This window comes from Streptomyces sp. 3330, from assembly GCF_031456635.1.
Lineage (GTDB): Bacteria > Actinomycetota > Actinomycetes > Streptomycetales > Streptomycetaceae > Streptomyces.
Map to the genome: position 1 here is coordinate 1 of NZ_JAVDVA010000035.1, position 57,148 is coordinate 57,148.

General features: G+C 71.4%; 50 protein-coding genes and 3 pseudogenes (1 of these 53 cut by a window edge). 32 read left to right on the forward strand and 21 right to left on the reverse strand.

Annotated features, from left to right (window positions below; all coding sequences use genetic code 11):
* Positions 1–127 precede the first annotated feature (127 nt).
* Together J2X68_RS35955 and J2X68_RS35960 are read right to left on the reverse strand one after the other, a co-directional pair.
* On the reverse strand, positions 128–988 hold the full coding sequence (locus J2X68_RS35955; RefSeq protein WP_310436812.1) for a MaoC/PaaZ C-terminal domain-containing protein: 861 nt from the start codon (positions 986–988) through the stop codon (positions 128–130).
* Positions 988–2,322 (reverse strand): 3-oxoacyl-ACP reductase, encoded by a 1,335-nt coding sequence (locus J2X68_RS35960; protein WP_310436813.1) that lies wholly within the window; start codon positions 2,320–2,322, stop codon positions 988–990. The genes J2X68_RS35955 and J2X68_RS35960 overlap by 1 nt, the downstream gene beginning before the upstream one ends.
* Before the next feature lie 101 nt (positions 2,323–2,423).
* Between J2X68_RS35960 and J2X68_RS35965 the strand changes: the two genes are divergently transcribed.
* From J2X68_RS35965 to J2X68_RS35975, 3 genes are all read left to right on the forward strand, one after another.
* Complete coding sequence (locus J2X68_RS35965; RefSeq protein WP_310436814.1) at positions 2,424–3,782, forward strand: acetyl-CoA C-acetyltransferase; 1,359 nt, start codon at positions 2,424–2,426, stop codon at positions 3,780–3,782.
* 210 nt (positions 3,783–3,992) lie between these two features.
* Positions 3,993–5,918 carry an AMP-dependent synthetase/ligase gene (locus J2X68_RS35970; protein ID WP_310436815.1) on the forward strand — a complete coding sequence of 642 codons (1,926 nt, stop codon included), beginning with the start codon at positions 3,993–3,995 and terminating at the stop codon, positions 5,916–5,918.
* 43 nt (positions 5,919–5,961) lie between these two features.
* On the forward strand, positions 5,962–6,456 hold the full coding sequence (locus tag J2X68_RS35975; protein WP_310436816.1) for a hypothetical protein: 495 nt from the start codon (positions 5,962–5,964) through the stop codon (positions 6,454–6,456).
* Here J2X68_RS35975 and J2X68_RS35980 read toward each other — a convergent pair.
* Positions 6,372–6,650 (reverse strand): annotated as a pseudogene (locus tag J2X68_RS35980) (MFS transporter); the annotation flags it as partial. The gene J2X68_RS35975 and the pseudogene J2X68_RS35980 overlap by 85 nt on opposite strands.
* A gap of 189 nt (positions 6,651–6,839) precedes the next feature.
* Here J2X68_RS35980 and J2X68_RS35985 point away from each other — a divergent pair.
* Positions 6,840–7,082: pseudogene (locus J2X68_RS35985) on the forward strand (DUF5937 family protein); the annotation flags it as partial.
* On the opposite strand, the pseudogene J2X68_RS35990 reads toward J2X68_RS35985, so the two are convergent.
* Positions 7,070–7,303 (reverse strand): annotated as a pseudogene (locus J2X68_RS35990) (DUF397 domain-containing protein); the annotation flags it as partial. The pseudogenes J2X68_RS35985 and J2X68_RS35990 overlap by 13 nt on opposite strands.
* Here J2X68_RS35990 and J2X68_RS35995 point away from each other — a divergent pair.
* On the forward strand, positions 7,284–7,724 hold the full coding sequence (locus J2X68_RS35995; RefSeq protein WP_310436860.1) for an ATP-binding protein: 441 nt from the start codon (positions 7,284–7,286) through the stop codon (positions 7,722–7,724). The pseudogene J2X68_RS35990 and the gene J2X68_RS35995 overlap by 20 nt on opposite strands.
* 39 nt (positions 7,725–7,763) lie before the next feature.
* Here J2X68_RS35995 and J2X68_RS36000 read toward each other — a convergent pair whose 3' ends face one another.
* From J2X68_RS36000 to J2X68_RS36035, 8 genes are all read right to left on the reverse strand, one after another.
* Positions 7,764–8,723 carry an aminoglycoside phosphotransferase family protein gene (locus tag J2X68_RS36000; protein WP_310436817.1) on the reverse strand — a complete coding sequence of 320 codons (960 nt, stop codon included), beginning with the start codon at positions 8,721–8,723 and terminating at the stop codon, positions 7,764–7,766.
* 65 nt (positions 8,724–8,788) lie between these two features.
* A complete protein-coding gene (locus J2X68_RS36005) occupies positions 8,789–9,292 on the reverse strand; it encodes a hypothetical protein (RefSeq protein WP_310436818.1) in 504 nt (167 codons plus the stop codon).
* 224 nt (positions 9,293–9,516) lie between these two features.
* Entirely contained in the window at positions 9,517–9,870 is a 354-nt protein-coding gene (locus J2X68_RS36010; RefSeq protein ID WP_310436819.1) for an STAS domain-containing protein, read from the reverse strand.
* Complete coding sequence (locus tag J2X68_RS36015) at positions 9,867–11,204, reverse strand: SpoIIE family protein phosphatase (protein ID WP_310436861.1); 1,338 nt, start codon at positions 11,202–11,204, stop codon at positions 9,867–9,869. Before J2X68_RS36015 ends, J2X68_RS36010 begins: the two co-directional genes overlap by 4 nt.
* Positions 11,204–12,007 carry an alpha/beta hydrolase gene (locus tag J2X68_RS36020; RefSeq protein WP_310436820.1) on the reverse strand — a complete coding sequence of 268 codons (804 nt, stop codon included), beginning with the start codon at positions 12,005–12,007 and terminating at the stop codon, positions 11,204–11,206. The genes J2X68_RS36015 and J2X68_RS36020 overlap by 1 nt, the downstream gene beginning before the upstream one ends.
* Positions 12,008–12,125: 118 nt before the next feature.
* Positions 12,126–12,911, reverse strand: a complete 786-nt coding sequence (locus J2X68_RS36025) for a methyltransferase domain-containing protein (RefSeq protein ID WP_310436821.1) — start codon at positions 12,909–12,911, stop codon at positions 12,126–12,128.
* Between the two features lie 74 nt (positions 12,912–12,985).
* Positions 12,986–13,336 (reverse strand): AzlD domain-containing protein, encoded by a 351-nt coding sequence (locus J2X68_RS36030; RefSeq protein ID WP_310436822.1) that lies wholly within the window; start codon positions 13,334–13,336, stop codon positions 12,986–12,988.
* Positions 13,333–14,007 (reverse strand): AzlC family ABC transporter permease, encoded by a 675-nt coding sequence (locus tag J2X68_RS36035; protein WP_310436823.1) that lies wholly within the window; start codon positions 14,005–14,007, stop codon positions 13,333–13,335. The genes J2X68_RS36030 and J2X68_RS36035 overlap by 4 nt, the downstream gene beginning before the upstream one ends.
* Positions 14,008–14,216: 209 nt before the next feature.
* On the opposite strand from J2X68_RS36035, the gene J2X68_RS36040 reads away from it, so the two are divergent.
* Positions 14,217–14,804 carry an XRE family transcriptional regulator gene (locus J2X68_RS36040; protein WP_310436824.1) on the forward strand — a complete coding sequence of 196 codons (588 nt, stop codon included), beginning with the start codon at positions 14,217–14,219 and terminating at the stop codon, positions 14,802–14,804.
* Positions 14,805–14,974: 170 nt separating this feature from the next.
* On the opposite strand, the gene J2X68_RS36045 is transcribed toward J2X68_RS36040, so the two are convergent.
* On the reverse strand, positions 14,975–15,178 hold the full coding sequence (locus J2X68_RS36045) for a cold-shock protein (protein WP_003974443.1): 204 nt from the start codon (positions 15,176–15,178) through the stop codon (positions 14,975–14,977).
* Positions 15,179–15,466: 288 nt separating this feature from the next.
* Here J2X68_RS36045 and J2X68_RS36050 point away from each other — a divergent pair, with 288 nt between their 5' ends.
* The 6 genes from J2X68_RS36050 (at position 15,467) to J2X68_RS36075 (ending at position 21,429) form a co-directional block, all read left to right on the forward strand.
* Complete coding sequence (locus tag J2X68_RS36050; RefSeq protein WP_310436825.1) at positions 15,467–16,315, forward strand: menaquinone biosynthesis protein; 849 nt, start codon at positions 15,467–15,469, stop codon at positions 16,313–16,315.
* A 73-nt stretch (positions 16,316–16,388) separates the two neighbouring features.
* Positions 16,389–18,131 carry a protein kinase domain-containing protein gene (locus tag J2X68_RS36055; RefSeq protein WP_310436826.1) on the forward strand — a complete coding sequence of 581 codons (1,743 nt, stop codon included), beginning with the start codon at positions 16,389–16,391 and terminating at the stop codon, positions 18,129–18,131.
* The gene (locus tag J2X68_RS36060; protein ID WP_310436827.1) at positions 18,128–18,763 is read left to right on the forward strand and encodes a hypothetical protein; all 636 of its coding nucleotides are present in this window, start codon (positions 18,128–18,130) and stop codon (positions 18,761–18,763) included. The genes J2X68_RS36055 and J2X68_RS36060 overlap by 4 nt, the downstream gene beginning before the upstream one ends.
* Positions 18,764–18,794: 31 nt before the next feature.
* Complete coding sequence (locus tag J2X68_RS36065) at positions 18,795–19,541, forward strand: prepilin peptidase (protein WP_310436828.1); 747 nt, start codon at positions 18,795–18,797, stop codon at positions 19,539–19,541.
* A 72-nt stretch (positions 19,542–19,613) separates the two neighbouring features.
* On the forward strand, positions 19,614–20,813 hold the full coding sequence (gene mqnC / locus J2X68_RS36070) for a cyclic dehypoxanthinyl futalosine synthase (protein ID WP_310436829.1): 1,200 nt from the start codon (positions 19,614–19,616) through the stop codon (positions 20,811–20,813).
* 7 nt (positions 20,814–20,820) lie between these two features.
* Positions 20,821–21,429 (forward strand): imidazolonepropionase-like domain-containing protein, encoded by a 609-nt coding sequence (locus tag J2X68_RS36075; RefSeq protein WP_310436830.1) that lies wholly within the window; start codon positions 20,821–20,823, stop codon positions 21,427–21,429.
* A gap of 112 nt (positions 21,430–21,541) precedes the next feature.
* Here J2X68_RS36075 and J2X68_RS36080 read toward each other — a convergent pair whose 3' ends face one another.
* On the reverse strand, positions 21,542–22,582 hold the full coding sequence (locus tag J2X68_RS36080; protein ID WP_310436831.1) for a chitinase: 1,041 nt from the start codon (positions 22,580–22,582) through the stop codon (positions 21,542–21,544).
* Positions 22,583–22,889: 307 nt separating this feature from the next.
* Here J2X68_RS36080 and J2X68_RS36085 point away from each other — a divergent pair, with 307 nt between their 5' ends.
* From J2X68_RS36085 to J2X68_RS36100, 4 genes are all read left to right on the forward strand, one after another.
* Complete coding sequence (locus J2X68_RS36085; protein WP_310436832.1) at positions 22,890–23,297, forward strand: hypothetical protein; 408 nt, start codon at positions 22,890–22,892, stop codon at positions 23,295–23,297.
* A 19-nt stretch (positions 23,298–23,316) separates the two neighbouring features.
* Complete coding sequence (locus J2X68_RS36090; protein ID WP_310436833.1) at positions 23,317–25,647, forward strand: glycosyltransferase; 2,331 nt, start codon at positions 23,317–23,319, stop codon at positions 25,645–25,647.
* 437 nt (positions 25,648–26,084) lie between these two features.
* Positions 26,085–27,236 (forward strand): acyltransferase, encoded by a 1,152-nt coding sequence (locus J2X68_RS36095; RefSeq protein ID WP_399041676.1) that lies wholly within the window; start codon positions 26,085–26,087, stop codon positions 27,234–27,236.
* Positions 27,237–27,268: 32 nt separating this feature from the next.
* Entirely contained in the window at positions 27,269–27,964 is a 696-nt protein-coding gene (locus J2X68_RS36100; protein ID WP_310436835.1) for a demethylmenaquinone methyltransferase, read from the forward strand.
* Between the two features lie 99 nt (positions 27,965–28,063).
* On the opposite strand, the gene J2X68_RS36105 is transcribed toward J2X68_RS36100, so the two are convergent.
* Both J2X68_RS36105 and J2X68_RS36110 read right to left on the reverse strand, forming a co-directional pair.
* Positions 28,064–28,378: a PASTA domain-containing protein gene (locus tag J2X68_RS36105; protein ID WP_310436836.1), complete on the reverse strand. Its 315-nt coding sequence runs from the start codon at positions 28,376–28,378 to the stop codon at positions 28,064–28,066.
* A gap of 155 nt (positions 28,379–28,533) precedes the next feature.
* Complete coding sequence (locus J2X68_RS36110; RefSeq protein ID WP_310436837.1) at positions 28,534–29,040, reverse strand: GNAT family N-acetyltransferase; 507 nt, start codon at positions 29,038–29,040, stop codon at positions 28,534–28,536.
* Between the two features lie 97 nt (positions 29,041–29,137).
* On the opposite strand from J2X68_RS36110, the gene J2X68_RS36115 reads away from it, so the two are divergent.
* The gene (locus tag J2X68_RS36115) at positions 29,138–30,433 is read left to right on the forward strand and encodes a geranylgeranyl reductase family protein (protein WP_310436838.1); all 1,296 of its coding nucleotides are present in this window, start codon (positions 29,138–29,140) and stop codon (positions 30,431–30,433) included.
* Between the two features lie 841 nt (positions 30,434–31,274).
* On the opposite strand, the gene J2X68_RS36120 is transcribed toward J2X68_RS36115, so the two are convergent.
* Complete coding sequence (locus J2X68_RS36120; protein WP_310436839.1) at positions 31,275–32,075, reverse strand: C40 family peptidase; 801 nt, start codon at positions 32,073–32,075, stop codon at positions 31,275–31,277.
* A 739-nt stretch (positions 32,076–32,814) separates the two neighbouring features.
* Here J2X68_RS36120 and J2X68_RS36125 point away from each other — a divergent pair.
* From J2X68_RS36125 to recQ, 15 genes are all read left to right on the forward strand, one after another.
* Positions 32,815–33,174 carry an NADH-quinone oxidoreductase subunit A gene (locus tag J2X68_RS36125; protein ID WP_007383963.1) on the forward strand — a complete coding sequence of 120 codons (360 nt, stop codon included), beginning with the start codon at positions 32,815–32,817 and terminating at the stop codon, positions 33,172–33,174.
* A gap of 13 nt (positions 33,175–33,187) precedes the next feature.
* Positions 33,188–33,742 (forward strand): NADH-quinone oxidoreductase subunit B family protein, encoded by a 555-nt coding sequence (locus tag J2X68_RS36130; RefSeq protein WP_057602796.1) that lies wholly within the window; start codon positions 33,188–33,190, stop codon positions 33,740–33,742.
* Positions 33,739–34,521, forward strand: coding sequence for an NADH-quinone oxidoreductase subunit C (locus tag J2X68_RS36135; RefSeq protein WP_310436840.1), 783 nt, complete (start codon positions 33,739–33,741; stop codon positions 34,519–34,521). Before J2X68_RS36130 ends, J2X68_RS36135 begins: the two co-directional genes overlap by 4 nt.
* On the forward strand, positions 34,518–35,840 hold the full coding sequence (locus J2X68_RS36140; RefSeq protein WP_310436841.1) for an NADH-quinone oxidoreductase subunit D: 1,323 nt from the start codon (positions 34,518–34,520) through the stop codon (positions 35,838–35,840). The genes J2X68_RS36135 and J2X68_RS36140 overlap by 4 nt, the downstream gene beginning before the upstream one ends.
* The gene (gene nuoE, locus J2X68_RS36145; RefSeq protein WP_310436842.1) at positions 35,837–36,709 is read left to right on the forward strand and encodes an NADH-quinone oxidoreductase subunit NuoE; all 873 of its coding nucleotides are present in this window, start codon (positions 35,837–35,839) and stop codon (positions 36,707–36,709) included. Before J2X68_RS36140 ends, nuoE begins: the two co-directional genes overlap by 4 nt.
* The gene (gene nuoF / locus J2X68_RS36150) at positions 36,706–38,058 is read left to right on the forward strand and encodes an NADH-quinone oxidoreductase subunit NuoF (RefSeq protein ID WP_310436843.1); all 1,353 of its coding nucleotides are present in this window, start codon (positions 36,706–36,708) and stop codon (positions 38,056–38,058) included. The genes nuoE and nuoF overlap by 4 nt, the downstream gene beginning before the upstream one ends.
* Positions 38,055–40,559, forward strand: coding sequence for an NADH-quinone oxidoreductase subunit G (locus J2X68_RS36155; protein WP_310436844.1), 2,505 nt, complete (start codon positions 38,055–38,057; stop codon positions 40,557–40,559). The genes nuoF and J2X68_RS36155 overlap by 4 nt, the downstream gene beginning before the upstream one ends.
* Entirely contained in the window at positions 40,556–41,917 is a 1,362-nt protein-coding gene (gene nuoH, locus J2X68_RS36160; protein WP_310436845.1) for an NADH-quinone oxidoreductase subunit NuoH, read from the forward strand. Before J2X68_RS36155 ends, nuoH begins: the two co-directional genes overlap by 4 nt.
* A complete protein-coding gene (gene nuoI / locus J2X68_RS36165) occupies positions 41,910–42,551 on the forward strand; it encodes an NADH-quinone oxidoreductase subunit NuoI (protein WP_310436846.1) in 642 nt (213 codons plus the stop codon). Before nuoH ends, nuoI begins: the two co-directional genes overlap by 8 nt.
* Complete coding sequence (locus tag J2X68_RS36170; RefSeq protein ID WP_310436847.1) at positions 42,548–43,390, forward strand: NADH-quinone oxidoreductase subunit J; 843 nt, start codon at positions 42,548–42,550, stop codon at positions 43,388–43,390. Before nuoI ends, J2X68_RS36170 begins: the two co-directional genes overlap by 4 nt.
* Entirely contained in the window at positions 43,387–43,686 is a 300-nt protein-coding gene (gene nuoK / locus J2X68_RS36175; protein WP_020130147.1) for an NADH-quinone oxidoreductase subunit NuoK, read from the forward strand. Before J2X68_RS36170 ends, nuoK begins: the two co-directional genes overlap by 4 nt.
* Before the next feature lie 15 nt (positions 43,687–43,701).
* Complete coding sequence (gene nuoL, locus J2X68_RS36180; protein ID WP_310436848.1) at positions 43,702–45,615, forward strand: NADH-quinone oxidoreductase subunit L; 1,914 nt, start codon at positions 43,702–43,704, stop codon at positions 45,613–45,615.
* A gap of 5 nt (positions 45,616–45,620) precedes the next feature.
* Positions 45,621–47,192 (forward strand): NADH-quinone oxidoreductase subunit M, encoded by a 1,572-nt coding sequence (locus tag J2X68_RS36185; RefSeq protein WP_310436849.1) that lies wholly within the window; start codon positions 45,621–45,623, stop codon positions 47,190–47,192.
* Complete coding sequence (gene nuoN / locus J2X68_RS36190) at positions 47,189–48,847, forward strand: NADH-quinone oxidoreductase subunit NuoN (RefSeq protein WP_310436850.1); 1,659 nt, start codon at positions 47,189–47,191, stop codon at positions 48,845–48,847. The genes J2X68_RS36185 and nuoN overlap by 4 nt, the downstream gene beginning before the upstream one ends.
* 338 nt (positions 48,848–49,185) lie before the next feature.
* Positions 49,186–51,189, forward strand: a complete 2,004-nt coding sequence (gene recQ / locus J2X68_RS36195; RefSeq protein ID WP_310436851.1) for a DNA helicase RecQ — start codon at positions 49,186–49,188, stop codon at positions 51,187–51,189.
* Positions 51,190–51,324: 135 nt separating this feature from the next.
* Here the strand turns inward: recQ and J2X68_RS36200 are convergent, their stop codons facing one another.
* The 4 genes in view from J2X68_RS36200 to J2X68_RS36215 are tightly spaced (at most 11 nt apart) and all read right to left on the reverse strand, a layout consistent with a single transcriptional unit that may run on beyond the window.
* Positions 51,325–54,225, reverse strand: a complete 2,901-nt coding sequence (locus J2X68_RS36200; RefSeq protein ID WP_399041668.1) for a fumarate reductase/succinate dehydrogenase flavoprotein subunit — start codon at positions 54,223–54,225, stop codon at positions 51,325–51,327.
* An 11-nt stretch (positions 54,226–54,236) separates the two neighbouring features.
* A complete protein-coding gene (locus J2X68_RS36205) occupies positions 54,237–55,058 on the reverse strand; it encodes an ATP-binding cassette domain-containing protein (protein WP_310436852.1) in 822 nt (273 codons plus the stop codon).
* Entirely contained in the window at positions 55,042–55,923 is an 882-nt protein-coding gene (locus J2X68_RS36210; RefSeq protein WP_310436853.1) for an ABC transporter permease, read from the reverse strand. The genes J2X68_RS36205 and J2X68_RS36210 overlap by 17 nt, the downstream gene beginning before the upstream one ends.
* Positions 55,920–57,148: the 3' portion of an ABC transporter substrate-binding protein gene (locus J2X68_RS36215; RefSeq protein ID WP_310436854.1), read on the reverse strand. The gene runs 127 nt beyond the window's last position; 1,229 of the gene's 1,356 nt are visible here — the last part of the coding sequence; its start codon lies off the right edge, out of view; its stop codon occupies positions 55,920–55,922. The genes J2X68_RS36210 and J2X68_RS36215 overlap by 4 nt, the downstream gene beginning before the upstream one ends.

The following is a 57,148-nucleotide window of genomic DNA, read 5'->3' on the forward strand; positions in this document are numbered from 1 at the left end:
GGGGTGGGGGGGGGGGCGGTGCGGGGGTGCCCCCGGGGCGGCCCGGGGGGGGGGGGGGGGGGGCGCGGGGGGGGGGGGGGGCGGGGCCGCCCCCCCCCCCCGCCGGGGCCCTGTCGCCGGAGCCCGGTCACGGCGTCAGCGGATCCACCCGCCCGCTCACGTGCACCCGCCCCGGCTCTCCCGTCCCGCGCAGCTCGAAGCGCCGGCCGTCCGCCGCGAAGGCCACCGTCCCCGGCAGCAGGACCGGGGCCCGGAACTCGGCGCGCACCCGCACGGCCTGGGGGGTGCCGTGCGCGGCGAGACAGCGCGCCACGGTCCACATGCCGTGCGCGATGGCCCGGGGGAAGCCGAAGAGGCGGGCGGTGAGCGGGTGCAGGTGGATGGGGTTGCGGTCGCCCGACGCCGCGCCGTAGCGCCGTCCGACGTCGGCGGCGAGCCGCCACTCGTCGAGCACGGGGAGCGGGCCGGGCTCCGGCTCCCGTGGCCCGGGCGCGGTCCCGGTGCGGTGCCGGGCGAGGTAGGTGCTCGTCGACTCCCACACCACCGCGCCGCCGTCGCGCAGCTCCGTGACGACGACCGCCTCGGTCCCGCGCCGGTGGGCGGCCAGTCGTTCGACGTGCACGGTGAGTTCGTGGCCGGCGGTGGCCGCGAGGGCGGTGTGGCGGGTGATCTCGATCGAGGTGTGGACGAGGCCGAGCAGCGGCAGCGGGAAGCGGCGGCCGCTCATGATCCGCATGGCGAGCGGGAAGCCCAGGACGTGGGGATAGGTGAGCGGCAGGGCGTCCTCGCCGGTAGGGAAGCCGCACACCCGCTCGTAGGCGGCCAGCCGGGCCAGGTCCACCCGCAGTTCGGGCAGGACGAGCCGGTCGCCGGCGCCGGCGAACGCGACGCCCGGCCGGGGCCGCTTGAACGGCGAGCGCAACGCGCCGACGGCGAGCAGCGGACCGAGCGACGGGGGTCCGGACAGGAGGGTCACCGCGCCGGTCATCACGCCCCCAGCAGACTCTGGCCGCACACGCGCACGACCTGGCCGTTCACCGCGCCGGACGCGGGGTGGGCGAGCCAGGCGGTCGTCTCGGCGACGTCGGCGGGCAGGCCGCCCTGCGCGAGGGAGTTCATGCGGCGGCCCGCCTCGCGGAGGAACAGCGGCACCGCGGCCGTCATCCTCGTCTCGATGAAGCCCGGCGCCACCGCGTTCACCGTGACCCCGTGCCCGGCGAGCGCGCGCGGCGCGAGGGAGCGGACCAGACCGGCGATGCCCGCCTTGCTCGCGCCGTAGTTCGTCTGCCCGGCGTTGCCGGCGAGCCCGGCGATGGAGGCGGTGGCCACGATCCGCCCGCCCGTCCGCAGGACGCCCTTGGCGAGCAGCGCGTCCGTGGTGCGCAGCACGCTCGCCAGATTGACGTCGAGCACCGAACTCCAGCGCTCGGCGGGCATGTTGACCAGCCGCCGGTCCCTGGTGACACCGGCGTTGTGGATCAGGACGTCCAGGCCGTCGGGGAGTTCGGCGGCGATCCGCTCGCCCGCGTCGGCGGCCGTGATGTCGAGCGTGAGGGCGCGCCCGCCCAGCCGCGCGGCGACCCGGCGGGCGTCGTCCTCGGCCTGCGGCACGTCCAGGACGACGACATGGGCGCCGTCCCGGGCCAGCGTCTCCGCGACGGCCTCGCCGATGCCGCGGGCGGCGCCGGTGACGAGCGCGGTGCGCCCGGCGAGGGGGCGGGCCGGGTCGGCGGGGCCGCCGGACCGTTCGGCGGTCCCCACCGCGATCACCTGGCCGCTGACGTACGCCGACTTGGGGGAGAGCAGGAACCGCAGGGTGGACTCGGCGGCGGACGCGTCGGTCAGCCGGACGAGATTGACCGTCCTGCCCCGTCCGATCTCCTTGCCCAGGGACCGTACGAAGCCTTCCAGGGCCTGCTGCACGGCCGCCTGGTGGTGGTCCTCCGCGTCCAGGGGCGCGCCCAGCACGACGACCCGCCCGCTCGCCGCGACCGCCCCGACGACCGGGTGCAGGGCCGCGTGCACCTCGGCGAGCGTGTCGACGTCCCGGACCCCGGTCGCGTCCAGGACGACAGCGGCGGGCCGGGCGGATCCGGCGGGCCCGGCGGCCGCTTCGGTGGCGGTGGGCAGTCCGGTGCGGGCCAGCACCGGCGCGAGGTCGAGCCCGGACGGTCCGCCCGCCGTGAGGTACAGCAAGTGGCCTTCCAGGGACGGCCGTTCGGGCGTCCAGCGGATGAGCGCGGCCGGCTGCGGGAGCCCGAGCCGCGCAGTGAGGAACCGGCCGGGGGCCGTGGCGGTGAAGCTCAGATAGCGGTCGGCCATGATGATCTCCCACGGGCTCGGCGCACACCTCGTACCGGGTGCTTACTCTGAAGTAAGGTTACCGTGGGTAAGTCTAGGTCACGGGTGAGGAGCAGGTCGAGATGAGTACCTCGGAACCGTCACGGGCGAGCCGGCGAGTGAGCCATCTGAAGGTCGCGGAGAGCGGTGCCCCGCAGTCCCGGCCCGAACTGCCGCGGATCCGCCGGGTGGCGATCGTCGGCGGCACCCGCATCCCCTTCGCCCGCTCCGACGGCCCCTATGCCACCGCCTCCAACCAGGAGATGCTGACGGCGGCCGTGAACGGTCTGGTGAACCGCTACGCGCTCGACGTGCCCGGCGTCGTGGGCGAGTTGGTGGCCGGGGCCGTCCTCAAGCACAGCCGCGACTTCAACCTCGCCCGCGAGACCGTCCTCGGCTCGAAGCTCGACGCCCGCACCCCCGCCTACGACATCCAGCAGGCCTGCGGCACCGGCCTCCAGGCCGTCATCGCGGCCGCCAACAAGATCGCCCTCGGCCAGACCGAGTCCGCGATCGCGGGCGGCGCCGACACCGCCAGCGACGCGCCGCTCGGCGTCGATGACCGGCTGCGCCGGATCCTCCTGGAGGCCCGCCGGGCGAAGTCGACGGGCGACCGCCTCAAGGCCCTCGCGCGGATCCGCCCCGCGCATCTGATCCCCGAGATCCCGCGCAACGCCGAACCGCGCACCGGTCTCTCCATGGGCGAGCACGCGGCGGTCACCGCCCGGGCCTGGGACATCGGACGCGAGGCCCAGGACGAGCTGGCGGCCGCCAGCCACCAGCGGCTCGCGGCCGCCTACGAACGCGGTTTCTTCGGCGACCTCGTCGTGCCCTTCCGCGACCTGGCCCGCGACCAGAACCTGCGCCCGGACTCCACCGTCGGCAAACTGGCCGCGCTGAAGCCGGTGTTCGGCGCCGACGGGCCGAACCCGACGATGACGGCGGGCAATTCGACGCCGCTGACCGACGGGGCCGCCGTCGTGCTCCTCGCCTCCGAGGAGTGGGCCGAGGCGCGCGGCCTGGAGCCGCTCGCCTACCTGACGGCGTACGAGACGGCGGCCGTGGACTTCGTGCGCGGCGATGTCGCGGGCGGCGAGGACGGGCTGCTGATGGCGCCCGCGTACGCTGTCCCGCGCATGCTGGAGCGGACCGGCCTGGACATCGGGGACTTCGACCTCTTCGAGATCCACGAGGCCTTCGCCTCCCAGGTGCTGGCCACACTCGCGGCCTGGGAGAAGCAGGGTCTCGCACCGGTGGACCGCGACCGTCTGAACGTGGCCGGCTCCTCCCTCGCCACCGGCCATCCCTTCGCGGCCACGGGCGCCCGCATCGTGGCGACCCTGGCCAAGCTGCTCGCCGAACGCGAGGGCCCCGCGCGGGGGTTGATCTCGATCTGTGCGGCGGGCGGACAGGGAGTCACCGCGATTCTGGAACGAACCTGAAGATTCCTCATATAACCCCCGAGATTGCACATCCCCAGCCCCGGAACATCCCGGAACGCCCACAAGCCCCACACGTGAGCGCCGTACGATCCCCTACCTAACCGGCGGTAACCCCTTTCTTCGGGGGCATCCCGGTTGAACGCCTCGGTGCGCGAGGCACGTACGTCATGCAGCAAGCAGTTTCGTCGCTGCACGCCCAGGGAGCCGCCCGTGTCCACGCCGTATCCAGCTGCCGACTCGGCCTACGCCGACCACGACGCTCCCCCCGCCCCGGTGGAACCCGAGACGCGACGGCTGGACGGCGAGGTGCGGGAGGCGTCCGTGCCGGCGCTCGCCCGTCCGGTGACGTACGGCTCGCTCGCCGACCTGCCCTACGACAACGCGGCCGCCGTCCCCGAGTCGGTGGTCCTCAGCCGCAAGGGCCAGGACGGCGAGTGGACGGACATCACCGCCGAACGCTTCGCCGCCCAGGTCCACGCGGTGGCCAAAGGGCTGATCGCCGAGGGCCTCGCGCCCGGCGACCGGCTCGCCATCATGGCCCGCACGACCTACGAGTGGACGCTGCTCGACTTCGCGGCCTGGGCGGCCGGCCTGGTCACCGTCCCCGTCTACCCGACCTCCTCCGTGTTCCAGACCCGCTGGATCCTCCACGACTCCGGCGCGGTCGCGCTGGTCACCGAGAGCGCCGCCCAGGCGGCGGCCCTCGGCCCCGAACTCGACCGGCTGCCCGACCTGCACCACCTGTGGGTGATGGAGAAGGGGCACGTGGAGCGGCTGATCGAGGCGGGCGCGCACGTACCGGACGCCGAGGTCGAGATCCGCCGGGGGATGCTGGTCCCCGACACGCTCGCCACCCTCATCTACACCTCCGGAACCACCGGCCGCCCCAAGGGCTGCGCGCTCACCCACGGCAACTTCTTCGCCGAGGTCGACAACGCGATCGAGCTGCTCTACCCGGTCTTCAAGTCGAAGAACGACGACGAGCTCTCCGTCCTGCTCTTCCTCCCCATGTCCCACGTCTTCGGCCGCATGGTCGCCATCGCCTGCGTCCGCGCCCGGGTCCGCCTCGGCCACGCCCCGAGCCTGAAGGCCGACGAACTCCTCCCGGATCTGGCGGCCTTCAGACCCACCTGTCTGCTGGCCATCCCCTACATGCTGGAGAAGATCTTCAACACCGCCCGCGCGAAGGCCGAGGCCGGCGGGAAGCTGTCCTCCTTCGACCGGGCGGTCGGCGTGGCCCGCCGCTACGGCGAGGCGGTCGAGGCACAGAAGACCGGCGCCGGATCCGGCCCGGCGGCCACCCTGCGCGCCGCCCGCACGTTCTACGACCCGCTCGTCTACCGCCGCATCCGCAACGCCATGGGCGGCCGCGTCCGCCACGCCATCTGCGGCGGTTCGCCCCTGGGGCGGCGCCTCTCCGCCTTCTACCTCGGCGCGGGCATCGAGATCTACGAGGGCTACGGCCTGACGGAGACGACCGGCGCGTCCACGGTCACCCCGCCCCTCAAGCCCCGGCTGGGCACGGTCGGCTGGCCCCTGCCGGGGACGAAGATCCGCATAGCGGCGGACGGCGAGATCCTGATCGCCGGCGATCACATCCTGCGCGGCTACTGGGACCCGGCCGCCGGGGGAGTGGTCCCCGCCGCCCCTGACGGCTGGCTGCCCACCGGCGACCTCGGTGAACTGGACGACGAGGGCTATCTGACGATCACCGGCCGCAAGAAGGAGATGATCATCACGGCGGGCGGCAAGAGCGTCGCTCCCGCGCCCCTGGAGAACTGGTTGCGCTCGCACCCCCTGATCTCCCAGGCCATGGTCCTCGGCGACGGCCGCCCCTATGTCTCCGTCCTCCTCACCCTCGACCCGGACGGCCTCACCCACTGGCGCCAGATGAACGGCAAGCACCCCGTCCCGGTCGAGCTGCTGATGGACGACCCGGACCTGCACGCCGTGCTCCAGCGGGCGATCGACGAGGCCAACAAGCTGGTATCGCGCCCCGAGTCGATCCGCCGCTTCGCCATCCTCCCGACCGACTTCTCCGAGCTGGCAGGCCACCTCACCCCCTCGATGAAACTCCGCCGCGAAGCGGTCCTGGCGGACTTCGCGGACCAGGTGGAGGGGCTGTACCAGCACTGAAAGGGCTGGCGGGGAGGCCGCTCGGCCGAGGAGTATGCCGAGGGTGAACGGCATCGAGTTCTTCCACTGCCCCTGGGACGAGCGGCCCGCCGCCCTGGTCTGGGGCGCCCGCGTCGACGGTGTCGATCTGCGGGCGCTGACCGCCTGGGCGACGCGGGAGCTCTGGCGGCCGGAGCTGGAGGGGCAGTTCGAGGACCAGCAGCGGGAGTCCGCCGAGCTGATCTGGGGTCAGCACGGCGGGCTGGGCGTGCTCGACTTCACCGACAACCCGTTCCTGCGGACGGCCGACCGGACCCCGCTCCTCGGCTGCCCCTGCGGCATCTGGCAGTGCCGGCCCCTCATGGCCCGCCTCGCCATGACGCCCACGACGGTCACCTGGTCCGGCTTCCACTACCCCGAGCGCGAGGAGTGGGGCGAACTGCCCCTGGGCCCGTTCGTCTTCGAGCGGCGGGTCTACGAGGAGGCGCTGAGCGCGCCGGAGGTGCTGGCGACGGACCCGTTGGGCCCGGTTCCCGAGTCCTTGGGCTGCGTTCCCTGATCTTTCTCGGCGGCCACGGCGGCTGCGGACAGGAGCGTCGCACCGGCGAGGCCGCCCCAGAGCGCGGTAGGGCCATGGGGCGCGAGAGCGGTGATGACCGCCGGGGAGACGGCGAGCCCGAAGCCCGTGGAGAGCTCGAACCGGGCGAGCGTGCGGCCCAGGGCGTGGGCCGGGGCGAGGACGGTGCCGAGCGCGTCCACGGCCAGGGCGACGGCATAGCGGGGGCCTCCGCAGGCACGGACGAGGGCGCCGGGCCGGATCTTCGCGGTGCGGGTGACTGCCATGGCGGCAACGGTGGGTTCGGCCGCCGGGGCCGGGCACATCGGTTGACGGACACCGTCAACCGACGCCGTCCCCGGCCGGCCGGTCGGTGATGACGAGGGATGACGTTGAGGATCGACATCGCGGGACTGCCGTCCGAGCGACTGCGGTTCGCCGCCTCGCCGTTGGCCGAGCTGACCGCGATGCTGCACGTGCCGGCCGAACCCGGGCACCATCCGCAGCCGGCCGCCTGGGCCGGGGACGTCTGGACCGGGCTGCGGCCCGAACTGGCCGAGCGGCTGCGGGAGGCCGAGTTCCTCTGGCGCTCCTCCCAGGCGGACTTCCTCTTCACGGCGTGGGCGAGGAACTCGGCCCAGGCGCCGGTGGCGAGGGAGAGGCGGGGGCCGTCGGGGTTCTTGGAGCCCCGGACGTGGACGGTCCGGGGGCAGAAGGCTACTTCCACGCAGTCGCCGCCTTCACCGTCGCTGTACGTCGACTTGCGCCAGGTGTAGGCGACTTCCACGCAATCACCGCCTTCGCCGCTGCTGTGGCTGGACTTGAACCAGGTGAGGTTCTCGCTGTTCACAGCTCCTCCAGCTCTTTTCGGTGAGCTGCGACTGCGCCTCAGCGCGACGCCGCGCGGTGCCCGGCTGGCCCGGCGCCTCACCGGTCCCCAGCTCACGGCCTGGGGGCATCCGCACGGCGGCGACGCCGACCACACCGCGCAGCAGGTGGTCGCGGAGCTGGCCGCCAACGCCGTCACGCACGGACGGGTCCCGGGCCGGGACTTCGGGCTGCGGCTCCTGCTGCTCCCGGGAGACACGCTGCGTGTCGAGGTGAGCGACGCCCGCGGGGACCGCCGACTGCGCGTCGTCACGAACCCGGAGGAGGAGGGCGGCCGGGGTCTGGTCCTCGTGCGGGTGCTGGCCCGCACCTGGGGGGTCGCGGAGCGGGACGTCGGCAAGACGGTCTGGGCCGAACTGTCGCTCCGCGACAGGAGGATTTGAGCCGGGACCGGGGGGAGGTCCGGACCGAGGGGCAGGTCTCTAGGGGTGGGAAGGGTGGCGGTACGGGGTGAGCGCCTCCGCCAGCCGGTCCACGAACCGGGTGACGAGGTCGAGGCGCGGCCCCTCGCGAGCGACCCGGAAACCGTGGTGCCGCCCGTGGAAGGCCGCCTGGACCAGGTGGAACTGCGCCCAGCGGCGGGTGCGTTCTCGGTCCAGTCCGGCGGCCTCCGCGAAATGGTCCAGGATGCGGTGGGCGACCCGGCGCAGGTCTCCGTCGCCGTGCCGCATGACGTGCCCGAAGATCAGCGGCTTGAGCAGGGTGCCGCCGTCGTACGCGGGATCCCCGGCCCAGCCCTTGGGGTCGACGGCGAGCCACGGCTCCCGCTCGGCGCTCAGGATGTTGCGGGCGTGCAGGTCGCCGTGGACGAGCAGATCGGGCTGGTCGCGCCCGAGTTCTCGTACGGTTTCCAGGGCCTCGTCGACGGTACGGGCCGGCAGGGCGTGGGCGAACTCCGCCTGGTCGAGCAGCAGTTGCCGTCGCCAGCCATCGGCCAGGTCGCTGAGCCGGGGCAGGCCGTCCGGCGCGGGGACGGCGAGCCGCCGACTGAGCCGCCCGGCGGTGACGGCGACCTCCTCGGCGTCCTCGACCTCGGCGAGGGACGACGTCCGCACCCGCTCCAGCAGCATCGCGAAGCGCGCGTCGTCCCGCTCGTACATCCGCACGGCCCCCTGTCCGTTCCAGGCGGCGAACGCGTCGGGCTCGTGGACGTTGCCCGGGTGCGGGAAGGACACCTTGACGACGGCGGGGATCCGGTCGGGCCCCCGCAGCACGGGGACGACGATCCCGACGCCGCCGTGCACGACGTCGCCGTCGGGCGCGCAGCCCCAGCGGTCGAGCAACTCCGCGACCAGCGCGGGGAGTCTCTCGACCCAGCCCGCCCCGCGCTGCCCCTCCCGCTGGACGGTGCTGCTCACGAAGGTCTGCGGTACCTCGATCATGGCCCCATTGTGCCGAAATCGTCCGCCGGGGTCAGGGTTCCGGTCCGGCCGGGCCGAACGGCTCGTCAGATGGCGGCGCGGGTCATCAGGTAGGTGTTGCCGACGTCGGGATCGCCGTAGAAGAAGAACAGCACCAGTTCCTCGCGCTCGTCGCGGTCCACGGAGAACCGCCAGGTGTACGTCGACGGCGCGTCGGGCGACGCCGTGGGCGCCGGGGTGGCCGCGCGTGTCCCGACCGCCGTCCGGGTCGTCATGGAGAGGTGGACCTCCTGGCCTTCGGGATCGTCCGTGAGCTTCCAGGTCCCCGAACCGGTCACGCGCCAGGCGTCGTCGAAGTCGAAGCCCTGGCCGTCGAGCAGGCTGAGGTCGGCCGTCCCGTCGGGCCGGAGCCGCAGTTCCGTCTGCTCGACGGAGCGCCAGATGCCCGCCGCCTCGGCCGCGGTGGCGTCGTGCAGGCCGGTGCCGCCGTCGTACTGGTACGGGCCTGCGAGTCCGCCGGTGCACGCGCCGAGCGCGGCCGTCAGTGCCACGGACGACGCGAGCGCCGCCCACCACGGGTGCCTTCTCATGGAGCGACCCTGGCAGAAGTTTTGAACATGTTCAACTCTTGGGTGGGAGGCGGCCGTGGCGTTCTCCGCGCGGGACTCGTGACCGACCGGGCCGGAGCGGGCGTCGACCGGGGAACCGGGGGCACGGGGAACAGCCGACGGCCGACGCCGGGACGGTCCGGGGTCCGGCCTCCGCGATCACCGCAACAGCCCCGTCGACTCGTGCGGCCCGCGACCGGCCGACGTCAGCGGCTCGGGCGGATGTCCCGGGTGGCGGCCTCGGCGTCGGGGTGGAGCGGGAAGATCTGGTCGAGGCCGACGATGCGCAGGATGCGCAGGGTGTTGGCCGGAACGGCGGCCAGCGCGATGTCCGCGTCGGCGGCCTGGGCGTGGTGCTGGGCCGCGATCAGCGCGGTGATGCCGCTGGAGTCGCAGAATTCCATGCCGGCCAGATCCAGGACGAGGCGCTGGCCCGGCTGGAGGGTGAGCGTGCCGAGCAGGTCACGCAGTTCGCCGGCGTGGGCGTAGTCGAGGTCGCCGACGATCTCCAGGACGGGACCGGTGGAAGTGTCTCGGGTGGTGATCTTCAGCGTGCTCATCGCGTGCTCTTCGTTGCCGGGGCGCGGTCGGGGTCACGGTCGGGGTCGGCTTCGGCTTCCGGGTCGGACACGGGGGCGGGGACGCCGAGCGCGAGCAGGGCGGTGTCGTCGTCGAGGCCGTCGCCGAAGTCGTCCAGCAGGCCGGTGAGGGCCTGGACGACGGCCTGCGGGGACCGGCCGGCGTGCGCGGCGACGAAGGCGCGCAGGGCCTCGTCCCCGAACAGGCTGTCACGGTCCTCACCGGTACGGGCCTCGGTGAGTCCGTCGGTGTAGAGCAGCAGGGTGTCGCCGGGGGCGAGGACCGTCGTGGCGGCGACGAAGCGCGCGTCGGGCAGCACGCCGACGAGGAGGCCGCCCGGGGTGGGCAGGAAGTCGGCCGTGCCGTCGGCCCGCAGGACGAGGGCCGGCGGATGGCCGCCCGAGGCGATGCGGACGGCGACCCGCCCGGTCGCCGGGTCGGGTTCGAGGACCCCGAAGACGGCGGTGCAGTAGCGCGGGTCGCCGCCGGCGGAGTACCGCTCGTGCAGCACCTTGTTGAGCGTCGACAGAGCCGCGACCGGGTCGGAGTCGTGCAGAGCGGCGGCCCGCAGGGTGTAGCGGGTCAGCGAGGTGACGGCGGCGGCCTGGGGGCCCTTGCCGCACACGTCGCCGAGGAAGAACGCGAAGCGCTTGCCGTCGACCGGGAAGACGTCGTAGAAGTCGCCGCCGAGCCGGTCGGGGGAGGCCGTGTAGTAGTGGGCGGCCGTCTCCACCCCGGGGACCGGCGGCAGGGCGGCGGGCAGCAGCGACTGCTGGAGCACCGCGAGGGCCTCCTGCAATCTGGCGCGGTCGGCCTCCGCCTGCCTGCGGGCTTCTTCGGCGGCCTTCCGGCCGCGCAGCAGTTCCTCCTCGTAGGCGCGGCGGTCCCGGGCGTCGAAGACGGTGGTGCGGATCAGCAGCGGCTCGCCGCCACCGCCGTACTTGACGACCGAGGAGACCAGCACCGGCATCCGGTCGCCGTCGGACTGCTTCATCTCCAGGGCGATGCCGCCGAGCTGTCCCTGCATGCGCAGCAGCGGTGCGAAATGGGTCTCGTGGTACAGCTTGCCGCCCACGGTCAGCAGGTCGGTGAACCGCATCCGGCCCACCACCGCCTCCCGGTCGAGGCCGAGCCAGTCCAGCAGAGTGGTGTTGATCTTCGCGATCGTGCCGTCCATCAGCATGGACAGATATCCGCAGGGCGCGCTCTCGTACAGCTCCTCGGCGCTGTCCTCCAGCAGGGCGGCGAACGCGGCGTTCGAGGTCTTCCCGTTGTCGGCGTCGGCCGGGTCGGGCTGCCGGCCGGTGCGGCACATCATCGCAGCCCCGCCAGGAAGCCGGTGATCGCTTCATTGGTGGCCTCGGGCGCGGACAGGTGCGGACAGTGCCCGATGGCGTCGAGAGTGATCAGGGCCGAACCGGGGATCGCCCGGTGGACGAAGGCGCCGACCTCCCGGGGCGCGATGGCGTCCTGGGAGCACTCCAGCACCAGCGTCGGCACCCGCACGCTCTTCAGGTCGTTCCGCGAGTCCGACAGGAACGTGGTCCTGGCGAACACGCGCGCCATGTCCGGGTCGGTGGCGCAGAAACTGTTCTTCAGCTCCTCGCCGAGCTCGGGCCGGTCCGCGTTCCCCATGATCACCGGGGCCATCGCCGCCGACCAGCCCAGATAGTTCGACTCCAGCGACGTCAGCAGTTCGTCGATGTCCGGCGCGCTGAAGCCGCCCCGGTAGTCCTCGTCGTCGATGTAACGCGGCGAGGGGGCGACCATCACCAGCGCCCCGATGCGTTCCGGCGCCAGGTCGGCGGCCAGCACGCCGACCATCGAGCTGACCGAGTGCCCCACGAACACCGCGTCGCGCAGGTCGAGCGCCTCCAGTACCTCCACGACGTCCAGCGCGTAGCCGTCGAGCGAGCTGTAGCGGGCCTCCGAGAAGGCGGACAGGTCCGAGCGGCCCGACCCCACGTAGTCGAACATCACGACCCGGTACGTCTCGGCCAGGGCGGGCACGGTGAGGCGCCACATGTTCTGATCACAGCCGAATCCGTGCGCCAGGACCACCGGCCGCCCCAGGGGGTTGCCGGTGACCGTGACGTTGTTCCTGCGATCGATGTCCATACTCACGAGTTTCCCAAACCCCGCACCTCACTCGCGTACTCAGCCGAGTGTCACCTGTGTCACCCCTGCCACCCCCGTCACCCCTGTCGTCCGGCGCGCGGCGCGCGGCGCTCAGCGCTCAGGCGTCGGGCGCGAGCGGCCTGCGGGCGATCAGGAAGGCGTGCGGGGGCGACTCGCCGAGGTCGGCGTCCGGCTCCCGCACGGTGCGCGACAGCATCGCGAAGCCGGCCGACCCGAGCAGCTCGGCCATCCGCTCCGGGCGCCGCCGTTCGAAGTCGAGGGCCACCGGGTGGCCCCACGGCCGGTCGAAGTGGCGCGGTTCGTCGCCCACCTGGAAGGCGAGGAGAAGATGGCCGCCGGGGACGAGCACACGGTGGAACTCGGCGAAGAGGGCGGGCAGCTCGTCCACAGGGGTGTGGATGGAGGAGTAGAAGGAGACGACCCCCGCCAGGCTCCCGTCGGCGAAGTCCAGCTCCAGCATCGAGCCCTGCGTGAACCGGATCCCGGGGTTCTCGCGCCGCGCGACGGCAAGCATCGCCTCCGACAGGTCGAGCCCGACGACGTCCAGCCCGAGCGCACCGAGGAACCCCGTCACCCGGCCGGGACCACACCCCAGGTCGGCCACCCGGCCACCGGCGCCGACGAGCTCGGCGTACGCCCCGAGCAAGGCCCGCTCCAGCGGCTTCACGGCCAGCTCGTCACGGAAGCGCTCGGCGTAGTCCCCGGCGATGGCGTCGTAGAAGACACGCGTGGCGGTGACGAAGCCAGGGGTGACGGAAGCGGGGTCCGGGGCGGCGGGGGAGGGGCCCGGCGGGGCGGTGACGGGGTCGGAGGCGGCGGAGCCGGAGTCCGTGACGGCGACGGGGGCCGAGGGGGCGGCGACGGGGGCCGGGGGCGTGGTCATGGGCGCGGAGCCTAGGAGGCGCCACTGACAGAGAGGGGGTGCGGGGGCGGTGCGGGGGCGGTGCGGGGGCGGTTTCACGCCACGCCTATCGCCCGCAGTGCCGCCGTCACCGCCGCCGCCCCCAGCACCACCACCGCGAACGGCGCTCCGTTTCCCCACTTTCGGCCGCGTCCGAGCGGGGGAACCCCCATCGCCAGGAGCCCGCCGACCAGCACCCCGGCCGGCCGCGCCCACCCGGCGAAGCCGCCGCCCTCGGTCAGCGCGCCCGTCGCCAGCAGCGCGACCAGCAGGACCACCGCCCCGGCGGCCAGCAGCTGCTGGACCCGGGCGGGGAGCTCCACCCGTCCGTGCAGCGCGGGGCCGACCAGCCGGAGTGCGTACGTGCCCACCGCCAGCATCAGGATCAGGGCGACGGCCGCGTTCATCCGGCGACCTCCCGACGGCCGTACACGTACAACAGCCCCAGACCGGCCGGCGCGAGCAGCACGGGCACTCCGGCCGGGACGAAGGGCGTCGCCGCCAGGGCCAGACCGGCGCCGAGTGCCGCAGGCCCGCGCAGGCGGGCCTGCTCGCGGAGGGCGGGCAGGACCAGGGCGACGAGGACGGCGGGAAACGCCGCGTCCAGGCCGTAGTCCGCCGTGTCGCCCAGGGCGCTTCCGGCGAGGGCGCCCGCCAGCACGCCCGCGTTCCAGACGGCGAACAGGCCGATCCCGGAGATCCAGAACGCGGCCCGGCGGCGGCCGTGATCCGGCTGGGCGAGCGCGAAGGCGACCGTCTCGTCGGTCACGAGGTGCGCGCCGAGCAGCCGGGTCGCGCGGCCGGGGCCGAGGAGGTCGGCGACCGCGAGGCCGAACGCGGCGTTGCGCGTGTTGAGGAGGAGCCCGGTCGCGGCGGCCGCGAGCGGACCGCCCCCGGCGAGCAGCACACCGACCGCGCTGAACTGGGCGGAGCCCGCGTACACCAGCACGGACATCACCACCGGCGCCCAGACCGGGAGCCCGCCCGCCACGGAGATCGCGCCGAAGGAGACCCCCACCACACCGCCGGCCAGCCAGACCAGCGAACTGTCACGGACGAGAGGTCTCGTCGCGCTCACGGCGGTGCGGCTGCCGGTCCCCGGCGGGGCCGGAGCCGGTGTCGGTGTTGCCGTCGCATCCGAAGCCGCATTCGGTGTCGGTGCCGGTGCCGGTGCCGGTGCCTGTGTCGGAGAGGAGGGTGTTCGTTGTGGCGAACGCATGTTTTCTACAATGAACAGACCGACCCATGTTCGTCAAGGCGAACGCTCGTACCGATGGAGCGAACGACATGTCCGAAGCCGCGCCCCCGCCCGCGCCCCGGCCCCCGTCCCGCCTGCCCCTCGACTGGATCGCCGCCGCCCTGCGCCGGGAACGCACCCGGGCCGGGCTCTCCCTCTCCGAGCTGGCCAAACGGGCCGGCATCGCGAAGTCCACGCTGTCGCAGCTGGAGGCCGCGAGCGGCAATCCGAGCATGGAGACGATCTGGGCGCTGGGTGTCGCGCTGGGCGTGCCGTTCGCCGCGCTCGTCGAACCGCCGGTGTCGGCGGTCCGGGTGATCCGGGCCGGGGAGGGGCCCGCGGTCGCCTCGGAGCAGGCGCCGTACGTGGCCACCCTGCTGTCGGCCAGTCCGCCGGGCGCGCGCCGGGACCTCTACCACCTGCGGGCCGAGCCCGGCGCGGTGCGCGCCTCGGAGCCGCACATCCCGGGCACCGTCGAGCACCTGATCGTGAGCACGGGGCGGGTGAAGGCGGGTCCGGCCGGGGAGACGGTGGAACTGGGGCCGGGGGACTACCTGACCTACCGCGGGGATGTGCCCCACTCGTACGAGGCGCTGGCGCCGGGCACGACGTTCGTGCTGGTGATGCAGCACGTCTGAGACGGCGGGGGTGGGCGGGGCCGGTGGACGGCGGCCGGCGCGCGGGCGTCGTCGGGCGGCCGGGACCGGGGGCGAGCACCGGTCGGGCGGCAAAGGCAGGAGCCCCGTGCCGACCGGCACAGGGCTCCTTGGGTGCTGCTCTCAGACTTGCGATCTCAGGGTTCTGAAGATCAGACGGGGGTGACGTTCTCCGCCTGGGGACCCTTCGGGCCCTGCGTCACGTCGAAGGAGACCTGCTGGTTCTCCTCGAGCGAGCGGAAACCCTGCGCGTTGATCGCGGAGTAGTGGACGAAGACGTCGGGGCCGCCGCCTTCTTGGGCGATGAAGCCAAAGCCCTTTTCGGCGTTGAACCACTTCACGGTTCCGGTAGCCATAAGCCCTCCTTGGGCCCAAAGGGTTGCCCTGCTCCAGAACCCTGCAAGCGTGAAAGCAAGTGCCGCACAACTGCATACGTCTGAAAACGACGAGAGCCCGCGGTTACATGCTCCGCAGGCTCTGTACTGCAAGGGAAACCAAACTGCAACTTGCGGCGAGCCTAGCATGCAGGCAGCCGAAAGCAATAGAGGTCAAGATCACGTCACCCGGATGTTTGAAGATCCCCGGAAGGGGTTGACCCAGGGGGTGGAGTGTCCACCGTATCGGACGGGGTCTAGCCTCGCGATGTGGACAATTCTCGCACCCGGCCGCGCGTCGGCCACATCCAGTTCCTCAACTGCCTGCCCCTCTACTGGGGGCTCGCGAGAACCGGCACCCTCCTCGACTTCGAGCTGACGAAGGACACCCCGGAGAAGCTCAGCGAGCGCCTGGTGTCGGGCGACCTCGACATCGGGCCCATCACCCTCGTCGAGTTCCTCAAGAACGCCGACGACCTGGTCGCCTTCCCCGACATCGCGGTCGGCTGCGACGGCCCGGTGATGTCCTGCGTCATCGTCTCCCAGGTGCCGTTGGCGCAACTGGACGGCGCCCGGGTCGCCCTCGGCTCGACGTCCCGCACCTCCGTGCGCCTCGCCCAGCTGCTGCTGGCGGACCGTTTCGGGGTCCGGCCGGACTACTACACCTGCCCGCCCGACCTCAGCCTGATGATGCAGGACGCCGAGGCGGCCGTACTCATCGGGGACGCGGCGCTGCGGGCCAACCTGCTGGACGGACCGAAGTTCGGCCTGGAGGTGCACGACCTCGGGGCGCTCTGGAAGGAGTGGACCGGCCTGCCGTTCGTCTTCGCGGTGTGGGCGGCCCGCCGGGAGTACCTGGAGCGCGAGCCGGTCATCACCCGCCAGGTCCACGAGGCCTTCATCGAGTCCCGCAACCTCTCCCTCGACGAGGTCGGCAAGGTCGCCGAGCAGGCCGCCCGCTGGGAGGAGTTCGACGAGCAGGTGCTGGAGCAGTACTTCACCACCCTCGACTTCCGCTTCGGCGGGCCCCAGCTGGAGGCCGTGGCCGAGTTCGCCCGCCGGGTCGGCCCGACGACCGGCTTCCCGGCGGACGTGAAGGTCGAGCTGCTCCGGCCGTAGCCACGGCACTACGCTGCTGCCGAGTCCAACGGGGCCCCGCGGGGGCGCCTTTCGGGGGAGAGGTGGACGTCCCATGCAGCCGCTCGGAGCCGACGAACCCGCAGCCGTGGGTCCCTACCGGCTGCTCGGCCGCCTCGGATCCGGCGGGATGGGCCGCGTCTACCTGGGCCGCAGCGCCGGAGGCCGCACGGTCGCCGTGAAGATCGTGCACCCGCACCTCGCGCTCGACGAGGAGTTCCGCGCCCGCTTCCGGCGCGAGGTCGACGCCGCGCGGCGGGTCGGCGGCGCGTGGACCGCGCCGGTCCTGGACGCCGACCCGGAGGCCACAGTGCCGTGGGTCGCCACGGGCTACGCGGCCGGCCCGTCCCTGGCCGCGGCGGTCTCCTCCGGCGGCGGACCGCTGCCCGAGCGTTCCGTACGGGTGCTGGGCGCGGGTCTGGCGGAGGCCCTGGGAGCCGTGCACGAACTGGGCCTGGTCCACCGGGACGTGAAGCCGTCCAACGTTCTGCTGACGGTGGACGGTCCGCTGCTCATCGACTTCGGCATCGCCCGGGCCACCGACGGCACGGCCTCGCTCACCTCGACCGGCGTCTCGGTCGGCTCGCCCGGTTACATGGCCCCCGAGCAGATCCTCGGCAAGGTCGCGTCCGGCGCGGCCGACGTCTTCTCCCTCGGCGCGGTGCTCGCGTACGCGGCGACCGGGCGGCCCCCGTTCCCCGGCGACTCCTCCGCCGCGCTCCTCTACAAGGTCGTCCACGAGCAGCCCGAGCTGGGCGAGCCGGACGACGGGCTGCGGGGCGGCCTCCGGGAGGTGGTCGAGGCCTGTCTCGCCAAGGACCCGACCGCCCGGCCCGCCCCCGCCGAGGTGGCCCGGCGGCTCGCCCCCGAGGGCGCGGCCCGGCTGGTGGCGGACGGGTGGCTGCCGGGCGCGCTGGTGGAGCAAGTGGGGCGCAGCGCCGTACAGCTGCTGAACCTGGAGGGGACGGGGGCCGGCGGGGAACCGGTCGCGTCCGGGCCGGTGGGGTCCGGCGGCCCGGCGGTGACCTCGGGGAAGCCCGCGGTGCCGCTGGGCGAGTTCGGGCCGCCGCCGGTGATGGGCGGGGGCGCCGCCACTCCGGCCGACCGGCCGCGTCCCGTCCCCGAGCAGAGAGACGCCGGGCCGTGGGACGCCGGGCCGAGGGAGGCCGGGCCGGCGGCCACCGGCCCGGACCGGCCGGGCAAGGTGTCCGTCACCGTGGCCGCCTCCGCGACGCCGGGTGAGGGCGGCCGCGGGCGGCGGCTGAGCTGCACCGTCGCGCTGGCCGTCGCCGGGGCGATGGCGGCGGTCACGGTCGGGTCGGTGTTCCTGTTCCGCATGCTGCCGGGCGACGACGACCACAACGACGCCTCCGGCAGCGACGCCTCCTCCTCGGCCCCCGCCGGCGGTTCGAGTTCCGGCCCGGCCGCCTCGCAGGCGCCCACCGCGCTCCCGGCCCGCTACGTCGGCACCTGGGAGGGCGAGGGCAGCGGCCTCGGCGGCACCCTGCCGATGGGCACCTTCCGGGTGACGGTCCGCCAGGCCGACGTGGGCGACGAACTGGGGGAGCTGCGCCAGACCGATGTGCTCGGCGCCGTCTGCGTCGACGTCCTGACGCTGAAACAGGTGACGGCCAAGGAGGTCGTCGCCACCTCGGTCGGTGCCGAGAGCAACCACGGCGGCTGCAATCCCGAGCCCCACACGATCCGGCTCGTCCCGACCGGCGACGACCTGACGTACTCCTCGGACAGCGCGGCGGAGGGCAATCCGAAGGCCCGCATGTCGAAGGTCTCCCGGTGAGCCGCTCCCGGGCCAGGACCGGCTGGGGTGTCGTCGGAGGCGTCCTCTTTCTCGTGACCCTCCTCGCCGTGCTGCTGTCCGCCATGGGCCTGTGGAGGTGGTTCGTACGCGTGACGGCGCCGGCGCTGGTGGACCTGCCCGGCGGCGGCTGGACGGCCGGCGCACTGCTCGGCCTGCTGTCGGTGGCCGGCTGGGCCGGCGGCGCTTGGTGCTCCTCCCCGGACCGTGACCGGACCCAGGGACGGACCCAGGGGCCGGGCCGGGACCGGAGCCGGAGCCAGGGCCAGGCCCGGGACGAGGCCCAGGGCCCGCAGCGCGGTCGCTCCGGTGGGGCACGGGCCGGGCTCCTGGCCGGGGGAGCGGTGTGCTGGACGGTGGCGTTCGGCGCGCCGATGTACGTCCTCGGCGCCCTGCCCGGCCGGAACTGCCGCTCGGGCGGGGCGATGTGCGCGTACCTCCCGGGCACGGGCAGCGCCCTCCTCGCGTACGCGGCCACGGCCGCGCTGCTCGGCTTTCTCCGGTACCGCCGGCGCGGCGCGGTGACCGCGGCGCGCCGCGCGGAGGAGCGCGCCCGGATGAGGAGACTGCGCAAGAAGGGCAAGGGCAGGAGCAGGGCGGCGAGGTCTTCATGAGCCCCCGTCACGGATACCGGGACCGCTGCCGATGACCACGCCTCCCGACGACCTGACGCTGATCGCCGTCGCCCTGCTGTGGGGCGCCGTCGCGGGCGCGCTGCTGCCGCGGGCCGCCCACCGGTTCGCCGTGCCGTGGGAGGAGCGGCACGACGGCTGGCGGACGGCCTGCCCGGGCGGGCATCCGATCCGCGGGTGGCTCGGACGGGCGCGCTGCGAGCGGTGCGCCACCCCCTACGCGCCCGGTGCGGTCGGTCTTCCCCTGCTCACCGCCGTCGTCTGCGCCGCGCTCGCCGCCGCGACCGGGGTCCGCCCCGAACTCGTCGTCTGGCTGCTGCTCGCGCCCGCCGGGGTGCTGCTGGCCGCCGTCGACCTGCGGGTGCGCCGGCTGCCCGATCCGCTCACCCTCCCGCTCGCGGCCGCCGCCCTCGTCCTGCTGGGCCCGGCCGCGCTGCTGCCCGAGCACGCCGGAGAGTGGACGACGGCCCTGCTGGGCGCGCTCGCCCTCGGCGCCGGATTCCTCGTGCTGCATCTCGTCCACCCGGGCGGCATGGCCTACGGCGACGTGAAGCTGGCCCTCCCGATGGGCGCCGTCCTCGGCTGGTACGGCTGGCCGACGGTCATGCTGGGCACGTTCGCCGCGTTCCTGCTCGGGGCGCTGTACGGCGGCGCCCTCGCGGTCGCCGGCCGGGCCGGCCGCAGGACGATGATCGCCTTCGGACCGTTCATGCTCGCCGGGACCCTCGCCGGGCTGCTGGTCGGTGCGTACGCGGCCTGACGTCCGGGTGCCGGGACCGCTGGCGTAGGCTGGTTCGGTCCGTCCACAACCCTTGACGAAAGGGACGCTCCGGTGCCCGAGAAGGCCGACCTCCAGTCTGTGCTCGACCGTGCCGCGGACGGCGGGCGGATCACCGCGGAAGAGGCTCTCGACCTCTACCGTGACGCCCCGCTGCACGCGCTCGGCGCCGCCGCCGACGCCGTACGCCGCCGGATGTACGCGGGCACCGAGCACATCGCCACGTACATCATCGAGCGGAACATCAACTACACGAACGTGTGCGTCACGGCGTGCAAGTTCTGCGCCTTCTACGCGGCCCCCAAGGACACCGCCAAGGGCTGGACGCGCGACCTCGACGACATCCTGCGGCGGTGCGCCGAGACCGTCGAGCTCGGCGGCACGCAGATCATGTTCCAGGGCGGCCACCACCCGGACTACGGGGTGGAGTACTACGAGAAGCACTTCGCGGCCATCAAGGAGGCGTTCCCGCAGCTGGTGATCCACTCGCTGGGAGCGTCCGAGGTCGAGCACATGGCGCGGATCTCGAAGGTGTCGGTCGAGGAGGCCATCACCCGCATCCACGCCGCCGGCCTCGACTCCTTCGCCGGCGCCGGCGCCGAGCTGCTCCCCGCCCGTCCCCGCAAGGCCATCGCCCCGCTCAAGGAGTCCGGCGAGCGCTGGCTGGAGATCATGGAGACCGCGCACGGGCTGGGCGTCGAGTCGACGTCCACCATGCTGATGGGCACCGGCGAGACCAACGCCGAGCGCATCGAGCACCTGCGGATGATCCGTGACGTGCAGGACCGGACGGGCGGCTTCCGGGCCTTCATCCCGTACACGTACCAGCCCGAGAACAACCACCTCAAGGGCCGCACCCAGACGACGCTCTTCGAGTACCTGCGGATGATCGCGGTCGCCCGGCTGTTCTTCGACAACGTCCGGCACATCCAGGGCTCGTGGCTGACGACGGGCAAGGAGGTCGGCCAGCTCTCCCTGCACTACGGCGCGGACGACCTCGGCTCGATCATGCTGGAGGAGAACGTCGTCTCCTCGGCCGGCGCCAAGCACCGCTCCAACCGCCTCGAGATCATCGACCTGATCCGGAAGGCGGGCCGGGTCCCGGCCCAGCGCGCGACGACCTACGAGCACCTCGTGGTGCACGACGACCCGGCGAACGACCCGGTGGACGAGCGGGTCATGTCCCACATCTCGTCGACCGCGATCGCCGGCGGCACCGCCCACCCCGAACTGAAGCTCCTCGCCTCCAACTAGGGCTCTCTTGCTGACGATCCACGCCGACTCCAGGGGCCGGGCGCTCGCCGTCGAAGGCGCTCTCATCGCCGCGACCGGTCCGCTGGAGCAGCTCGTCGCCGCGTACCCGTCGGCGCGGGTGCGCCGGTGGCCCGGCATCCTGACGCCCGGTCTCGTCAACCCGCACGGCACGGAGTTGCTGGAGGGGGCCTACCATCCCGACCCGCGCGAGGCCGGCGAGCTGGGCACCGAGCCGCTGACCGGGGACGCGCTCACGGCGCTGGCCCCGGACGACGTGCGCTGGGGCGCGAGCGCCCGGCGCGGGGTGCAGCGCATGCTGGCCCACGGCACGGTGGCGGTGGCCTGCGCGGAACCGCGGCGCCGCGCGGTACGGGACGCCGTGGCCCGCTCCGGCCTGGTGATCGTGGCCCGGACCGCGGAGCACCCCGGCGGGGCGCCCTCGCTGGATCCGTACGCCTGCGGCCTGCCCGTGGAGTTCGCCGCGCCCAGGGAACGCGGCTCCGCCGCCCGCTTCGCCGTCTTCGACGTGCCCGACGAGGCGTCCCTGCCGATCCGGGGCGCGAGGACCTGCGTGGCCACGGTGATCGACGGCCGCCTGGTCCACCGGCGGCGCTGAACCGCGCCCGAGAGGCGCAGCAGGCGGCAGGCGGTCCAGGCGGCCGACGGCCGGCAGCGGACACCGGGCAGTGGTCACAGGGCAGTCGACAGCCGGCCGGCCCCGGCGAGTCCTAACCCGAGAACGCCTCGGCGAAGGCGCCCGAACTCTGTTCCACGCCGCTGCAGTTGGTCAGCGCGTCGTCCGTGGCGGAGCCGTCCTCGCACTGCTGGTCGCGGAACGTCGACCACATGGACACCCAGGAGATGCCCTTCTCCTCGGCGAACGTCCGCACCTCCGCCGCGTCCGCGAGCGAGAACGTCTCGTTGTCGACGTCGTTGGTGCCGATCATCGAGGTGAGCGCCATCCCCTTCCACGCGTCGGCGTCCGTCGTCCCGAACACCTTCTTCAGCTGCGCCTGCGCGGCCGTCGCCGAGGTGATCGCGTATCCGCCCATGTCACCGGCGTACGACTCGCCGTAGTTCATCGTCATGAGGTTGACGGTGGAGACCTGGACGTCGTACTTGTTCGCGGACGTCAGCAGCGCGAGGCTGTCGGAGTCCAGCCCCGAGGGCATCACCGGGAGGGTGAAGGACACCTCGACTTCCGGACGCTCCTCCTGGAGGGCCGCGATCGCCTGCGAACGCAGCGCGACCGAGTCGGAGTCGGTCAGTTCGTCGCCCTCGATGTCGAAGTCGGCCTGGGTGGACCCGGCCGCGTCGAGCGCCTCGCCGTACGCCTGCGCGAGTTCGGACACGCTGTCACAGGTGGCCGCCAACTCCTTGCCGGACGCGCCGCCGAAGGAGACGCGCACCGTGGAGCCCGACGCGGTCAGCGCCGCGATACGGGATTTCACGGCGGAGTCGCCGATGGCGTTCGTACCGTTCCATTTCGGCGTACAGCCGCTGCCGCCCGAGATGACGAACGCCAGGTTGTACGTCGACGGCGAGCCGGCCGAGTCGTTGGCATTGGCCTCCACCGCGCTCACGTAGGGCGCGTAGGAGGGGCCGGTACTCGATGACGTGGCGCTGGGCGATGGTGAGGGACTGCTCGCCTGTTCGCTCTCCGTGGGGGGCGCCGCGTCCGACGTGCCGTCGGAACCCGCGGAGCATCCTGTAACGGCCAGGGCGAACAAGCAGGTGACCCCGGCCATCGGCATCAGGAAACTCCTCATTGCGCATGCACCCAATCTCGTGATTTCTGTCTCAGCATGGAAACAAAGCGTGTTTCCCAAATGGAAATGTCTCACAAGTGGGCGGTGCGCGCGGGAACAGCGGACACACAGACAGTTCATGGAGATAAGCGCGCAAAAGGTGATATCCAGACGCCCAAAAGGGGCAATCAACCTTCCCGTGATGGGCAGGCGCCGCGTACCGGATTCGGGGTTCTCTCAGCGAAGAGACAGGTTCACGTCTTTCTCATGGGTGTCTCACAAGTGGCGCAGAGTTTTTGCCACATAAAGGCTCTCTAATATCCGTGGAATGCAATCCGAGCCTGCCATCGAAAGCCGTGCCGCCGCTCGCGGCAGCCGTCGCGGCCGCAAACGTGACGACGCCTCCGCCGAGGGGCCCGTGTTCGTTGACAACTCCGGACGCAGGTCCAAGCTGCTGCGCCGGATCGGTCTCCTCATGGGGGTCGGCTGCCTCGTGTACGCCGTCGTCCTGGGCGCCGCCTTCATGGGCTGGGGCACCTCCCTGGCTCCTTCCTCCCTGTTGCCGTTCGGCAACGGAGCCCCCGGTGGGGCCCAGAACTCCGGCCCCGGCGTCCAGCCGCAGGGTGGTATCGGCACCCCGCCCTCGAGGCCCACCGGCACTCCGCCCACGGGCGCCGCCACGGGCGAGCCGCCGAGCTCCGCCCCGACCGCGACGGCCTCCGCGGCCACCAACTGACCGGAGTTCAGCCACTCCCATGACGACCACTTCCTCTCGCGGCCGCCGTCGTGCCCCGACCCGCATGTCGCGGGCGGCGGGCAAGGCCGCGGCGCTCCAGAAACCGCGTGTCATCCTCGCCCTGCTGCTTCTGCTCGCGCTGACCAGCGTGATGCTCCTCGACGGCTATCTGCGCGCCGAGGTCGGCGGCGACGAGCGGGTGCGCACCGGGGCCAGCGCCGCCAAGGTGCCCGAAAAGATCCTCGACGGCGGCCCGATCCTGACCTTCCAGGGCGGCCAGGCCACCACCGTCTCGGTGCCGGACAAGACGATCGCGCTGACCTTCGACGACGGGCCCAACCCGACCTGGACGCCCCAGGTGCTCAAGATCCTCCAGGAGTACGACGTGCCCGGCACGTTCTTCCTGGTCGGATCGATGGTCTCGCGCTACCCGGGCATCGTGAAGGACATGGTCGACGAGGGCAACGAGGTGGGCATCCACACCTTCACCCACGTCGACCTCTCCTACCAGTCCGACGCCCGCGTCGACCGGGAGATGGAGCAGACCCAGCTCGCGCTGGCAGGCGCGGCCGGCATCACGACGACGCTCTTCCGCGCCCCGTACTCCTCCGAGACGGACGCGATCGACAACTACAGCTGGCCCATCTACAAGAAGCTGGGCGAGGACGGCTACACCAGTGTCTTCGTCGACACGGACAGCGACGACTGGAAGAAGCCGGGCGTCTCGAAGATCATCAAGTGGGCCACGCCCGAGGACGACAAGGGCGCGTCGGTGCTCTTCCACGACGCCGGTGGCGAGCGCTCGCAGACGATCAAGGCGCTGCCGAAGTACATCGAGAAGATGAAGGCCGCGGGCTACACCTTCACCACCATCAGCGGCGTCATGCAGGAGCAGAACGCGGCGGCCCGGGGAGCCTCCGGCACCGGTCAGCAGCAGGCCGCGGGCGCGGCCGGCGCGCAGCCCGGCAACGTGGTCCCCGACGGCGAGGGCGGCGCCGGCGGCACCGGTGGCAACGGCGGGACCGCCCAGACCGTCAACCGGCTCCAGGCTTCCCATCGTGAGGCCACCGGCGTGACGCTCTACGAGGGCAAGGCCCTCATCGCGGCGGTGACCCTCGCCGAGTGGACCGTCCCGGCGCTGTCGGTGGGGCTGATGGTCGTCGGCGTGGCGGTCATGGGCCGGTTCGGGATGATGCTGATCCTGGCCCGCAGGCACTACAGGAAGCGCAACAAGCGCCGCTTCAGCTGGGGGCCGACGGTCACCCGTCCGGTCAGCGTGATCGTCCCGGCGTACAACGAGAAGGAGTGCATCGCCAACACCTTGAAGTCGCTGGCGAAGAGCACTCATCCGATCGAGATCATCGTGGTGGACGACGGTTCGACGGACAACACGTCCGAGATCTCGCGCGAGGCCGCGAGGGCCCTCGGCATGACGAACGTCCGCGTCATCCGGCAGGAGAACGCGGGCAAGCCGGCCGCCCTCAACAACGGTGTCCGCAGCGCCAGTTACGACATCGTCGTGATGATGGACGGCGACACGGTCTTCGAGCCGGACGCCGTGCACCAGCTCGTGCAGCCCTTCGCCGACCCGAAGGTCGGCGCGGTCGCCGGCAACGCCAAGGTCGGCAACCGCGACACGATCATCGGCGCCTGGCAGCACATCGAGTACGTGATGGGCTTCAACCTCGACCGCCGCATGTACGACCTCATGCGGTGCATGCCGACGATCCCCGGCGCGATCGGCGCGTTCCGCCGCGAGGCCGTGCTCGAGGTCGGCGGCATGAGCGAGGACACCCTCGCCGAGGACACCGACATCACCATCGCCATGCACCGCGCGGGCTGGCAGGTCGTCTACCAGGAGCACGCCAAGGCCTGGACGGAGGCGCCCGGCTCGCTGAAGCAGCTGTGGTCCCAGCGCTACCGCTGGTCCTACGGCACCATGCAGGCGCTGTGGAAGCACCGCAAGTCCCTGACGGACAAGGGGCCCTCGGGCCGCTTCGGCCGGGTCGGCATGCCCCTCGTGGTCATCTTCCAGATCATCACGCCGGTCTTCGCCCCGCTCATCGACGTGTTCACGATCTACTCGATGATCTTCATCGACTTCCAGGCGGCCCTGCTGGCCTGGCTGGCGGTCCTCGGCATCCAGCTGGGCTGTGCGGCCTACGCCTTCCGGCTGGACCGCGAGAAGTACCGGTACCTGCTGATGATGCCGCTGCAGCAACTGGCCTACCGCCAGATGATGTACCTGGTCCTCATCCACTCCTGCATCACCGCTCTCACCGGCGGCCGTCTGCGCTGGCAGAAGCTCAAGCGCACCGGTGAGGTCGGCACCCCCGCCGGGGTGAGCTGATGAGCTGGGAGCAGCAGGGCTACGGTCCCGGGCCCGCGCGGGGCCAGGGGCCGGGGTACGGGCCGGGCCAGGACCAGGGAACCGGTCAGGAGCAGGGACCCGGTCAGGAGCAGGGGCAGGGGTACGGGCCGGGGCAGCAGTACGGCCACGGACACGGGCAGCCGTCGTCGTACCCGTACGGGTACGACGAGTACGGGCAGCAGCCGTATCCGCAGCAGCCCTCGCCCCAGCCCTACGGGCAGCAGCCGTATCCACAGCAGCCGTCTCCGCAGGAGTACGCCCAGTACGCCCAGTACGCGCAGAACGCCGAGTTCGCGCAGAGCGCCGACTACGGGCGGACCGGCGCTCACGGGCAGGCCGGTGCGTACGGGCAGAGCGCGGACCACGCCCGGAACGCGGAGTACGGCCAGGGTGTCGCCGTCGACGAGACGGCCCCCCTGCCGGCGGTGGACGCGGACCCGGAACCGGACCCGGAACCCGTCCGGGGGCAGGACGCCCGGGCGGCGGTCGCCGAGGAGGTGACGGAGGAGTCCGCGCCCCCGTCCGAGCCCGCCGCTCCCCAGCGCGACCGCTACTTCGACACGCTCCGCGCCCTGGCTCTCGTCCGGGTCGTGGCCTACCACGCCTTCGGCTGGGCCTGGGCGGGCATGGTCTTCCCGTCCATGGGGATCATGTTCGGCCTGGCCGGCACCCTGATGGCGAAGTCCCTGGAACGTCCGGCGCCGAAGGTGGTGAAGAGCCGCCTCCGCCGGCTCCTCCCTCCCTTCTGGTTCTGGGGCGTCTTCGTCGTCCTGGCGATGCTGGTCCACGGCTGGCTGCCGAACTGGGAGATCGTCTACTGGATCGTGCCCCTGGGCGACCCGCCGGGCAACGCCTGGGGCCAGCAGGCCTGGGAGATCCTCTGGTACCTGCGGACGTACCTCTGGTTCGTCCTGCTCTCCCCGCTCCTGCTGCGGCTGTTCCGGCTGGCCCCGGTCCCCGTGCTCGCGCTCTCCCTCGCGCCGATCCTGGTGCTCACCTTCGTGTGGGCGGGCCCGGACAACCGTGTCGGCACCGCGATGTGGGACCTGTCGACGTACCTCTTCTGCTGGATGCTCGGCTTCGCGCACCGCGACGGCGTCCTCCAGCGCATGAAGCCGGCCCTGGTGGTCGTGGTGTCGCTCGCCGCGATCGGGTTCGGCGGCTGGTACGCCGTCACGCACCAGGCCGAGTTCGGCACCTACGACCTCGACGAGGACCCCCTCGCGCAGGCGTTCTGGTCGGCGGGCTTCGTCATGCTGCTGATGTGGGCGAAGGCCTGCTTCGGGATCGACTTCGCCTGGCTCACCCGCTTCCGGCGCACGAACCGGATCGTCGGCGTCTTCAACGCGCGCGCGGTGACGATCTACCTCTGGCACGAGATCGCCCTGATCCTGGCCGTGCCGCTGATCGACCGGTTCTGGGACATCCCCGCCTTCGAGAAGTACCTGCCGCTGGAGAGCCAGTGGTTCATGTTCGGCGTGGGCTGGCTGCTGATCGTCCTGTTCGTGCTGCTCTGCGGGTGGGTCGAGGACGTCGCGGCACGGAAGAAGCCGAGGCTCCTGCCGTGAGCCGGTGAGGAGGGGGCTGCCACAATGGGCGGGTGACCCGTGCTTCCCTGAACAAGCAGCCCCACGAAGTCGCCTCGATGTTCGACCGCGTGGCGGAACGGTACGACCTGACCAACGACGTCCTGTCGCTCGGCCAGGACCGGAGGTGGCGCAAGGAGGTCGCGAAGGCGGTCGACGCCCGCCCCGCCCAGAAGGTCCTGGACCTCGCGGCGGGTACGGCGACCTCCTCCCTCCCCTTCGCGCGGACCGGCGCGTACGTCGTCCCGTGCGACTTCTCCCTCGGCATGCTCCAGGTCGGGAAGAAGAACCACGCCTGGCTGCCGTTCACCGCCGGGGACGCCACCCGACTGCCCTTCAAGGACGACGTCTTCGACGCCGTCACCATCTCCTTCGGCCTGCGCAACGTGCAGGATTTCGACGCGGCCCTGCGCGAGATGTACCGGGTGACCCGGCCCGGCGGTCGCGTCGTGATCTGCGAGTTCTCGCACCCGACCTGGGCGCCCTTCCGGACCGTCTACACCGAGTACCTGATGCGCGCGCTGCCCCCGGTCGCCCGTACGGTCTCCTCCAACCCGGACGCCTACGTCTACCTCGCCGAGTCCATCCGCGCCTGGCCCGACCAGCCCGCCCTCGCCGAGCACCTGCGCAAGGCCGGCTGGTCGAAGGTCGCCTGGCGCAACCTGACGGGCGGCGTGGTGACCCTGCACCGGGGCTTCAAGGAAGCCTGACGCACGGACCGCACCCGACCCGGACCCGCGACTCGAACCCCTACCCGGCCGGCCCCCCGACCCGGACCTCCGGCGCGGCTCGGGCCGGTCGGCCCGCCGTCAGCCGGTGATCGCCTCGAAGGGATGGCGGGGCCCGTCCAGCTCGCGCTGCAGACCGCCTCCGCCCGGTGCGGGCACCCGGGGCTCGCGCACGCCCGCGCCCCCGCCGCCCTCTCCTTCGCCGAACTCGAACCACACGGTGACGACGGCGCCGCGCGGCACCTCGGCGCCCGGTGGCGGGTACTGACGTACGACGTAGTCCACGACCGCGCGGTGGAACTCGGGGCGGTCCGGTGCGGCCAGCAGCACGCCGTGCGCCATGGCCGCCTCGCGCGCGTCGACGGCCATCAGCCCGACGAGTCTCGGCACGCGCACGTCGGGTGTTTTGGGTGGTATCAGCACAAATGTCACCCCCAGCGGTACTGGAAGAGTAACCGCCCGGGGGTGCCGTCCGGAAGGGATGTGTGTCTTTCTGTAGCCAACGACTACGGAGGGTCACCGCATGCGGGTCCGGCGGCGGCTCCCGCCCGTCACCACGCGAGGCGGTAGCAGCGCCCCTCCCGCTTCGGCTCCGGCGTCGTGAAGACCTCCGCGAGCCGCATGCCCAGCCGCTCCGTGACGGCGATGGACCGCGCGTTGCGCGCGTCGACCATGGCCACCACCCCGGGCACCCCGGCCGCCCGCACCCGTTCCAGCGTCATCTGCGCGGCCGCCGTCACGTACCCCTTGCCCCAGTGCTCGCGTCCGAGCCGCCACCCGATCTCGATCTCGCCCTTGGGTCCCCACTCCTGCGGCCACGGCTGAGCGCCCGTGAACCCGATGACCCGGTCGTCCCGGTCCAGCATCGTCCACAGACAGAAGCCGTGCTCGGCGTCGTGCCGGCGCTGGCGGGCGGTGAGCTCCTCGTAGGCGGACAGCTCCGCGGACCTGCCGCCGTGGAACTCCATCACGTCCGGGTCGTCGAACACCCGGTGCCAGGCGACCGCGTCCTCGTCCGTGGGGACACGCAGCCGTACTACGGGGAGAGCTCGGTTCACGGGGCAGCCCTTCAGCCGGGTGATCAATTCTGCTGAATAGACTGCCCATGTCCAGTGCCGGTCGGCACGAAGATTCCGAACTTGGGGAGATCCCGCCGTGACCGTCGTGAACGAGCCCCTCTCCGAAAACACCGCCGATGTGATCGTCGTCGGCGCGGGGCCGAGCGGCTCCACGACCGCGTACTACCTCGCCAAGGCCGGACTCGACGTACTCCTCCTGGAGAAGACCGAGTTCCCGCGCGAGAAGGTCTGCGGTGACGGCCTCACCCCGCGAGCCACGAAGCAGCTCGTGGCCATGGGCATCGACATCTCCGAGGAGGCCGGCTGGCTGCGCAACAAGGGCCTGCGCATCATCGGCGGCGGGGTCCGCCTCCAGCTGGACTGGCCGGATCTCGCCTCCTTCCCCGACTACGGGCTCGTCCGCAAGCGTGACGACTTCGACGAGCAGCTCGCCCGCCAGGCCCAGAAGGCGGGCGCCCGTCTCTACGAGCGCTGCAACGTCGGTGCCCCGATCGTCGACGACCGCACCGGCCGCATCGTCGGCGTGCACGCCAAGCTCGGCGAGGAGAAGCGCGAAGTCACTTTCCGCGCCCCGCTCGTGGTGGCCGCCGACGGAAACTCCAGCCGGCTCTCGCTGGCGATGGGTCTGCACCGCCGGGAGGACCGCCCGATGGGCGTCGCGGTCCGCACCTACTTCACCTCCCCGCGCCACGAGGACGACTACCTGGAGTCCTGGCTGGAACTGTGGGACCGCCGGGGCCCGGGCGAGGACCGCCTGCTGCCCGGCTACGGCTGGATCTTCGGCATGGGCGACGGGACGTCGAACGTCGGCCTGGGCGTGCTGAACACCTCCGACTCCTTCAAGGAGCTCGACTGGCGCGAGGTCCTCAAGGCCTGGTGCGCGTCCATGCCGGAGGACTGGGGATACACCCCCGAAAACATGACCGGCCCGATCCGCGGCGCCGCCCTTCCCATGGCCTTCAACCGCAAGCCCCACTACACCAAGGGCCTGCTGCTGGTCGGCGACGCCGGCGGCCTGGTGAACCCCTTCAACGGCGAGGGCATCGCCTACGCCATGGAGTCCGGCCAGATCGTGGCCGACGTCATCGTGCAGGCCCACGCCCGCGCCACCCCGGCCCAGCGTGAACTGGCCCTGCAGCGCTACCCGCAGGTCCTCGCGGACACCTACGGCGGCTACTACACGCTGGGCCGCGCCTTCGTGAAGCTCATCGGCAACCCGAAGGTCATGAAGATCGCGACCCAGCGCGGTCTGACCCACCCCCTGCTGATGAAGTTCACCCTGAAGATGCTCGCCAACCTGACGGATCCCACGGGCGGCGACGCGATGGACCGCATCATCAACGGCCTGAGCAAGGTGGCCCCGAAGGCCTGACCACCACCGACCCGGTCCGGACCCGGGACACAGCACCACGGCCCCCGGCCGCGGACCCCGGACACCCCGCCCGGGCACGGAACCGGGCGCCGAACCCGGGCAAGGGAACCCGGGAGCCGGAACCCGGGCAAGGGAACCCGGGAGCCGGAACCCGGGCCATGCAACCCGGGCGCAGAACCGGGCACCGAATCGGCGGCCCGGCGCGAAGGCCTCTTCCCGCCGGGCCGCCGCCCGTCTCTTCCCGCCGGGCCGCCGCCCGTCGGCCTGCCCCCGCCAGGGCCCGGACACCCTGATCGCCGAGGAGTCGCCGGACCGCCGTCCCCGACCGGGAAGCCGCCGGTACGCCTTCGACGACCCGGATCGAGCCGGTACGGCGCCGGGCTGACGGTGTGTCCGACATGTCGGGACATCCTGCCCGAAGTGGCGCCGCCTCGGGCCCGCACGCGACACGGAGAGCGGCGGACGCGGCCGGGAGACCGCCCGGCGCGCCCGTGCGCGTCACCGGACCGGGCTGGTGCGCCCGGGTGTCTTGGAGGCCGCCCTGGGCCGCTACGCGCGCTCTGGAGGCGACTGCCGGACCCCATGAGGGTCGGGGAGCGGCGAGGGCGAGCACGGAACCGCACACATCGGCCGCTCGGGCAGAGCGGGCGACCACGCCGACGCGCTGCGCGGCCGCGTCGACCGACGGCGCGACCGAGCGAACCGCCCACGCGGCTGCGTGAACCGGCCGCGCGGCTCTGTGCGCAGAGGCCGCGCGCGCCGGGAGTGCTCGAAGGGCCGCTGCCCCCGAGCGGCTGCGGCCCTTGCGTGCATGGGGCGCCCTCACGGGCGCCCGTGGGTGTCAGAGCACCCGTACCGCGCCGGTCGGCGGGTCGTACGACATCGGCTTCTCGGCCACACCGGTGGACGGGTTCTGCGCGCCGACGAACATGCCGTCGCCGACGTACACCGCCACGTGGTACGCGCTGCCGGCGCTTCCCCAGTAGAGGATGTCGCCCGGCAGCAGGTTGTCCAGCGACACCTGGGTGCCGAAGGTCGACTGGTCCTGGGAGACGCGCGGCAGGTCGACGCCGACCTGCTTGAAGGCGGTCTGCATGAGACCCGAGCAGTCCCACGAGTTCGGGCCGGTCCCGCCGGAGACGTACGCGTCGCCGATCTGCGCCTTCACGAAGGCGATGACGGCCGCGGCCGAACCGGTCGCCGTGGAGCTGCTCGTGCTGTCGGAGCTGCTGGCCGACGTCGAGGTGAGCGTGGTCCGTTCGGCGGCGCGCGTGGCGCGCTCGGCGGCGGCCTTGCGCGCGGCCTCGGCCTTCTTCTTCGCCTCGGCCTTGGCGTCGGCGAGGTCCTTCTTGGCCTCCTTGGCGGCTGCGGTGGCTGCCGCGTCGCGCTCTGCCTGAAGCTGGTAGTTCGCCGCGGCCTGCTGCGTGGCCTGAGCGGACTGCGCGACCTGAGCGGCCAGGTCGCCCGTGAGGACGGGCAGTTCGAGCGTCTGCGTCACCGGCTCGGCGGCGTTGGCCGAGCCAGCTGCTGTGGCGACGGCCAGCGTGCCGAGGACACCACTGGCGACTCCGGCCCGCATCGCGATCGTCGACGCGCTGCGGCGGGGTTTCCGGTGGCTGCGTATGTGAGCGGTGTGGGACATGGGTACAACCGGTATCAGGGGCTCCTCCATACCTTCAAGAAACGTGTGCTGCGCCACAGTTGTTCAATGGGTGCCTCAAATTCCCCGCCCTGGGTTCTTTATTGACGCCGTAACGGACATTGCGGACGCAGGTGATCAAGCCTGTGATCATGGACTTTCGTCGATACGCCCGGATTGCCCGCCACCTACCACCGGTTGAGACCGTTGGCCAAGCCCGGTTCTTAAGCGCCCCTCACGGATGTGGCGGAGGTCACGGAACGATTACCGGAACGGCCGCGTCCCGCGCGTCCGGCGCGATCGGCTCCGCTTGTGAACGCGTACACGCGTCCACACCCCGGCTCCGCCTCCCCCTGATGTGTGAACGCGTGCCTCTATCAGGGCACCGCGTCCATCACCAATTTGCATGCAAGGGAAGCCTCTTGATATGGAGACGACCCGCGATTCCTGCGGTGACGAGCGCAAATGTCACTTCTTGTGATCACTCTGACGCTTCACGTATGAAGATCACTGTCGATATGACTTCATGATCCTTCGTCAGGTGGTGGAGATCACAAAGCTTGTGTAATACCCCGTGTCGCAGATCACAGAGCGGCGGGCATAAGATGCGGAGCAGTTGGGCTTGTGACCTGCTTCACATGTTCGCGATCTTCGCCGGGACGGGCGGGGTTCGCGGTACCTGGGGCCGCTGAGTCCGACGTCATCGCCAGCAGTCAGTGCCGACTGAGAGGAGCGAGGAGCGGTGAACGCGTATGCGCCCATCCTCGTACTGGGAGCCCTCGGGGCAGGCTTTGCGATCTTCTCCGTGGTCATGGCCACGCTGATCGGTCCGAAGCGGTACAACCGCGCCAAGCTCGAGGCCTATGAGTGCGGTATCGAGCCGACCCCCACGCCGGCCGGCGGCGGGCGCTTCCCCATCAAGTACTACCTGACGGCGATGCTCTTCATCGTCTTCGACATCGAGATCGTCTTCCTCTACCCCTGGGCCGTCACCTTCGACGCCCTGGGTGTTTTCGGGCTCGTGGAGATGTTGCTCTTCGTGCTCACCGTCTTCGTCGCGTACGCGTACGTATGGCGGCGCGGCGGCCTGGAATGGGACTGAGGGGCCTTTAGCCATGGGACTCGAAGAAAAGCTGCCGAGCGGATTCCTGCTGACCACCGTCGAGCAGGCCGCGGGCTGGGTGCGCAAGGCGTCCGTCTTCCCCGCCACGTTCGGCCTCGCCTGCTGTGCCATCGAGATGATGACCACCGGCGCAGGCCGCTACGACCTGGCGCGCTTCGGTATGGAGGTCTTCCGGGGTTCGCCCCGCCAGGCGGACCTGATGATCGTCGCCGGCCGGGTGAGCCAGAAGATGGCGCCGGTGCTCCGGCAGGTCTACGACCAGATGCCGAACCCCAAGTGGGTCATCTCCATGGGCGTGTGCGCCTCCTCCGGCGGCATGTTCAACAACTACGCGATCGTCCAGGGCGTCGACCACATCGTGCCCGTCGACATCTATCTCCCGGGCTGCCCGCCGCGCCCCGAGATGCTCATGGACGCGATCCTCAAGCTCCACCACAAGATCCAGAACAGCAAGCTCGGCGTGAACGCCGAGGAGGCGGCCCGCGAGGCGGAGGAAGCGGCGCTCAAGGCCCTGCCCATGATCGAGATGAAGGGGCTGCTGCGGTGAGCGACGCGAACGGCACCCATGGCGCGAACGGCTCCTCGAAGGGGGCCGACGGGTCGAACGGAGTGAACCCCGAGAAGGATCTCTCCGCCTCCAACCTCCCCGGTCAGCGCGGCCAGGGCGGTGAGGAGGTCCGCGTCCAGCGCGGCATGTTCGGCGCGAACAACGGCGGCGACACCTCCGGCTACGGCGGCCTGGTCCGCTCCGTCCGGCTCCCGGGGGCGGCGAGCCGGCCCTACGGCGGGTGGTTCGACGAGGTCGCCGACGAGCTCGAGGGCGCGTTGGAGGAGCAGGGCCTGCTCCCCGCCAACGCGATCGAGAGGACGGTCGTCGACCGCGAGGAGCTCACGTTCCACATCGAGCGCGAGCACCTGCTCCGGGTCGCCCGCACCCTGCGCGACGACCCGGCCCTGCGCTTCGAGCTCTGCACCGGCGTCAGCGCCGTGCACTACCCGAACGACCAGGGGCGGGAGCTGCACGCCGTCTACCACCTGCGCTCGATCACCCACAACCGGTTGATCCGGCTGGAGGTCAGCGCCCCGGACGCCGACCCGCACATCCCGTCCCTGGTCTCCGTGTATCCCACGAACGACTGGCACGAGCGCGAGACCTACGACTTCTTCGGGATCGTCTTCGACGGTCACCCGGCCCTGACGCGGATCATGATGCCGGACGACTGGCAGGGCCATCCGCAGCGCAAGGACTACCCCCTCGGCGGCATCCCCGTCGAGTACAAGGGCGCCCAGATCCCGGCTCCGGACCAGCGGAGGTCGTACTCATGAGCACGCAGTCAGCATCCGCCCGTGAGACCACCGAGGGCACCGTATATACGGTCACCGGTGGCGACTGGGACGAGGTCGTCCAGTCCGCGACCCGCGCCGACGACGAGCGCATCATCGTCAACATGGGTCCCCAGCACCCCTCCACCCATGGGGTGCTCCGCCTGATCCTGGAGATCGAGGGCGAGACGGTCACCGAGGCCCGCTGCGGCATCGGCTACCTCCACACCGGCATCGAGAAGAACCTCGAGTACCGCACGTGGACGCAGGGCACCACGTTCGTGACGCGCATGGACTACCTGACGTCCTTCTTCAACGAGACCGCCTACTGTCTCGCCGTCGAGAAGCTCCTCGGCGTCGAGGACCAGATCACCGAGCGAGCCAAGATCATCCGGGTGCTCCTGATGGAGCTGAACCGGATGTCCTCCCACCTGGTGTGCATCGCCACCGGCGGCATGGAACTCGGCGCCACCACGATCATGATCTACGGATTCCGTGATCGTGAAATGATTCTCGACATCTACGAGCTCATCACGGGCCTGCGGATGAACCACGCGTACATCCGCCCCGGCGGACTCGCCCAGGACCTGCCGCCCGGCGCGGTGGACCAGATCCGCGAGTTCGTGAAGAAGATGAAGAAGAACCTCCCCGAGTACGACAAGCTCGCCACCGGGAACCCCATCTTCAAGGCCCGTATGCAGGACGTCGGCTATCTCGACCTGGCCGGCTGCATGGCCCTCGGCGCCACCGGCCCGATCCTGCGGTCCACCGGCCTCCCGCACGACCTGCGCAAGGCGCAGCCGTACTGCGGCTACGAGACCTACGACTTCGACGTCCCGACCGCCGACTCCTGCGACTCCTACGGCCGCTTCCTGGTCCGCCTGGAGGAGATGCGCCAGTCCCTGCGGATCGTCGAGCAGTGTCTGGACCGGCTCCAGCCCGGCCCCGTCATGGTCGCCGACCGGAAGATCGCCTGGCCCGCCCAGCTCGCCCTGGGCCCCGACGGCCTCGGCAACTCCCTGGACCACATCAAGAAGATCATGGGCACCTCCATGGAAGCCCTGATCCACCACTTCAAGCTGGTGACCGAGGGCTTCCGCGTACCGCCGGGACAGGCGTACGCGGCCGTCGAGTCACCCAAGGGCGAACTCGGGGTGCACGCCGTCTCCGACGGAGGCACCCGCCCCTACCGGGTCCACTTCCGGGACCCGTCCTTCACCAACCTTCAGGCCATGGCAGCGATGTGCGAGGGCGGCCAGGTCGCCGACGTCATCGTCGCCGTCGCCTCCATCGACCCCGTTATGGGAGGCGTCGACCGGTGACCACCTCTTCTTCCGAGCGGGGCGTCAGCCTGGGTATGCCCGAACTGCCCGCGCCCGCCTACCCGGACGACGTCCGGGCCCGGCTGGAGGCGGACGCGCGCGAGATCATCGCCCGCTATCCCGACTCCCGGTCCGCGCTCCTGCCGTTGCTGCATCTCGTGCAGTCGGAGGAGGGACACGTCACGCGCACCGGGATGCAGTTCTGCGCGGACGTGCTGAAGCTGACCACGGCCGAGGTCACCGCGGTCGCCACCTTCTACACCATGTACCGGCGCCGCCCCAGCGGCGACTACCAGGTGGGCGTGTGCACCAACACGCTGTGCGCGGTCATGGGCGGCGACGCGATCTTCGAGGAGCTCCAGGAGCACCTGGGCATCGGCAACGGCGAGACCACCGACGACGGCAAGATCACCCTGGAGCACATCGAGTGCAACGCGGCCTGTGACTTCGCGCCGGTCGTGATGGTCAACTGGGAGTTCTTCGACAACCAGACCGTGCAGAGCGCGAAGCGCCTGGTGGACGACCTGCGGATCGGTCACACCGTCTCGCCGACGCGCGGTGCGCCGCTGTGCACCTTCAAGGAGACCGCCCGGATCCTGGCCGGCTTCCCCGACGAGCGGGAAGGGGCCGTCGAGGCGAGCGGCAGTGCGGGACCGGCGTCGCTGGTGGGTCTTCGCCTGGCAAGGGGAGAGACCGCACCCGCGCGCGTGGTCCACCCGCGGGACGGCGGGCCGCACGAGGAGCCGCAGGACCGGGCGGTGCACGGGCCGTCGCCCGCGGAGCATCAGAGTTCGCACGACGCGCCGCAGGACACGTCGGCCTCCGACCCAGCTCACCCGGCAGGGCCTACCGCCGAGGAGGGGGAGTGATGACCTTGGCACCCGAGTTGAAAGGCAGCAGCCCGGAGAAGCTGCTCGCACCCGTGCTGTCGGCCTTCTGGGACGAGGACCGGTCCTGGAGCCTGGACGTCTACCGAAGGCACGAGGGGTACGAGGGTCTCCGCAAGGCGCTCGCCATGTCGCCGGACGACCTGATCGCCTACGTCAAGGACTCCGGTCTGCGAGGGCGGGGCGGCGCGGGATTCCCGACGGGAATGAAATGGCAGTTCATTCCCCAGGGTGACGGAAAGCCGCACTATCTAGTTGTCAACGCCGACGAATCGGAGCCCGGGACCTGCAAGGACATCCCGCTCCTCTTCGCGAACCCGCACAGCCTCATCGAGGGCATCGTGATCGCGTGTTACGCCATCAGGTCGTCTCATGCCTTCATCTATCTGCGGGGTGAAGTCGTCCCCGTTCTGCGCCGGTTGCACGAGGCCGTGCGCGAGGCCTACGCGGCGGGCTACCTCGGCGAGAACATCCTGGGCAGCGGACTCGACCTCGAACTCACCGTGCACGCCGGCGCCGGCGCGTACATCTGCGGTGAGGAGACCGCGCTGCTCGACTCGCTCGAAGGCCGCCGTGGTCAACCGCGGCTGCGCCCTCCTTTCCCTGCTGTCGCGGGCCTCTATGCGTGCCCGACTGTGGTGAACAACGTCGAATCGATCGCGTCGGTTCCCGCGATTCTGCACAACGGCAAAGAATGGTTCCGGTCGATGGGAAGCGAGAAGTCCCCGGGCTTCACGCTCTACTCGCTCAGCGGCCATGTCGCCGCCCCCGGCCAGTACGAGGCGCCGCTCGGCGTCACCCTCCGCCAGCTCCTCGAGATGAGCGGCGGCATGCGACCCGGGCACCGGCTCAAGTTCTGGACCCCGGGCGGTTCCTCGACGCCGATGTTCACCGAGGAGCACCTCGACGTCCCTCTCGACTACGAAGGAGTGGGCGCCGCGGGTTCCATGCTCGGCACCAAAGCACTCCAGTGCTTCGACGAGACGACGTGCGTCGTGCGGGCCGTCACCCGGTGGACCGAGTTCTACGCCCACGAGTCCTGCGGCAAGTGCACACCGTGCCGTGAAGGGACCTACTGGCTGGTGCAGTTGCTGCGGGACATCGAGGCCGGCAAGGGAGCCCTCTCCGACCTCGACAAGCTCAACGACATCGCCGACAACATCAACGGCAAGTCCTTCTGCGCCCTCGGCGACGGCGCGGCCTCGCCGATCTTCTCCTCGCTCAAGTACTTCCGCGAGGAGTACGAGCAGCACATCACGGGCCGAGGCTGCCCGTTCGACCCGGCCAAGTCGACGCTCTGGGCGGACAAGCACACGGAGGTGAACGCATGACGGTGACCACCAGCGCTCCCTCCGGAGGCGGCGAGGCGGCGGTCCCGCCGGAGGATCTCGTCTCGCTGACGATCGACGGCGCCGAGATCAGCGTGCCCAAGGGCACCCTGGTCATCCGGGCCGCCGAGCAGCTCGGCATCGAGATCCCGCGCTTCTGCGACCATCCCCTCCTCGATCCGGTCGGCGCGTGCCGGCAGTGCATCGTCGAGGTCGAGGGCCAGCGCAAGCCGATGGCGTCCTGCACCATCACGTGCACGGACGGCATGGTGGTGAAGACGCAGCTCAGCTCACCGGTGGCCGAGAAGGCGCAGCACGGTGTGATGGAGCTGCTCCTCATCAACCACCCGCTGGACTGTCCGGTCTGCGACAAGGGCGGCGAGTGCCCCCTGCAGAACCAGGCCGTGTCGCACGGCCAGGCCGAGTCCCGCTTCGAGGGCAGGAAGCGGACGTACGAGAAGCCCCTGCCGATCTCCACGCAGGTGCTGCTCGACCGTGAGCGGTGCGTGCTGTGCGCACGCTGCACCCGGTTCTCCAACCAGGTGGCGGGCGACGCGATGATCGAGCTGATCGAGCGGGGCGCGCTCCAGCAGGTGGGGACCGGCGAGGGAGACCCCTTCGAGTCGTACTTCTCCGGAAACACCATCCAGATCTGCCCGGTCGGCGCGCTGACCTCGGCGGCGTACCGATTCCGCTCCCGGCCCTTCGACCTCGTCTCGTCGTCTTCGGTCTGCGAGCACTGCTCCGGCGGCTGCGCCACGCGCACCGACCACCGGCGCGGCAAGGTCATGCGGCGGCTGGCCGCCAACGACCCCGAGGTCAACGAGGAGTGGATCTGCGACAAGGGGCGGTTCGCGTTCCGGTACCCGCAGCAGCGGGACCGGCTCGACACGCCTCTGGTGCGCGACGCCGAGGGGAACCTCGTCCCGGCTTCCTGGCCGGAGGCGCTGCAGATCGCGGCCCAGGGCCTGCTGGCGTCGCGTGGCAGGACCGGTGTCCTGACCGGCGGCCGCCTCACCATCGAGGACGCCTACGCGTACAGCAAGTTCGCGCGCGTGGCGCTCGACACCAACGACATCGACTTCCGCGCACGCGTGCACAGCAGTGAGGAGGCCGACTTCCTGGCCGCCCACATCGCCGGCCGCGGCCGCGACCTCGACGGCACGGGCGTCACGTACACCTTCCTGGAGAAGGCGCCCGCCGTCCTGCTGGTCGGGTTCGAGTCGGAGGAGGAGGCGCCCGGCGTCTTCCTGAGGCTGCGCAAGGCCTGGCGCAAGCACGGACAGCGGGTGTTCTCGCTGGCCACTCACGTCACCCGGGGCCTGGAGAAGGCGGGCGGCACGCTGCTGTCGGCCGCCCCGGGCACCGAGACCGAATGGCTGGACGCGCTCGCGGGCCGCGTCGGCCTGGAGGACGCGGGCGCCCTGGCCGCCGAGGCGCTGCGCACCGAAGGCGCCGTGATCGTCGTCGGCGAGCGGCTGGCCGGTGTGGCAGGCGGTCTCACCGCCGCCGTGCGGGCCGCCGCGGCGACCGGCGCCCGGCTGGTGTGGATCCCCCGCCGGGCGGGCGAGCGCGGCGCGATCGAGGCGGGCGCGCTGCCGTCGCTGCTGCCGGGCGGCCGTCCGGCCACCGACCCCCGCGCGCGTGAGGAGGTCGCCGCGGCCTGGGGCCTCGCCGAACTTCCGCACCGCTACGGCCGGGACACCGGGCAGATCGTCGAGGCCGCCGCGTCCGGCGAACTGCAGGCGCTGCTCGTCGCGGGCGTCGAGATCGCTGACCTGCCCGACCCCGCACGCGCGCGTGCCGCGCTCGCCGAGGCCGGCTTCGTCGTCTCGCTGGAGCTGCGGCCCGGCGAGGTCACCGAGCACGCCGACGTCGTCCTCCCGGTGGCCGCGGTCGCCGAGAAGGCCGGCGCCTTCCTCAACTGGGAAGGCCGGGTCCGTTTCTTCGAGGCGGCGCTGAAGCCCGACCAGATGACACGCCGCCCGGCGCCCGCCGACGCGCGCGTGCTCCAGATGCTCGCCGACGCCATGGACGTCCACCTCGGCCTGCCGGACCTGCGCACCGCGCGCGCGGAGCTCGACCGGCTCGGCTCCTGGGACGGGCCTCGGGCCTCCGAGTCCCTGGAGACCGCCGCCCAGCTGCCCCGCCCCGCCGCGGGGGAGGCCGTCCTCGCCGGACACCGCCTGCTGCTCGACCAGGGCGTCCTCCAGCAGGGGGACGAGGCGCTCGCCGGGACGCGGCACGCCGCACACGCGCGTGTGTCGCTTGCCACGGCCGCCGAGGTGGGCGTCAAGGACGGCGACATCCTCGCGGTGACCGGCCCCGCGGGGGCCGTCGAACTCCCGCTGCTGATCACGCAGATGCCCGATCGGGTGGTCTGGCTGCCGCTGAACTCCACGGGCGGGGGCGTCGCCTCCGACTGCGGGGCGACACCCGGCGCCCTTGTCCGCATCGGTCCGGCGACGCTCGTCGCCGACGCCCCCGAGGAGGTGGAGGCATGAGCCGGTACCTCGCCGCTGAAGACCTCTCGATGTTCGGCCACGACCCCTGGTGGCTGGTCGTCGTCAAGGCCGTCTTCTGCTTCGCCTTCCTGATGGTGACCGTGCTGTTCTCCATCGTCTGGGAACGCAAGGTCGTCGCCTGGATGCAGCTCCGCGTGGGCCCCAACCGGCACGGACCCTGGGGGATGCTCCAGTCCCTCGCCGACGGCGTCAAGCTCATGCTGAAGGAAGACCTGATCGTCAAGCGCGCGGACAAGGTGGTGTACGTCCTCGCGCCGATCGTCGCGGCCATCCCGGCCTTCATGGCGATCGCGGTGATCCCCTTCGGCCCGGCCGGCAACGAGGTCTCGATCTTCGGCCGGCGCACCACGATGCAGCTGACCGACCTGCCGATCGCGATGCTCTACATCCTCGCCGTCGCGTCGATCGGCATCTACGGCATCGTCCTGGCGGGCTGGAGTTCCGGCTCCACCTATCCGCTGCTGGGCGGACTGCGGTCCTGCGCGCAGATGATCTCCTACGAGATCGCGATGGGTGCCGCGTTCGCCTCGGTGTTCCTCTACTCGGGGTCGATGTCGACGTCGACGATCGTCGAACAGCAGCAGGACCGCTGGTACATCCTGCTGCTGCCGGTCTCCTTCATCCTCTACGTCGTCACGATGGTCGGCGAGACCAACCGCGCCCCCTTCGACATGCCGGAGTCCGAGGGCGACCTGGTCGGCGGTTTCAACACCGAGTACTCGTCGATCAAGTTCGCGCTGTTCATGCTCGCCGAGTACGTGAACATGGTGACGGTCTCGGCGGTGGCGACCACGCTCTTCCTCGGCGGCTGGCGGGCTCCCTGGCCGATCAGCACCTTCTGGGAGGGCGCGAACCACGGCTGGTGGCCGATGCTCTGGTTCGTCGTCAAGGTGCAGCTGCTGCTGTTCTTCTTCATCTGGCTGCGCGGCACGCTTCCCCGCGTCCGCTACGACCAGCTGATGAAGCTCGGCTGGAAGGTCCTGATCCCCGTCTCGGTGGCGTGGCTGATGCTCGTCGCGACCGTGCGGACCCTGCGCAACGAGAACTACGACTTCGCCGAGATCGCGCTCTACGTCTGCGGCGGCGTCCTTGTCCTGTTGCTGCTGTCCTTCATCGCGGACATGTTCCGCAACGCGGGCAAGGATGCGCAGGCCCCCGCCGAGCCCGCCGGCTTCGACCCGATGGCGGGCGGGTTCCCCGTGCCGCCGCTGCCCGGCCAGGAGTTGCCGCCGGTGCCCCGGCGCCGCCCGCACCACGAGCGGGAGCTCGTTGTCAGTGGCGGAGTGGACACTGTGAGTGACGGATCGCAGGATGGAAAGGAGGCGTCCGATGGCTGAGGAGCACAAGGAGACCAAGCCCGGTTTCCAGAACCCCGTGGCCGGCTTCGCCGTGACCTTCAAGGCCATGTTCAAGAAGCGGCTGACCGAGCAGTACCCGGAGCAGGAGAAGACCACAGCTCCCCGGTTCCACGGACGGCACCAGCTCAACCGCCATCCGGACGGCCTGGAGAAGTGCGTCGGCTGCGAGCTGTGCGCCTGGGCCTGCCCCGCCGACGCCATCTATGTGGAGGGCGCGGACAACACCGACGAGGAGCGCTACTCCCCGGGTGAGCGGTACGGGCGGGTCTATCAGATCAACTACGCCCGCTGCATCCTGTGCGGCCTGTGCATCGAGGCGTGCCCCACGCGCGCGTTGACGATGACCAACGAGTTCGAGCTCGCCGACTCCAGCCGCGCCAACCTGATCTACACCAAGGAACAACTGCTCGCCGGCCTCGAAGAGGGCATGGTCGACTCGCCCCACGCGATCTACCCGGGTACGGACGAGCAGGACTACTACCGGGGTCTGGTGACGGAGGCGGCGCCCGGCACGGAACAGCAGGCGGCCGTCTCCCAGGGCGAGAAGCCGCAGGAGGCCGCTTCCACGTCCGGCACCGACGAGCCGACGTCCGAGGAGGTGGTCGGCCGATGAGCGCGCAACTCGCCGCCTACTCCACCTCGACCGGCGAGGCCTTCCAGTTCTGGGTGCTCGGCACCGTCGCGGTGATCGGCGCCCTGTGCACCGTCTTCATGAAGAAGTCCGTGCACAGCGCGCTGTGCCTCGCCGGCACCATGATCGTCCTGGCGGTGTTCTACCTCGCCAACGGCGCCTATTTCCTGGGCATCGTGCAGATCGTCGTGTACACCGGCGCGATCATGATGCTGTTCCTGTTCGTGGTGATGCTCGTCGGTGTGACCGCGGCGGACTCCCTGAAGGAGACCATCAAGGGGCAGCGCTGGCTGGCCCTCTTCTGCGGCCTCGGCTTCGGCATCCTGCTGATCGCCGGCATCGCCAACGCCTCCCTGACGGAGTTCGACGGCCTCGCCGAGGCGAACGCGAACGGCAACGTCGAGGGCCTCGCCACCCTCATCTTCACCAAGTACGTCTTCGCCTTCGAGATCACCGGCGCCCTGCTCATCACGGCGACCGTCGGCGCCATGGTGCTCACCCACCGCGAGCGCACCGAGCGGGCCAAGACCCAGCGGGAGCTGGCCGAACAGCGTGTCCGTGAGGGCAAGCACGTACCGCCGCTGCCCGCGCCGGGCGTGTACGCGCGGCACAACGCCGTGGACGTCCAGGGTCTGCTGCCCGACGGCACCCCGTCGGAGCTCACGGTCAGCAAGACGCTGCGCGAGCGCGGCCAGGTCCGGGACGTGTCCACCGAGGCGCTGAACGACCTGAAGGCCCTGGAGCAGCGCGCCGAGGAGCGCCTGGGCAGGGCCGCGATCGAGCCGCCCCACCTGAAGCGGACCGAGGAGGCTTCGAAGTGAACCCGGTCAACTACCTCTACCTCGCGGCCCTGTTGTTCACGATCGGTGCGACAGGCGTGCTGATCAGGCGCAACGCGATCGTCGTCTTCATGTGCATCGAGCTCATGCTCAACGCCTGCAACCTCGCGTTCGTCACCTTCTCCCGGATGCACGGCAATCTCGACGGGCAGATCATCGCCTTCTTCACGATGGTCGTCGCCGCCGCGGAGGTCGTGGTCGGACTCGCGATCATCGTGTCGCTGTTCCGGTCCCGCCACTCGGCCTCGGTCGACGACGCCAGCCTGATGAAGCTGTAAGGGGTCGGAAGAATCGTGGAGAACCTGATTGCGCTGCTGATCGCGGCGCCCCTGCTCGGAGCGGCCGTCCTTCTGGTCGGCGGCCGCCGGCTCGACGCCGTCGGCCACTGGATCGGCACGCTCCTGTCGTCCGTCTCCTTCGTGTTCGGTGTCGTCCTCTTCAGCGACCTGCTGAGCAGGGACGCCGAGGACCGGACGCTGACCCAGCACCTGTTCAGCTGGATCCCGGTCGAGGGCTTCCAGGCGGACGTGGCCTTCCGCCTGGACCAGTTGTCGATGACGTTCGTGCTGCTGATCACGGGCGTCGGCTCGCTGATCCACCTGTACTCGGTCGGGTACATGGAGCACGACGAGCGGCGGCGCCGCTTCTTCGGCTATCTGAACCTGTTCCTGGCGGCGATGCTGCTGCTCGTCCTCGCCGACAACTACCTGCTGCTGTACGTCGGCTGGGAGGGCGTCGGACTCGCGTCCTACCTGCTCATCGGCTTCTGGCAGCACAAGCCCAGCGCCGCCACCGCCGCGAAGAAGGCCTTCCTGGTCAACCGCGTCGGCGACATCGGGCTGTCGATCGCCATCATGCTGATGTTCACCACCTTCGGGACCTTCGCCTTCGGTCCGCTGCTCGGGTCGGAGGGCGAGCCCGGCATCGCGGGTGACGCGAGCGAGGGCAAGCTCACCGCCATCGCCCTGATGCTGCTGCTGGCCGCCTGCGGCAAGTCCGCCCAGGTGCCGCTGCAGTCCTGGCTCGGGGACGCGATGGAGGGCCCGACCCCGGTCTCGGCCCTCATCCACGCGGCGACCATGGTGACGGCGGGTGTGTACCTGATCGTCCGCTCGGCGGCCGTCTTCAACGGCGCGCCCGACGCACAGCTCGTCGTCACCGTCGTCGGCGCCGTCACACTGCTGTTCGGTGCGATCGTCGGTTGCGCGAAGGACGACATCAAGAAGGCGCTGGCCGGTTCGACCATGTCGCAGATCGGCTACATGGTGCTGGCCGCGGGCCTCGGCCCCATCGGCTACGTCTTCGCGATCATGCACCTGGTGACGCACGGCTTCTTCAAGGCCGGGCTGTTCCTCGGCGCGGGCTCGGTCATGCACGGCATGAACGACGAGGTCGACATGCGCAGGTACGGCGGCCTGCGCACGTACATGCCGATCACCTTCGTCACCTTCGGACTCGGCTACCTCGCGATCATCGGCTTCCCGGGTCTGTCCGGCTTCTTCTCCAAGGACAAGATCATCGAGGCGGCGTTCGCCAAGGGCGGCACCGAGGGCTGGATCCTCGGCGGTTGCGCCCTGCTCGGCGCGGCCATCACCGCGTACTACATGACGCGCGTGATGCTGATGACGTTCTTCGGCGAGAAGCGCTGGCAGCCCGACGCCGAGGGGCATGAGCCGCACCCGCACGAGTCGCCGAGGTCGATGACGATCCCGATGATCGTGCTGGCCTTCGGATCGGTCTTCGCCGGCGGCTTCTTCAGCATCGGCGACCGCTTCCTGCACTGGCTGGAGCCCGTCACGGGCCACAGCCACGGCGACTCCCCGGTCAGCGCCCTGACGGTCACCCTCGCCACCATGGTGGTGCTCGTCATCGGCGTGGCCATCGCCTACGCCCAGTACGGCCGCCGCCCCGTCCCGGTCGTCGCCCCGCGCGGGTCGCTGCTCACCCGGGCCGCCCGGCGCGACCTCCTCCAGGACGACTTCAACCACGTCGTCCTGGTCCGCGGCGGCGAGCACCTCACGCGCTCCCTGGTCTACGTCGACCACACCCTGGTCGACGGAGTCGTCAACGGCACGGCGGCCTCGGTCGGCGGCCTCTCCGGGCGCCTGCGCCGGCTCCAGAACGGCTTCGCGCGGTCGTACGCGGTTTCGATGTTCGGCGGTGCGGCGGTCCTCGTCGCCGCGACCCTGCTGATGAGGGCGGTCTGATACCGATGTCCTTTCCTCTGCTGACAGCGACGGCGGCGCTCCCGGCGATCGGGGCGGTCCTCACGGCCGCCGTACCGGCCGCCCGGCGCAACGCCGCCAAATCGCTGGCCCTGGTGTTCTCCCTGGCGACACTCGCCCTGGCGATCGTCGTCCTGGTCCGCTACGACCCGGACGGCGGCCGCTACCAGCTCACCGAATCCCATTCCTGGATCGCGGACTTCGGGGTCAGGTACGAGCTGGGCGTGGACGGCATCGGGGTCGCGCTCGTCGCGCTGACCGCGCTGCTGATCCCGTTCATCATCCTCGCGGGCTGGCACGACGCCGACCCGCTGGAGACGGGCAGCAAGCGCTGGCGGCCGACGCAGGGCTTCTTCGCCCTGATCCTGGCCGTCGAGGCGATGGTGATCATCTCCTTCGAGGCGACCGACGTCTTCCTCTTCTACATCTTCTTCGAAGCCATGCTCATCCCGATGTACTTCCTCATCGGCGGCTTCGGGGACCGTGCCCACGAGCACGGCGAGGAGGTGGCGTCGACGCAACGGTCGTACGCGGCCGTGAAGTTCCTCCTGTACAACCTGGTCGGTGGTCTGATCATGCTGGCCGCGGTGATCGGCCTCTACGTGGTCGCCGGGAACTTCTCGCTCACCGAGATCGCCGAGGCCCGCGCCAACGGAACGCTCGACATGGCGAAGAACACCGAACGCTGGCTGTTCCTGGGCTTCTTCTTCGCCTTCGCCGTGAAGGCGCCCCTGTGGCCGCTGCACACCTGGCTGCCCAACGCCATGGGTGAGGCGACCACCCCGGTCGCCGTGCTCATCACGGCGGTCGTCGACAAGGTGGGCACCTTCGCGATGCTCCGCTTCTGCCTCCAGCTGTTCCCGGAGGCGAGCAAGTGGGCGACGCCCGCCGTCCTCGTCCTCGCGGTGATCAGCATCATCTACGGCGCACTGCTCGCCGTGGGCCAGCGGGACATCAAGCGGCTGGTGGCGTACGCGTCGATCTCGCACTTCGGGTTCATCATCCTGGGCATCTTCGCGATGACCAGCCAGGGCCAGTCCGGGGCGACGCTCTACATGGTCAACCACGGCATCTCGACGGCCGCCCTGATGCTGGTCGCGGGCTTCCTGATCTCCCGGCGCGGCTCGCGGCTCATCGCCGACTACGGCGGCGTGCAGAAGGTCGCCCCGGTACTCGCCGGCACCTTCCTGATCGGCGGTCTGGCGACGCTCTCGCTGCCGGGGCTCGCGCCCTTCGTGAGCGAGTTCCTGGTCCTGGTGGGCACGTTCGCGCGCTACCCGGCGATCGGCATCGTCGCCACCTTCGGCATCGTCCTCGCCGCGCTCTACACCCTCGTCCTCTATCAGCGGACGATGACGGGCCCGGTGAAGCCCGAGGTCTCGGCGATGCCCGACCTGCGCGCGCGTGAGCTCGTGGTCGTCGCGCCGCTGATCGTGTTGTTGATCTTCCTGGGCGTCTATCCGAAGCCCGTCACCGACATCGTGAATCCGGCGGTCAAGCAGACCTTGTCCGACGTGCACAAGAAGGACCCCCAGCCCGAGGTGGAGGCGGCCAAGTGAGCGCATCAGCCGTCCACAGCCTGTGGACAACGGCGGCAACCGCGGCCGAACCGATCTCGAAGATCGACTCCCCGAAGATCGAGTACGGGCAATTGTCGCCCACCTTGATCGTCGTGGGTGCGGCGATCATCGGCGTGCTGGTCGAGGCGTTCGTGCCGCGCAAGCACCGCTACTACGCACAACTGTTCGTATCTGTCGTGGCGCTGGTCGCGGCCTTCGCCGCGGTCGTCGCGCTGGCGGAGGGCGGATACGGCACCACGAAGGCACGCATCGCGGCCATGGGCGCGATCGCGGTCGACGGACCGGCCCTCTTCCTGCAGGGCACGATCCTGCTGGCCGCGCTGGTCGGCCTGTTCACCTTCGCCGAACGGCGCCTCGACCCCGAGGTGCACGGCAACCGGGTCGACTCCTTCGCCGCCCAGGCGGCCTCCGTGCCCGGCAGCGACAGTGAGAAGGCCGCGGTCAAAGCCGGGTTCACGACGACCGAGGTCTTCCCGCTGCTGCTGTTCGCGGTCGCCGGCATGCTGGTCTTCCCCTCGGCCAACGACCTGCTGACCCTGTTCATCGCCCTGGAAGTCTTCTCGCTGCCGCTCTACCTCCTGTGCGCACTGGCCCGCCGCAAGCGGCTCATGTCGCAGGAGGCCGCGGTCAAGTACTTCCTCCTCGGCGCCTTCGCCTCCGCGTTCACCCTCTTCGGCATCGCCCTGCTGTACGGGTACGCCGGCTCGGTGTCGTACGGCACGCTCGCGCAGGTCGTCGACGGCACCGTCCAGAACGTGAACCCGGCGCTCGCCGACACCATGGGCAACGACGCGCTGCTCCTCGTCGGCTCCGCGATGATCGTCATGGGGCTGCTGTTCAAGGTGGGCGCGGTGCCGTTCCACATGTGGACGCCCGACGTCTACCAGGGCGCGCCGACCCCGGTCACCGGATTCATGGCCGCGGCGACCAAGGTGGCCGCCTTCGGCGCGCTGCTGCGCCTCCTCTACGTCGTCCTGCCCGGTCTGCGCTGGGACTGGCGGCCGGTCATGTGGGGCGTGGCAGTGGTCACCATGCTGGGCGGCGCGATCGTCGCGATCACCCAGACCGACATCAAGCGGCTGCTGGCGTACTCGTCCATCGCGCACGCCGGATTCATCCTCGCGGGTGTCATCGCGACCACGCCGGACGGCGTCTCGTCGGTGCTCTTCTACCTGGCCGCGTACTCGTTCGTGACGATCGGCGCGTTCGCGGTGGTCACCCTCGTGCGCGACGCCGGTGGCGAGGCGACCCACCTGTCCAAGTGGGCGGGGCTGGGACGCAGGTCACCCCTGGTGGCGGCGGTGTTCGCGGTGTTCCTGCTGGCCTTCGCCGGTATCCCGCTGACCTCCGGGTTCGCCGGTAAGTTCGCCGTCTTCAAGGCGGCGGCGGAGGGTGGCGCGGCCCCGCTGGTCGTGGTCGGTGTGATCTCGTCGGCGATCGCGGCGTTCTTCTACATCCGCGTGATCGTGCTGATGTTCTTCAGCGAGCCGCGGCCGGAGGGCCCGACCGTCGCCGTTCCGTCGCCGCTGACGATGACGGCGATCGGGGTGGGCGTGGCGGTCACGCTGGTGCTCGGCGTGGCGCCGCAGTACTTCCTGGACCTGGCGAACCAGGCGGGAGTGTTCGTGCGCTGAGCCGCTCGGCGCAGGTGCGCCGACCTGCGCGCGCCGTGACGACGGGCCCGGTTCCCCGGAGTGGGGACCGGGCCCGTCGCCGTCGTACGGGCGGCGGCCGGGGGTTGTCGCCGTCGTGCGGGCGGCCGGGGTCGCCACCCTCCTACCGGCCGGGTTCGTCGTCGTGCGCGGCCGGGTTCGTGGATTCTCCCGCGAGCGCCCCGACCATCACGCAGAGTCACCGGAACGAGCCTGTGGATAACTCCGGTGCTGTCAGTCCGGACCCCTATCGTTGAGGCAGTGGTCGAGGGACGACGCACGGGGAACCAGACGATGGCGGGACGGGTGGGATCAGCGCGATGACAGCGATCACCGGGACACCGGAGCAGACCGAGAGCGAGGCTCTGGCCACGCTGCACCGGGTCTTCGGATACGACGCCTTCCGCGGCGAGCAGGAAGCGGTCATCGAGCACGTGGTGGCCGGCGGGGACGCGGTCGTCCTCATGCCCACCGGCGGCGGCAAATCGCTGTGCTACCAGATCCCAGCCCTGGTCAGGCCCGGTACCGGCATCGTCGTCTCGCCGCTGATCGCGCTGATGCAGGACCAGGTGGACGCCCTGCGGGCACTCGGTGTGAACGCCGGGTTCATGAACTCCACGCAGGACTTCGACGAGCGGCGCGTGGTCGAGGCCGAGTTCCTGGCCGGCGAGCTGGACCTGCTGTACCTGGCGCCGGAGCGACTGCGTCTCGACTCCACCCTGAACCTCCTCTCCCGCGGCAAGATCGCGGTCTTCGCGATCGACGAGGCGCACTGCGTCTCCCAGTGGGGCCACGACTTCCGACCCGACTACCTGTCCCTCTCGCTGCTCGGCGAGCGCTGGCCGGACGTCCCGCGGCTCGCCCTCACGGCGACGGCCACCCGCGCGACGCACGAGGAGATCACCCAGCGCCTCAACATGCCGTCGGCCCGGCACTTCGTGGCGAGCTTCGACCGGCCCAACATCCAGTACCGGATCGTGCCGAAGGCCGACCCCAAGAAGCAGCTCCTGAGCTTCCTGCGCGAGGAGCACGCGGGCGACGCGGGCATCGTGTACTGCCTCTCGCGCAACTCCGTCGAGAAGACGGCCGAGTTCCTCTCCCGCAACGGCATCGAGGCGGTGCCGTACCACGCGGGTCTGGACGCGGGCACGCGCGCGGCGCACCAGTCCCGGTTCCTGCGGGAGGAGGGCCTGGTCGTGTGCGCGACCATCGCCTTCGGCATGGGCATCGACAAGCCGGACGTACGGTTCGTCGCCCACCTCGACCTGCCCAAGTCGATCGAGGGCTACTACCAGGAGACGGGGCGCGGCGGCCGCGACGGACTGCCCTCCACCGCCTGGATGGCGTACGGCCTCAACGACGTCATCCAGCAGCGCAAGCTCATCCAGTCCGGCGAGGGCGACGAGGCCTTCCGTCGGCGGGCCGCCGCGCACCTGGACTCGATGCTGGGGCTGTGCGAGACCGCCCAGTGCCGCCGCGGACAGCTCCTCGCCTACTTCGGCCAGGAACCGGACCCGGCGGGCTGCGGCAACTGCGACACCTGCCTCGCGCCACCGGAGACCTGGGACGGCACGGTCGCGGCCCAGAAGGTGCTGTCGACGGTGGTCCGGCTCCAGCGGGAGCGAGGGCAGAAGTTCGGCGCGGTGCAGATCATCGACATCCTCACGGGCAAGCGCACGGCCAAGGTGATCCAGTTCGACCACGACCAGCTGTCGGTGTTCGGCATCGGTGAGGATCTCTCCGAGGGCGAATGGCGTGGCATCGTACGGCAGTTGCTGGCCCAGGGGCTGCTCGCGGTCGAGGGCGAGTACGGCACCCTGGTGCTGACGGAGGCCAGCGGGGCGGTGCTCCGCCGCGAGCGGGACGTGCCGCTGCGCAAGGAGCCGAAGAAGTCGGCGGCCTCGAAGGCGTCGGGCTCCTCCTCCGGCAGGAGCAAGTCCAAGGCCGCCGCGGCCGAGCTGCCCGAGGACCTGCTGCCCGCCTTCGAGGCACTGCGGGCCTGGCGTGCCGAGCAGGCCCGCGAGCAGGGCGTCCCGGCGTACGTCATCTTCCACGACGCCACGCTCCGGGAGATCGCCACGGCCTGGCCGACCTCGGTGCAGCAGCTCGGCGGCATCAGTGGCGTCGGCGAGAAGAAGCGGGTGACGTACGGGGAGGGCGTGGTCGCGGTGCTGGCCTCGCTGGGCGGGAAGCCGGGCGCCGCCGCTGCGGCGCCGGCTGAGAACCCGGCTCGGGCCACCGCTCGAAGTGACGCGACGGACCCGGGCGCCTCGGACTACTGGCCCGAGATGGACGCGGAGCCGGAGCCCGAGGACTGGATGTAGGCAGGGGACCGAGGGAGGAGCTGGTGAGGGGAAACAGGGGGACCGGGCACGGGGGCCCTGGAGGAGACCGGGTGCGGAAGCGGCGACTGAGCGGTGGACGAGCGGGAGTTCGGCGACCGAGCGGAAGCGGGATGGTCATAGCGCACGCGTCGCATACGCCCTGACGTCCGCGTCGGAGTCCGTCGTCGCGGTGGCCAGGGCCGCGCGGGCGGCTTCGGAGGCACGGTGCCGGGTGAGCGCCAGGACGGCGGCCTTGCGGACGTCGGCATTCGGGTCGGCCAGCGTCTCGGTGAGGACGGGCAGGGCGGTGTCGGGGTGGGCCACCGACAGCGCGGTGGCGGCACCGGCGCGGACCTGCCAGGCGGGGTCGGCCAGGGCGGCCACGGCCCGTGCGGCGAGGGGCGCCGGGCAGCCGGTGGTGCCCAGCGCCCCGAAGGCGGCGGCACGCACCAGGGCATCGGGGTCGTCGACGAGCCCCACAAGGGCCGCGTGGACGGCGTCGTACTCGATGCGGGCAGCCGGATCGGTGCCGGTGCCAGTGCAGCTGCCGGAAACTGCGGCTGCGGCTGCGGCTGTTGCGGAGGCCGGAGGAGCGGCGGGGGCGGCGTCCGGCGGTGAGGTGTCGTTCAGGCGTCCGGCCGCCACCGTGGCCAGGGACTTGGCGATCGTGACGCGGACCTCACGGGACGGGTCGGCGGTCGCCGCACGGGCCAGTTCCTCGGCGGCGTCCACCGAGACCAGGGCGCGGACGGCCTCGATCCGGACGGCGATGTCGGCGTCGGAGAGCGAGCCGGCGAACAGGGCGGTGTCACCGAGGCGCAGGGCACGCAGCACGTCCAGGGCCGCGGCGCGGACCACGGGGTCCGGCTCGGCCAGGGCGGCGGCGAGACCGTCGCGCAGGGCCGGTTCCGCCGGCAGGGTCTCGACGAGTTCGCGCAGCGAGGCCGCCGCGGCGGCGCGCACGTCCGCGGAGGGGTCGCGCAGCGCCTCGGCGAGGGCCGGACCGGTGCCCGACGGCACGGTCTCGGTGAGGACGGCGACGGCCTCGCGCCGGACGACGGCCACCGCGTCGGTCAAGTACGGCAGCAAGGAGCCGAGTTCGGGTTCGTCCTCGGCGAGGGCGACCAGTTCGAGAAGACGCACGGACGACCGGGGGGAGGCCTGATCGGGGGCGGGCTCGGGCGCCGGAAGGGCCGAGACGTCCGTGACCTGAGGAGCGGCGGCCTCGGCCCCGGTGGCGACGGGCGCCACGTCCCGTGAACCGGCCGTGGCCACGTCCTCGGGGTGGACTTCGCCGAGCGGCCGGGACGGACCGCCGACGGGGGCGAACCCGTCGACCGGAACCAGATACGGAGCCACGGGCCGGGCCGTGAACTCCATCGCACCGGAGGGGGACTTGTGCAGATCGAGGTGATGGAACCAGGAGGCGTCGTCGCGGCGAGGGTGGTCGAGGCGGTCGTGGTAGAGGCCCCAGCGGGACTCGGTACGGGCCAGGGAGGCGCGCGCGGCCATCTCCGCGCAGTCACGGATGAAGGAGACCTCGGCGCACCGCATCAGCTCGTGCGGGGTGCGGGCCCCCATCTCCGCGATGTCGTCGCGCATCCGCTCGAAGGATTCCAGGGCCAACGACAGCCGCGCGCCCGACTTCGGCGGGGCCACGTAGTCGTTCACGAAACGGCGCAGCTTGTACTCGACCTGGGGCTGCGGCGGGCCCTCCGGGTTGCGCAACGGGCGGTAGATCAGCTCGTGCGCCTCGCGCAGCTGGTCGGCGGGAAGCTCACCGTCGTACGCCGTGTACCGGGCCGCGTCCGCACCGGCCAGGTCGCCGAAGACGAACGCGCCGATCATGTAGTTGTGCGGGACGCACGCCAGGTCACCGGCGGCGTACAGGCGGGGGACGGTCGTGCGGGCGTGCTCGTCCACCCGTACGCCCGAGGCCGAATGACCGCCGCACAGGCCGATCTCCGAGATGTGCATCTCGATGTCGTGCGTGCGGTAGTCGTGCCCGCGCCCGGAGTGGAAGGTGCCCCGGGTCGGACGCTCGGTGGAATGCAGGATCGACTCCAGGGCCGAGATCGACTCCTCGGGGAGGTGGCTCAGCTTCAGGTACACCGGGCCCCGGTCGCTGGCGACCTCCGCCGCGAACTCGGCCATCATCTGGCCCGACCAGTAGTCGGAGTCGACGAAGCGTTCGCCGTGCCGGTTGACCTGGTAGCCGCCGAAGGGATTGGCGACGTAGGCGCAGGCGGGGCCGTTGTAGTCCTTGATCAACGGGTTGATCTGGAAGCACTCGATGCCGGTCAGCTCGGCGCCCGCGTGGTAGGCCATGGCGTAGCCGTCGCCCGCGTTCGTGGGGTTCTCGTAGGTGCCGTACAGGTAGCCGGAGGCGGGCAGGCCGAGGCGGCCGCAGGCGCCGGTCGCGAGGACGACGCCGCCCGCGCGGACGGTGACGAACTGCCCCGTGCGGGTGTGGAAACCGACCGCCCCGATGGCGCGCCCGTCCTCCGGCGAGGTCAGCACGCGCACCGGCATCACCCGGTTCTCGATGCGGATCCGCTCCCGCATCTCGCGCCGCCGCAACTGCCGGTACAGCACCTTCTTGACGTCCTTGCCCTCCGGCATGGGCAGCACGTAGGAGCCGGAACGGTGGACCTGGCGCACCGCGTAGTCGCCGTGCTCGTCCTTCTCGAACTTCACGCCGTACGACTCCAGTCGCTGCACCATGGCGAAGCCGCGGGTGGCGGTCTGGCGGACGGTGGACTGGTCGACGATGCCGTCGTTGGCGCGGGTGATCTCGGCGACGTAGTCGTCGGGCTCGGCGCGGCCGGGGACGACCGCGTTGTTGACGCCGTCCATGCCCATCGCGAGGGCCCCGGAGTGGCGGACGTGGGCCTTCTCCAGGAGCAGGACGTCCGCGCCGTGCTCGGCGGCGGTCAGGGCCGCCATGGTGCCCGCGGTACCGCCCCCGATGACGAGGACGTCGCAGGTCAGCTCCTCGGCGTCGCCGGGTGCGGGGATCTGGAGGAGGGTGTCCACCGGGGTGCCTTTCAGATGCTCAGTGAGGTCAGGACATCGCGCCGCAGGGCCACCCGCGCCGGGTCGTCGTGGGCGGCGCGGTCGCGGGGACGCGGCACGTCCCGTACGGCGAGGAGGCGGCCCGCGCCGAGGAGGGCCACGCGGTCGCCGAGGAACAGGGCCTCGTCCACGTCGTGGGTGACGAAGACGACGGTCGCCCCCGAGCCGCGCAGCACCTCCACCAGAAGGTCCTGCATGCCGGCGCGGGTCTGGGCGTCGAGGGCGCCGAAGGGTTCGTCCATGAGGACGGCGCGCGGGCCCGCGGCGAGGGCCCGGGCCAGTTGCGCCCGCTGGCGCTGGCCGCCGGAGACACGGTGCGGCAACTGCCGGGCCCGGTCGGCGAGTCCGACCCGCTCGAGCCAGGCCGCGGCCTGCTTCCTGCGCTCCGCGCGGGCAGCGCCCTGGATGGCGAGGGGCAGTTCGACGTTGGCCTGCAGGGTGCGCCACGGGAGCAGGGCGTCCTCCTGGAAGACCAGCGCGCGGTCCGCCGCCGGCCCGCCGATCGGCCGGCCGTCCTGCTCCACGGCTCCGGTCAGCGCGGGCAGCAGCCCGGCCAGCGTGCGCAGCAGCGTCGACTTGCCGCAGCCCGAGGGGCCGACGACGGTGAGGATCTCGCCCGGCGGGACGTCCAGGCCGACATCGGCCAGCGCGGCGGCGTCGGGGCGGCCGAGGGTGGCCGCGCGGAGGGTGAGCCGGGTACCGCGTGCGGCCGTACCGGTCGGCGTGCCGATCGCCGGGGTGGCGGCGCCGGTGTCCGTCCGGGTGCTCTCACGGGTCTCAGACGAGGTGCTCATCGCGGGCCTCCTCGGGTTCGTGGCCGGCGGGGACGGCGGGGGAGGTCGCCGACGCCGGAGCGGCCGCGCGGGGACTCCCGGACCGGGGCCGGCCGGCCGGGACGTACGAGGTGCGGGGCAGCCAGCGGGTGAGGCGGCGGCCCAGGAGCTCCACGGCCGTGGACGTGGCCCAGCCGAGCACGCCGATCGTGACCATGCCGACGAACACCCCCGGGTAGTCGACGACGGTGTAGTCCTGCCAGGTGCGGTAGCCGACGCCGTACTGGCCGGAGATCATCTCGGCGGAGATCACACAGATCCACGACACCCCGATGCCGACCGACAGACCGCCGAAGATGCCCGGCAGCGCCCCGGGCAGGACGACCGAGCCGAGGATCCGCCACCGGCCCCCGCCCATGGTGCGGACCGCCTCCTCCCACCCGGGAGGCAGCGCGCGGACGGCGTGCCGAGTGGAGACCAGGACCGGGAAGAAGGCGGCGGTGAAAGTGATGAAGACGATGCCCTGTTCGTTGGAGGGGAACAGCAGGATCGCGACGGGCACCAGGGCGATCGCGGGGATCGGCCGGACGACCTCGAGGATCGGGCCGAGCAGGTCCTCGGCGAGCCGCGAGCGCGCCACGAGCACGCCCGTGGCCACGCCCAGGACGGCGGCCAGGAGGAACCCGGTGACGATGCGGGTGAGGCTGTCGGTGAGATCGGTCCAGTAGTCGTCGCCGGTCAGACGGTCCGCGAAGGCGCGGGCCACGTCGGCGACCGTGGGGAACTGCGAGAAGCGCAGCCACAGATCGATGTCCAGGCTGGTCAGCAGCTGCCACAGGCCGAGGGCGGCCGCCACCGACGCCACCCGCAGCGCGTACCGGGTCACGACGCCCGCCCCAGCGCGTCGGCGTACGTGACCACCCGCGCGCCGCCGTGGGTGCCGACGTAGGCCCGCGCGGTCGCCGGAGCGACGAACGGCAACAGCGTCGCGCCGTCGGCCACCCAGACGGCCTTGTCGGCGAACCACAGGGTGCCCGTGGTGGCGTCGGGGACGTAGGCGGCGCGGATGCCGTCCTTGTGCTGCGCGACGTAGGTCAGCAGGTCGGCTGGCGTCTTGAAGGCGAGGGTCTTCGCTGCGCCCTCGGGCCAGACCTCGCTCGCGGCGGGTGCGGGGGTGGCGGCGAGCTGCTTCGCGTAGGACGCGCCGAGCGCCTTCTTCACGTACCGGTCGTCGACGAAGGAGTCCACGTCGACGTCTCCGGTCAGCTTGGCCGCCTTCAGGATCGAGACGTCCTTCTCGAGGACCTCGACCAGTTGTGGCTTGACGGCCGGGTCGAAGGTGGAGATGCCGTGGGCGCCGTTGTAGAGGTAGACGACCTCGGCGGGCAGACCGGTGGCCTGCGAGACCTTCTCGGCGGCGGCCACCGGGTGCGCGCCGAGGTAGTCGGTGGCCTCCGACTGCGCCCTCAGGAACGCCTCCAGCACGGCCGGGCGCTTCGTCGCGAAATCCTCGCGGGCGGTGACGCCGTGGAAGGTCGGCAGGTTCAGCTGGGCGCCGTCGTACAGGGCCTTCGCCTTGCCCTGGAAGGCGAGCAGGCCGGGCCAGGCGACGAACTGCGAGAGCGCGTCGGCGCTGCCCGCGGAGAGGGCCGACGCCCCGACGGCAGGCTGCTGGTTGAGCTTCTCGACGCCCTCGGCCGGGTCGATGCCGGCCCGCTCCAGGGCCCGTACGAGAGTGCCGTCGGCGGCGGAGCCGATGCTGGTGGAGACCTTCTTGCCCTTGAGGTCCTCGATGGAGGCGAGTGCGGAGTCGGGCGCCGTGACGATGGTGTTGAGGCCGCCGCGCAGGTTGTAGCCGGTGACCGAGACCAGGTGGGTGGGCTTGCCGAGCTGATCGCCGCGGGCCGCGTTGATGAGGAGCGGGAAGTCGCCCATCGACCCGATGTCGATCTTCCCGGCGGTCATCTGCGCGTTGATGGGAGCGCCGGTGGCGTAGTCCTGCCAGTCCACCCTGTAGGTCGTGCCGTCGCCGAGAGCGTTCAGCTCCTTCTCGAAGTAGCCGAGCGAGCGCAGGAGGGTGCCCGCCGTGACGGTGTTGATGGTCTTGGACT

Excerpts from the sequence above, each read along its gene's own strand:
- J2X68_RS35955 (WP_310436812.1), bottom strand. The coding sequence starts at position 988 with ATGACCGGCGCGGTGACCCTCCTGTCCGGACCCCCGTCGCTCGGTCCG.
- J2X68_RS35960 (WP_310436813.1), bottom strand. The coding sequence starts at position 2,322 with ATGGCCGACCGCTATCTGAGCTTCACCGCCACGGCCCCCGGCCGGTTC.
- J2X68_RS35965 (WP_310436814.1), top strand. The coding sequence starts at position 2,424 with ATGAGTACCTCGGAACCGTCACGGGCGAGCCGGCGAGTGAGCCATCTG.
- J2X68_RS36000 (WP_310436817.1), bottom strand. The coding sequence starts at position 8,723 with ATGATCGAGGTACCGCAGACCTTCGTGAGCAGCACCGTCCAGCGGGAG.
- J2X68_RS36005 (WP_310436818.1), bottom strand. The coding sequence starts at position 9,292 with ATGAGAAGGCACCCGTGGTGGGCGGCGCTCGCGTCGTCCGTGGCACTG.
- J2X68_RS36010 (WP_310436819.1), bottom strand. The coding sequence starts at position 9,870 with ATGAGCACGCTGAAGATCACCACCCGAGACACTTCCACCGGTCCCGTC.
- J2X68_RS36015 (WP_310436861.1), bottom strand. The coding sequence starts at position 11,204 with ATGTGCCGCACCGGCCGGCAGCCCGACCCGGCCGACGCCGACAACGGG.
- J2X68_RS36020 (WP_310436820.1), bottom strand. The coding sequence starts at position 12,007 with ATGGACATCGATCGCAGGAACAACGTCACGGTCACCGGCAACCCCCTG.
- J2X68_RS36025 (WP_310436821.1), bottom strand. The coding sequence starts at position 12,911 with ATGACCACGCCCCCGGCCCCCGTCGCCGCCCCCTCGGCCCCCGTCGCC.
- J2X68_RS36030 (WP_310436822.1), bottom strand. The coding sequence starts at position 13,336 with ATGAACGCGGCCGTCGCCCTGATCCTGATGCTGGCGGTGGGCACGTAC.
- J2X68_RS36040 (WP_310436824.1), top strand. The coding sequence starts at position 14,217 with ATGTCCGAAGCCGCGCCCCCGCCCGCGCCCCGGCCCCCGTCCCGCCTG.
- J2X68_RS36045 (WP_003974443.1), bottom strand. The coding sequence starts at position 15,178 with ATGGCTACCGGAACCGTGAAGTGGTTCAACGCCGAAAAGGGCTTTGGC.
- J2X68_RS36055 (WP_310436826.1), top strand. The coding sequence starts at position 16,389 with ATGCAGCCGCTCGGAGCCGACGAACCCGCAGCCGTGGGTCCCTACCGG.
- J2X68_RS36065 (WP_310436828.1), top strand. The coding sequence starts at position 18,795 with ATGACCACGCCTCCCGACGACCTGACGCTGATCGCCGTCGCCCTGCTG.
- J2X68_RS36080 (WP_310436831.1), bottom strand. The coding sequence starts at position 22,582 with ATGAGGAGTTTCCTGATGCCGATGGCCGGGGTCACCTGCTTGTTCGCC.
- J2X68_RS36085 (WP_310436832.1), top strand. The coding sequence starts at position 22,890 with ATGCAATCCGAGCCTGCCATCGAAAGCCGTGCCGCCGCTCGCGGCAGC.
- J2X68_RS36090 (WP_310436833.1), top strand. The coding sequence starts at position 23,317 with ATGACGACCACTTCCTCTCGCGGCCGCCGTCGTGCCCCGACCCGCATG.
- J2X68_RS36120 (WP_310436839.1), bottom strand. The coding sequence starts at position 32,075 with ATGTCCCACACCGCTCACATACGCAGCCACCGGAAACCCCGCCGCAGC.
- J2X68_RS36130 (WP_057602796.1), top strand. The coding sequence starts at position 33,188 with ATGGGACTCGAAGAAAAGCTGCCGAGCGGATTCCTGCTGACCACCGTC.
- J2X68_RS36140 (WP_310436841.1), top strand. The coding sequence starts at position 34,518 with ATGAGCACGCAGTCAGCATCCGCCCGTGAGACCACCGAGGGCACCGTA.
- J2X68_RS36155 (WP_310436844.1), top strand. The coding sequence starts at position 38,055 with ATGACGGTGACCACCAGCGCTCCCTCCGGAGGCGGCGAGGCGGCGGTC.
- nuoH (WP_310436845.1), top strand. The coding sequence starts at position 40,556 with ATGAGCCGGTACCTCGCCGCTGAAGACCTCTCGATGTTCGGCCACGAC.
- nuoI (WP_310436846.1), top strand. The coding sequence starts at position 41,910 with ATGGCTGAGGAGCACAAGGAGACCAAGCCCGGTTTCCAGAACCCCGTG.
- J2X68_RS36170 (WP_310436847.1), top strand. The coding sequence starts at position 42,548 with ATGAGCGCGCAACTCGCCGCCTACTCCACCTCGACCGGCGAGGCCTTC.
- J2X68_RS36185 (WP_310436849.1), top strand. The coding sequence starts at position 45,621 with ATGTCCTTTCCTCTGCTGACAGCGACGGCGGCGCTCCCGGCGATCGGG.
- recQ (WP_310436851.1), top strand. The coding sequence starts at position 49,186 with ATGACAGCGATCACCGGGACACCGGAGCAGACCGAGAGCGAGGCTCTG.
- J2X68_RS36205 (WP_310436852.1), bottom strand. The coding sequence starts at position 55,058 with ATGAGCACCTCGTCTGAGACCCGTGAGAGCACCCGGACGGACACCGGC.